This is a genomic window from Kitasatospora sp. RG8, assembly GCF_017813315.1.
GTDB lineage: Bacteria > Actinomycetota > Actinomycetes > Streptomycetales > Streptomycetaceae > Kitasatospora.
On sequence record NZ_JAGIYX010000006.1, the window covers coordinates 230,687 to 285,896 of the forward strand.

Here is a 55,210-nt window from a genome sequence, read left to right on the forward strand (position 1 = left end):
TCCAGCTCGTAGCAGACGTAGCGGAGGCAGCCGAGGCAGAGCGAGATGTTCTCCAGCCGCCAGGTGGTGCCGTGGCAGGAGCAGGTGGCCCGTTGGTGCAGCATGGCGGCCCAGCCGTGACGGCCGCCGATGGAGTCGTGCGACCGCTCCACGAAGGCGGCCGTCGCCTCGTCCGGCTCCTCGCCGCGGCGGATGGCGGCCAACTGCCAGCAGTAGAGGGCGAGGAAGGCCTTCCCGTCCACCAGGTGGGCCGGGCCGCGGTCATTCGCGTCCCAGGCCCGGACGGCCTCGGCGACCCGCTCCGGGAACGGCCTGGCGAGGTCGTGGAGGAGGGCATTGCCGTTCCTGGGGATGGGGGTGGGGTTGGACATCCGATCAGCGGTCATGGGGTCCCTTGCAGTGGTCGGCGGTCGGCGGTCGGCGGTTCACGCTAGGGCATCGCCCGGGCATGCTGTCCGCCCGGGCCTTGCCGCCGAATATGAAGACCGGTCGGTAGATCGGTCGGCTTATGTAGACCGGTCGTCATAAACGGACAGGCAGTCATATGTAGACCGGTCGGTTTTCCGGGCGGCGTGGCCCCCCGGGCCTGCCGCCCGGGGTGCCACGGCTGTTCCGGGGACTTCCGCTCAGGCCGCGGTGGCCTTCCCGGCGGCGACCAGCGCGCGGAGCGAGGTGCGCTGGGCGTAGGCCATCAGCGTGACGGTCAGGGCGGCCATCACGACCGCGAAGGCGACGTGGCCGAGGGTGGAGGTGACTCCGAAGCCGATCGCGCCCAGGGCCACGTGGCTGCCGATGCGCAGGCCGAGCAGGGCGAGGGCGATGTTGCGGGTGCTCTTGCCGCGCCACAGCAGCGCCGCGAGCTTCAGCCGCGGGCGCAGCACGGTGAGGGAGACCGCGATGTTGGTGGCGATCAGTGCGACCAGGGCGGGCCAGGCCGCGGGGAAGGCGTGCAGCAGGTCGAAGGCGCCGGCGATGCCGCCTTCGAAGCCGAAGTACCAGGTGGGGAGGCGCAGTTCCGCGACGGTGGGCACCGGCTTGGCGGCCTCGCCGGCAATGGTGGCGGTGGCAGTGGTGGTGGTGGCGGTGGCTTCGGTCTCAGTGGCCGCGCTGCTCATGGTGTCCCCCGGTTCGGTCCTCGTCCGGCCCTCGCCGGCGAGTACGACTATGCCGGTAGGCCGGTTGCCGCCGGAAGGATCCAACCTCACGTCTGCCGTATGACGACTGTCATATGACGAGGCCGCCCGTCGGATGGCCACCCCGCCGGCGTGGCCATCCGACGGCGGTGCCGCCTCGCCGGCGGTGCGGCGCCGCACCGCGGCGGCGCCGCACCGCCGCACCGCCGCACCGCCGCACCGCCGCACCGCCTCGTCGCCGCGGCCGCACCGCGGGCGTCAGGCGACCTGCCCGCCCACCCCGCTGCGGCCGGCCGGGACGCCCTCGATGGTGACGACGGTCCGGCCGCGGGCCTCCTCGCCGAGGACGGCGGCGAGGGCGTCGGTGGTGGCGGCGATCAGCCGGGCCGGCGTGAGCCTGATGGTCGGCGAACTGAGCCGTCAGGGCATCCTGGAGCGCCGCGAGGACGAGGCCGACCGGCGGCGGAGGATCGTCGCCATCGCCCCCGACCAGCAGCCCGCCATCGCCGGCTGGCTCGCCCCGGGGGCGGCGGCCTGGCGCAAGGCGCTGGCGCCGCTGACCCCGGAGCAGCGGCGGATGTTCGTGGACACGCTGCGCGCGTACGAGGTGGCGGTCACGGGGGAGTCGGGTACGGGGGAGTCGGGCGCGGGCGGGCGCTGAGGCCCGTCGCGGACGGCCGGGGGTTCAGCGTCGCGCGTGACGGATCTTCAGCCGTCCCATCCCCACGGCCCCGGAGATCCGGATCGTCGGGCCGCCGGGCCGGGAGTGCCGCCCGGTCCGGTAGCGCGGGGCCTTCCATCCGGCTTTCAGCCCCTCGATGTCGACGACCGCGTCACGCGGAACCGTGATCCTGGCGCTGCCGGTGCCGAGGTGCAGCTCGATGTCGACGACCGGATGCTCGACGACAGCCCGGGAGAGGTTCAGGCGCACCCGTCCGAACGCGGACTCGACCTTGAGGACGCGCGGCACCCGCCACGCCCCGCGTCGCCGGATCCGCCCGGCGGCGGCGATCGTCGACGTGGTGCCCGGACTCCCCTGCGGGAGCGAGGCCGGCGCCGACACGAGCCCGCCGTGCGTCGCGGCGGTGCGCAGCTGGTGGAGGCGCTCGTCCATCTCCTGGTGCGAGACGTGCCCTTCGGCGTACGCCTCCTGCGGGCGCTGTGCGGCCGTGTTCGCTGATCGGTGGCGGCGGGCCGTCCGGCGGAGGGGTCACCTTCCCCACTCCAACCCGGGATCGGCTGGGCGAGGGCGCCAAAGTCCTTGACGGGAAAGGGAATCGGAGGGGCGTCCGGCCGCTCGGCACCGTGCTGCCGCGGCATCGTGGCATCGAGGCGCGGGCGCGTGGATGCCGGCCGTCACCGCCCCGGAGGAAGGGGACCGCGTGCCGCGCCCGACCGCACCACGGGCGGTCCGTGGTCCCGGCAACGGCCTGCGGGGGCGGAAGGACCGAAAGGGCTGCCTTTCTGAGGGACCGTCGATCCGCACCCGAACGTCGCCCGCCGGCGTCCACGGTGGAACCCGCTCCACCGCCGTGCGGCCCGGGCGGAGCGGGCTGTGGAGCCTGCCAGGCGCTGTGCAACATAACGCCCCGCTCGCAGCGTCTTAGTGATGTCAGGGTTCGTCGGACCGGGAGGGCGCGACACGCGGGTGCGACACGCGAAGTCACGGATGTACGGGTGCGGAGCGGGTCTCGGCACGCGCCTGCGGGCGGGTGGCGGTCCTCCGGTACGGATTCGTTCGGTCCGTGCCGTCGGCGGCGGGGGGGCTTGGTGAATTCCGAGGACTCCGTATTTCCTCGTGCCGTTTTGGAAAGTGCACGAAGGAGCCGGAGGGAGCTCGAAGTGGGCGGCCCCAGGCCTTTGTTGCACGGCCGTGACAGATTGCGCGAGAAATCGTTCGATTCATGGGACGGCGGGGGCTTAGCATCCCGATATGACCTCGAATACCCCGCCGATATCGAATTCACCAGACGGTGAAGAAGCCCCTCCGGCCCGGAGGTCGCCGCTTCGGCTGGTCCGCCACGGCGGGACCTTCCTGCTCGTGAGCGTGCTCTCCGGTGGGCTGCTGGCGGGCTTGGCCCTGCCTGCCGTCGGCGCGCTCGGGCTGACCGCCAAGAACACGGCGGAGAGCTTCGAGGACATCCCGGACGACTTCAAGACCCCGCCGCTGACCCAGGCCACCCAGATCTTCGACGCCAAGGGCGGCCTGATCGCCAAGGTCTACGAGCGCGACCGCACCGTCCTGGCCGCCGACCAGATGTCGCCGTTCATGCGGCAGGCGCAGGTCGACATCGAGGACGCCCGCTTCTACGAGCACGGCGCCGTCGACCTCAAGGGCGTGCTCCGCGCGGTCGGCAAGAACGCGGAGAGCGGCACCGCCTCCCAGGGCGCTTCGACGCTGACCCAGCAGTACGTGAAGAACGTCAACGTGGAGAAGGCCGGCGACGACCAGGCCGCCGTTCGGGAGGCCCAGCGCAAGACCCTGGGCCGCAAGATCCAGGAGCTGAAGGTCGCGATCAAGCTGGAGGAGGACCTGACGAAGGAGCAGATCCTCACCAACTACCTGAACATCACCTTCTACGGCAACCAGGCCTACGGGGTCGAGGCCGCCTCCCAGCGGTACTTCAGCAAGAGCAACAAGGACCTCACCGTCGCCGAGGCCGCCACCCTGGCCGGCATGGTGCAGAACCCCTCGGCGTTCGACCCGGTGCGCTACCCGGAGAACACGGTCAAGCGCCGCAACGTCGTCATCGACAAGATGGTCGAGAACAAGCACCTCACCGCGGACCAGGCCAAGGAGGCCAAGGCCGCCCCGCTGGGCCTGAAGTACAAGGACCCGCAGAACGGCTGCATCACCGCCAGGGCGGGCATGGGCTTCTTCTGCGTCTACGTGCGCGAGGTGGTCAAGCAGGACCCGGTCTTCGGCAAGTCCGCCGCCGAGCGGAAGAAGTTCTGGGACCAGGGCGGCCTGAACATCTACACCACCCTCGACCCGGACAAGCAGGCCGCCGCGCAGGACGCGGTGAGCGGCAACGTGCGGGTCACCGACAGCGTCTCGGCCGCCGCCACCATGGTCGAGCCCGGCAGCGGCAAGATCCTGGCGATGGCCCAGACCCGCCCGTTCGGCCTGGTGAAGGAGAAGAACCAGACCGTCGTCAACCTCAACGTCGACGCGGCGATGGGCGGCGGCAACGGCTTCCAGCCCGGGTCCACGTTCAAGCCGGTCGTCGCGGCGGCGGCGTTGGAGGCGGGCCTGCCGCCGACCCAGGAGTACTCGTCCCCGAACAGGCTCGAGTACCCGACCATGAAGATGTGCGAGGGGACCTGGAAGAACACCGGCCGCCCCAAGACGGTGGTGCCCAACGAGTCCGCGAGCGAGAAGGGCCCCTACCAGCTGAAGCAGGCGATGGCCCTGTCGGTGAACACCTACTTCGTGCAGATGGAGGAGGAGATCGGCCTCTGCCCGGTCAAGCAGATGGCCAACAAGCTCGGCATCACCGCCAAGGCCAGCGGCAAGCCCCTGGAGGAGGTCCCCGCGATGGCCCTGGGCGTGGAGGAGGTGAGCCCGTTGACCATGGCCAACGTCTACGCGACCTTCGCCGCCGAGGGCAAGTACTGCACCCCGAAGGCCATCACCAAGATCACCACGGTGGACGGCAAGGACGTCCCCGCCCCGGCCGGGCAGTGCACGCAGGTGTTCTCCGAGGACACGGCACGGGCGCTGAACACCATCCTGAACGGCGTGACCGAGAACAACGGGACCGGCGCGGCGCTCAACCTGGAGGGCAACCGGCAGATCGCCGGCAAGACCGGCACCTCGGACCACAAGAAGGCCGCCTGGTTCAGCGGCTACACCCCGCAGCTCGCCACCTCCGTCTGGCTCGGCGGCCCCAACGGCGGCGTGGAGATGCGGAACATCACCATCAACGGGAAGTACCACACCGAGGTGTTCGGCGCCGACGGCCCCGGTCCGATCTGGCGCGACGCCATGAACCAGGCCCTGCGGGGCGCGCCCAAGCAGTCCCTGAAGATGGCCGACATCCCCGACCCGGCCCCCAAGCCCGACCCGACCCAGACCGCGACCGGCAGCCCGAACGCGCCGGCCACCACCCCGCCGGCCACCACCCAGCCCGGCCCGCAGCGCTGACACCGGCGCGGGCGGGGCGGGCGCGTCGTGGGACCGGGGGTGAGGTCCGGGCCCCCGGGTGCCGGACCCCGCCGGCTCCGGCCTCCGGACCCCGCCGGGCGCCCGCCGACGCCGGGCGCCCGCCGACGCCGGGCGCCGGCCGGCGGGGTCCGGACACGAGGGCCCGGCATCCCGGTGGGTCAGGTCAGGCGGGGTCCTGGACCGGCAGCGCCGCCACCATCGGATGGTCCTTCTCGATCAGGCCGAGCCTCGCGCTGCCGCCCGGGGAGCCGAGGTCGGTGAAAAACTCGGCGTTCGCCGTGTTGAACGCCTGCCACGGCTCTGGGGTGTCGTCCTCGAAGTAGATCGCCTCGACCGGGCAGACCGGTTCGCAGGCGCCGCAGTCGATGCACTCGTCGGGTTGGACGTAGAGCATCCGCTCCCCCTCGTAGATGCAGTCGACGGGGCACTCGTCCAGGCACGCCTTGTCCTTGACGTCCACACAGGGCAGGGCGATCACAAACGTCATCGGGCTGCCGTCCTCTCCGGGTCGGTGCTGCTTGCCGCTCTGGCGCAGCCGACCGTAGGACCTCAAGTAAACTTGAGGTCAAGAGGAGGCTGTGCATGACGACCCATCGGCCCGGCGGTTCAGGGGCGGCCCCGGACGACTGGCTGGGCATCGGCGAGGTCAGCGCGCGGACCGGGGCGGCGGTGTCCGCCCTGCGGTTCTACGAGGAGCTCGGCCTGATCTCGTCCGAACGCGACGAGCGCAACCAGCGCCGCTACCCACGGCACATGCTGCGCCGGGTCGCCCTGGTCTCGGTGGCGAAACGGATCGGCATCCCGCTGCAGGACCTCCGGGAGGCGTTCGCCGACGTGCCGCTCGACCGGCCGCCGAGCCACCACGAGTGGCAGCGCGCCTCGCGCGGCTGGAAGCGCCGTCTGGAGGAGCGCCGACAGACCATCGAACGGCTTGAGGCCGAACTCACGGGGTGCATCGGCTGCGGCTGCCTCTCGATGAAGGCCTGTGCCCTGCTGAACCCCGGCGACGAACTCGGCGAGGACGGCGTCGGACCCCGACGCCTCTGAGCGTTTCCGGAGCCGGCCCTCGCTTGAGGAGCCCGCCGGACCGGCGCGGGGAACCCGCCGGCCGGCGGGTTCCCCGCGCCGGTCCGGCGTGATCAGAAGGAGAGGGGCCGGCCGGCGGCCGGGCGCCGGAACAGGGCGCTGAGCAGGACCGGGATGCCGAAGAGCGGCGAGCCGGCCGGCTGGGGCACCATCGGGCGGATCTCGATCTCGGTGAAGTCGGAGAAGAGGTGGCGGAGTTCGTCCGGCGTGTAGGCGAGCCCGCCCTCCAGCCGGCCGTTGCGGTACAGCTCCTCGTCGGGCAGTTCGCAGCCCATCGCCCCGGCGGCGAAGGCGTTGACGACGAGGAGGCCGCCGGGTGCGAGGACGCGGTCGAGGAGCGCGAGGTAGCTGATCCGGCGGTGCGGCGGGAGGTGGTGCAGGCAGCCCGAGTCGTAGACCAGGTCGTACTGCCGGTGCGGGAGCTCGACGTCGAAGATGTTCCCGCAGTGGAACCGGACGTCCGCGCCGGCCTCCGCGGCCCGCTCCCGCGCCCAGGCGACCGCGGTCGGGGAGAGGTCGACGGCGTCCACCTCGAAGCCCAGCGAGGCGAGGTGGACGGCGTTGCGCCCGGGCCCGGACCCGAGGTCCAGCACGCGGCCGGGTGCGGCGAGCAGACCGCGGTCGAGGTAGGAGACGAGGTTCTCGTCGGGCTTGGGGACGAAGAACGGGCGGTCGGCCGTGCGGTCCGCGTAGAACGCGTCCCACCAGTCGGAGGCGCCGTCGGTCCAGCGGTCGGCCTCGGGGAGGAAGAGCCGGTCCAGCAGGCACAGGACGTCTTCGGTGGTACGGATGTCGCGATGCATTCACAGCCCCCTGTACGGGCGGACGTCGTCCCGTCCGCTGCTGTGAATTTTAGTGCCGGGGGAGGGGGAAATCCCTGGTCAGAGATGGTGCGACGGCTCCCCCAGCCGCCCGGCTGGGCCCCTTCCGCGACCCGGGCGCCCCATCCCCCGCAGGCCCCCCTGCGGGCCCGGCCGGACCGCCTCGGGAGGGCGTCACGGGGCCTTCCCGGGCGTCGGCCGCCCCTGCGCTTCCGGGGGTCCGGATAACGCTTTCGCCACGGTCGGGGGGTGCCTCCGGGATCGCCTCCGGGGTGCCTCCGTGGGTGCCGGCCGGGTGGGCCCGCGGGTGCCGAACGGGTGGACACGCGGACGGACGACCGGGCCGGGAGCCTCCGGCACGGGCCCGGGATGGTGACCTTGCCGCCTGAGCCCTGACCTGGAAGAGGCGCCCCGAGATGAGACGTACCCCCGCCCGCCGTGTGTTCGCCGCAGCGCTGCTCGTGGCGGCCGTGCTGTTCCCGACGGCGACACCCGCCACGGCCGCCCACGGCGCCGCCTCCGACCGGTACGAGCAGGACGGGTACCTGACGGACGGTCTCGGGCCCGAGCTGACCGCCCGGCTGGACAGGGCCGTCGAGGACGTCCGCCGACAGGCCGGCATCCCCGGCGTCATCGCCGGACTCTGGATGCCGGGCCAGGGGAGCTACGTCCGCGCGACCGGGGTCGCGGACACCACCACCCGCAGGCCGATGAGCACCGACCTCTTCATGCGGATCGGCAGCGAGACCAAGACCTTCACGGTCACCGCGCTGCTGGAGCTCGTCGACGAGGGCCGGATCGGGCTGGACGACCCGATCTCGGCCTACGTCGACTGCGTGCCCGACGGTGAGCGGATCACGCTGCGCCAGCTCGCCGAGATGCGCAGCGGCCTCTTCCCGTACACAGCCGACCCGGACTTCATTCGGACGCTGGAGGGCGACCCGGGCCGCACCTTCACACCAGAGGAGCTCCTCGCGTACGGCTTCAAGCACGACAACACGGCAGAGCCCGGCGAGACGTTCCAGTACTCGAACACCAACCTGATCCTGCTCGGCCTGGTGGTCGAGAAGGTCGGCGGCCACCCCCTCGCCGACTTCATCCACCAGCGGGTGCTCCGCCCCGCCCACCTGCGCAACACGCTGTTCCCGGCGGGCTCCGAGTTCCCCGAGCCGCACGCGCGCGGCTACACGAACCAGACGCCGAGCGGCGAGATCGGCGACTCCACGGACTGGAACCAGAGTTGGGCCTGGGCAGCAGGCGCGATGATCTCGGACCTGCACGACCTGCGCCGCTGGGCGGAGGTCGTCGCCACGGGAAGGCTGCTCAGCCCGCAGACGCAGGCGGAGCGGCTCAAGACCCTGCCGACCGGCTTCCCTGGAACCAGCTACGGCCTCGGCATCTTCGAGACCGGCGGCTGGATCGGGCACAACGGATCGACGCCGGGCTACGAGAGCGTGACCGTCTACCTGCCGTCGCGGAAGGCCACCCTGGTGCTCCTGATCAACACGGACGTCTCGTACCAGGGGCAGGAGCCGAGCACGCTGCTCGCGCGGGCGATCACCGAGATCGTGACCCCGGACAACGTCTACGACCGCGCGGTCCCCCCGCGGTAGGGGAGTGGGGGAGTAGGGGAGTGGAGGAGGGGCAGGCTCGGGCGCGTCCACGCCCGGGCCTGCCCCTCTGTGGCTCCGGTGGGTCAGAGCTCTCCGGCGTGGATAGCGGTGATGAAGGATCGCCAGGCGTCGGCGGTGAAGGTGAGCGCGGGCCCGTGGGGGTCCTTGCTGTCCCGGACAGGGACGGCGTTGGGAACGCCGTCGGCGACCTCGATGCAGTCGCCTTGACCGTTGCTGTAGGTGCTCTTGCGCCATTGGGCGCCTTGGAAGTCCCGCTTCATTTGGTGCACTCCTCTGCGACTTTCCTCAACCATGAGATGGACTTCTCGGGTTGGACTGATGAAGCCATGAGACGCAGGAACGCATCCTCATGGCGCGCTACCTCGGAGGGCCGCTCCGTGTAGATGCTGCTGGTCGTCGCCTCGGTATAGGCCACGCTTCCCGGGATGTCGCTGAACGACAGCACGGAGAAGGAAGCACCCATCGCAGCGTGTGCGCCAGCCGAGAATGGAAGAACCTGGATCGTGATGTTCGGCCGCTGGTCCGCCAGGTCAGCGAGGTGTTCCAACTGTTCAGCCATGGTCGGCATGTCTCCCACAGGTCGCCGTATGACGGCCTCGCCGATAATGGCCCACACTTGAGGTGGATCGTGCCGATCGAGAATCCGCTGACGATCCATCCGGAGTGCCACGCGGCGATCCACTTCATCGGCGGACTCGGTCGGATTCATCGCCCGAATGACATGCCGGGCGTACCCCTCGGTCTGGAGAAGCCCGGGAACCAGCTCACACTGATAGGTGACGATCTTCGTGGCGTCGGATTCGAAGCCCACATAGGCACGAAACCATTCGGGCAGGGCATCGCCGTAGGCGTGCCACCAACCCTGCTGTCGGCTCTGTCGGGTGAGGCTGAGGAAGTGCTTCACCTCTTCGGGTGAGCTGATGCCGTAGTGAGCGAGCAGCTTGGCCGCATCCCGTTCTTGCAGGGGGACTTGCCCGCTCTCGATCCTGCTCAGCTTCGAAGCGGACCAACCGAGCGCAGCGGCCACATCCTTGGCGTTCATCTCGCGCGAGGCGCGCAACTTGCCAAGTTCGCCGCCGAGCCTACGCCGCAGCACGGTCGGACTGCCCACTCGTCACACTCCCTGCCTGGTTGGTTCCGTGCATAGTCTGCCACCCCCTTCTGGGGCTCAACCATCCTTCATGATCAAGCAATTGCTTGATAGAAGCGGTTGCATGCAATCGCCCCGAGAGGGCACTCTACAGGGAGTAGCTCGACGGTTCGTCTGAGTGATCAAGGCGGCTGGTCGCCGGGCATCCCTTTGCCCTCTCCGGCCCGCCTCTCCCCTCCAACTCGCCATCACCTCACTGCGCCTGGAAGGTGGCTCCCCCATGTGCGAAATCGCTGACCTGACCCCCGTCCCCGCCGCCCGGACCGACTGCTGGCTGCCGCGCAGCCGGCGATCGCCCGCCGAGGCCCGCCGGCAGCTCGAACGGCTGCTCGCGCGCGTCCCCGATGGCCAACGCTTCGCCGACACCGGGCTGTTGCTGGTCTCCGAGCTCGTGACCAACGCCGTCGTGCACGGCACGCCCCTCGGTCGCAGGGTGCTCCTCGTCCTTGACCTCGATCCCTCCCGTCTCCGGATCGAGGTCCACGACGCGCGGACGGACCGCGGGCCCGTTATCCGCCCGGCAGACGCGGACGACGAGTCCGGGCGGGGGCTCATCCTCGTCAAGTCCCTGGCCGGCCGCTGGGGTTGCTGCCCGCGGGTGGGCGTCGGCAAGATCATCTGGGCCGAGATCGCCCCCGCTGCCACCCCCCTCGCGGAGCGTGTCGCATGAGGGAGGCCCGTCTCGTCACGGCCGAGATCACCGGGATCATGCCGCCGACGACCTACCCGATCCTCCCCGAGGCCCTGGACTCGCTCTGGTCCGCCCTCCGGTTCCACCCGCTCCGCAGACCGCAGTGGGCGTGGTTCGAGCGCTACCTCACCGGCCCCTGTGCCGAGCGCGTCGTCGCCGAACACCTCAACTACATCGGGCCGTTGTGCCTCCCGGTCGTCCTCCCCGGGGGTGTCCAGCACCTTCGCATCCACTGGACCGAGACGGAGGCCGGCCGGTGATCCAGCGCATCTGCCCCTGGTGGTTCCTGCACTGCTCCCGTGCCCCCGTCGCGCGCCTCCTGCGTGCCGAACGCCGGCGCCTCGACGCCGAGTTGTCCCGTGTCTTCCCGGCCGCGTCCGCCCGCATCCGGGAACGTGTCCTGGCCTCGCTCGCCTCGCAGCACCCACGCTGACGACGCTGCGCTCACCCCGGAGCAGGAAGTCGGCCCCGTCGACTTCCTGCTCCGCCACCCGCAGACCCTCCAGGGCGCCAGTGGGCACGGGTTCGCGTGATCAATGAGTTCCTTGCGCTCGGTCGTCGACCAGCCGGCCGCCGGCCTCACGACAACGGACGGGCTTCGTACGGGCTCGCCATCGATGCCTTGCCGCCTTTCTGCAGTTCCCCGGGCCGGCGCGACCCGATGGGCTCTGCCCGAGCCTCGGCAACGTTGGTCAGGACCACGCCGTGCACGGACTCGGCGAGCAACGGGGCGGTGTGGGGGTGTGGGAAACCGCCGTATCGACTTGGGTGTCAGCACGGTGGGCTGCTGCTGCGGTGGCCCGGCACGCTGGGGCAGGAAGAGCGCAGGCAGGCAACAGGAACAGGAGTGATCGGTGAAGGCACGTGCGGGGGCCGCAGCACTGTGGGTGGGGATTTGCGCGGTGGCGGTATCGGGGATCTTCCCGGCGGCTGCGGCTGCGGCTGTGGCGGAGCGGGCGCCGGCCTCGCCGCCCGCCGGCCTCAAGGCGGCCGTCGAGCAGACGGTTGCGGACGGATTCCCGGCTGCCGTGGCGTATGCCAGGAACGGAGCGCGGGAGTCACGGATGGCGGCGGGGCTCGCGGACACGGCGACCGGCGAGCGAGCCCGGCCGGACCAGCGGTTCCGGATCGCCAGCAACACCAAGTCGTTCGTGTCGACGGTGCTTCTGCAGCTGGAGGGCGAAGGGCGGCTCTCGCTCGACGACAGCGTGGAGAAGTGGCTGCCCGGAGTGGTCCGGGGCAGCGGCAACGACGGCGGGGCCATCACCGTCCGGCAACTGCTCAACCACACCTCGGGCATCTACGACCCCACCAACGAGCCGGAGTTCTTCGCCCCCTACCTGGAGCGCCACGACTGGAGCCACGTCTACACCCCTCGGGAGGTGATCGCCCGCGCCGTCCGGCACGAGCCGCTGTTCGCGCCCGGCGGCGGGTGGTCGTACTCCAACACCAACTACCTGCTCGCCGGGCTGGTGGTCGAGGCGGTCACACATCGAAGCGCGTCCTCCGAGATCCATCGGCGGATCCTCGGCCCGCTCGGTCTGGACGACACCTCCTTCCCGCTGACCGATCCGGCCGTTCACGGCCCTCATCTGCACGGGTACGACCTCAAGGGACGCGATGTGACCCGGTTCAGCCCGTCGTACGACTGGACCGCCGGCGCCATGATCTCGACCGTCGACGACCTGGCCCGTTTCCACCGGGCCCTGTTCACTGGCAAGCTGCTGCGCCCCGCCCAGCAGCGCGAACTCCTGACCACGGTGGAGTTCCCCGACGAGCCGGCGTACGGACTCGGCGTGCAGCGCGAGGAGGTGACATGCGGCTCGGGGGCGGACGCCAGGCCGGTCGGTGTCTGGTCGACCGACGGCGCCGGGCCCGGCTACACCAGCATGTCCCTCACAACCGCCGACGGTGAGCGCCAACTGGTCTTCGCCGTCAACGTCTACGACCTCGGTGCAGAGCTGAGGAAGGAGAGGCCCGTCCCGTCTCGCAGTGAGGGGCTGTTGAAGGCGCAGGCGGCAGCCCTGTGCGACTGAGGCACTGTCACGGCCATTGTGATCACGAAGGGCACCGGCCGCCCCGCCGGCCGGTGCCTCGAACGACCCGTTCGCCGGTGACTCCTAGTCCCGCTTGAAGAGCAGCCCCAGCACCGAGCGGGCCAACTCCTCCACGTCGCCGTTCTCGCTCTCCGGCAGGGCGCCGCTCAGCCAGAGGCCGGCGAAGCCGTGGGCCAGCGACCACGCCGCGATCGTCGTCGCCCGGTCCGGCTGCTCGCCAGGCGCCAACTTCCTTGCACTCGCGGCCAGTACCGCGCCCGCGCGCTCCCGGGCCGTCGCCATGCCGGGGTCGTCGGCCCGGTACAGCTCCGGCCGGAACATCACCTCGAAGTACGGCCGGTGGTCGACGGCGAAGCGCACGTACGCGACGCCCGCGCCGTACGGATCGGCGGCCGCGCGCTCCAGGCTGTCGGCGAACAGCTCGAAGCCCTCGGCGGCGACCGCCGTCAGTACCCCCGTCTTGTCCCCGAAGTGGTGTGCGGGCGCCGCGTGCGACACCCCCGCGCGCCGGGCCAGCTCGCGCAGGCTCCATCCGGACGGGCCGGACTCGGTGATCGCGGCCAGGGCCGCGTCCAGTACCGCGCGGCGCAGGTTGCCGTGGTGATAGCTCGGTTGGTCACTCTGTCCCACCGCTGCTCTCCAGTCGTTCGAGGTGTCGCTCCAGTGTATCTAGGCATTGACAAGATTGCCCGCCTGCCCCAATCTTTCCAGTGACAAGATTCCAGGATCGGAGGACGGGATGATCCCGCTCATTGCCCTCGTCGGCGGCTTCGCCGTTCTGCGCCTGCTCGGCCTGCTGGCCCTCGACGGCCTCGACGCCTGGCAGCCCGCCCTGCGCGGCGGCCTCGCGCTGATGTTCGTCACCACCGGCGTTCCGCACTTCGTCGCGTCCTGGCGGCGCGACTTCGTCGCGATGATCCCGCCGGCGCTGCCCTGGCCCGACCTGCTGGTCACCCTGACCGGTGTCCTGGAGCTGGCCGGCGCCGTCGGCCTGGTCGTCCCCGCGCTCGCGCCGCTCGCCGCCGGCGGCCTGGCGCTGCTGATGCTCGCGATGTTCCCGGCCAACGTGTACGCGGCCCGCGGCGGACTCACCCTCGCCGGAAAGCCGGTGACCCCGCTGCCCGCCCGCAGCGCCCTTCAGGTGGTCTTCGTCGCGGCCGCCGTCGCCGCGGCGCTCTGAAATGCGCGCGCGGAGTGGGAAGTCGGCCCGTCCGACTTCCCACTCCGCGCGCGTTGCGGCTCCGGTCCTCCTACAGGAGCGCCAGCAGCTGCTTCGTGTGGCCGGGAAGCTCCACGTCGGCCAGGCCGGTGATGAGGTCGCGCAGGGGCATGGGCTGGTCGACCAGGAGCGCGCCGTTGGACAGGAGCAGGGTGGGCACCCGGGTGTCGAGCTCGGCCTCGCTCAGCATGGGCCCGCCGAGTGCGCAGAGGGCCTGTCCCTGGAGGCGGACGCGGTCGCGCAGCCCCGTGTTGTCGCCCGCGAGCGCGATGACCCGGTCGATGGTCCAGGTGTCGAGCGCCGCGCGGTTGTCGTACGTGGCGATGGCCCCCGAGGCGACGGAGGAGACGGCGCTGATGGTGGCCGCGCTGATGAGGGAGACGTGCGCCAGGATCTGGTCGGCGTTCCACTCGCCGGCGGGCGGGGTGGGGCCCGGTCCGTCGGAGTCGGCCACCGTGGCGGCGGCGTCCAGGAGGGTGCGGTAGGCGTCTCGGAGTGGGGTGGTGTCCAGCATGTTCTCTTCCTTCTGCGGTCGTGCGCGGAGTGAACTGCGGAGTGAACTGCGGGGCGATGACGGGAGGGGTGGTGACGACCGCCGCCCCGGGCGTCAGGCGTGCGTGCCGGACATCTCCCAGGGTGCCTGCGGGAGGACGTCGCCGGTCTCCAGCAGCGACTTGAGGTTGGCCAGCACGGCCGGCCATCCGCGCGAAATGCCGTTGAGCATCTCCACGTTGGGGAGGTTCTCGTGGGTCACGGTGAGGCGGACGATGTCCTCGTGCGGTTCGACGAGGAAGGTGACGACCGACGGCTCCCTCGGTGCTTCGGCGTCCGGGGAGTCCTCGAACGTGATGCTCAGCAGCGTCGGGGGCTCGGCCCTGAGGACCTTGCCGACGACGTCGACGCGGCCTGATCCGTCGACGCGCCGGTGCTCCCAGGCCGAGCCCGGCTGCCAGTCCGACACGTTGGCGTGGGCCCAGTAGCGCGCGGTGAGGTCCGCGTCCGTCAGGGCCTGCCACACCTGCTCCGCGTTCGCGCGGATGTAGGTGACGTAGACGTAAGTCGGCACCGATGTGGGTGCGTTGGCCATGGCGTACTCCTCGGCGAGATTCCTGATGGCACTGAGCGCTTGCAGACGGGGCCTGTCGAACTTCGAGATCCAGCGCTCCTCGATCTCGTGGATCGGCGCCGGGTTGAGGTAGTGGAGTCGTTCCCGTCCCCGCCGTACGACGGTCACGAGGTTGGCCTGCGCCAGGACGTCGAGATGCTGTGTCGCGGACTGGCGGGCCATGGCCAGGTGTTCGCACAGCTCGCCCAGGGTCTGACCGTTGTGCTCGCGCAGGCGGTCGAGCAGGAGCCGCCGGGTGGGGTCGGCCAGTGCTTTGAACGCGGCGTCCGTCGCTGTCGCTTCGTGGCTCACGTCCGGCATTATGCAGGCAATCGCCTGCATAATGTCAACGACTCTCCGGTCACTGCCGGGAGCACCTGCCCCTGACCAGGGCTTCGCCGTCTTCCTCTGGAGTTCCTCCCTCCCTGCGCGCGCCAGTGGCCCTCGGCCCGGCGGCGCGCGCAGACCCTGCCCGCGGGCCCGGGCGAGGAGCAACCGGGACGGCGCCTTCGGGTCGCTGACGTTCTGACCCCGTTCAGCCCCCGAGCGCCGAGGGGGCCGAAGAATCCGAGGAATCCGAGGAATCCGGCGGGCGAGTACCGGCGGTGGGCGGGGCGTCCGCCCTCGACGCGGTCGCGAACGCCCCGCCCACCATCAGCACGAGGAAGAGGGCGAGCGCCACGGCCCAGGCCGCCGGCAGCGCGGCGATCATCGGGAGCCAGAGCACCACGCCCAGGACCGACAGCACCGTGGCACTCCAGGCGGCGGCGCTGCCGCTCAGGCCGTTCCGCAGCCGGAGGAAGGCGGCCAGCCAGAGCGTGGCCAGGGTGGCCGCGCCGAGGGCGAGGACGCCGGCGAGCAGCCTTGCGAGGTCGAAGCCGATGAGGTCGTCGCTGTCGCGGCCGGCCGCCTCGGCCTCGCTGGGCCCGTAGGTCAGGGCGAAGACGACCCAGCAGACGGCGGCCGCCGTCCAGCAGGCCGCGAGTGCGATCGCCGAGGGCTTGGCCGTGGGGTGGTGCCCGGGGCGGGCGGCGTCGGTCGTGGTCATGATGATCATGCTAGGGAACGCCCGGGATTCCCGCCCGGGGTGCGCCAACGGCCTGCTTCCGGAGGCCTGTTCTCCGCGGCCGGCGCCGGCCGTCGCATCGGGGAGCGCGGCCGTGAACGGTGGGCCGTCCGCGGGAGCTCGGTCGTGCTCGCCGCCGGCGTCGTCCCGGGAGGTTCGGCGGAACGGGACGCTGCGGCGGCGGCCGGGCCGTTGTGGGCCGTCCAGCGGCCGATCGCCGGTATGGCGGCCGGCGCCGGTTCGACAGTGCCGCACGGGCGTTGGCGCCGGATGAACGGCCGGCGCAGCAGCCGGTGCAACAGCCGGTTCAGCGGTCCGGCCGCCGCCAGGAGCGCGGCGCCGGTGGTCCGGAGCGGGCCGATGCCGCCGCCTTTCACGGCGATGCGGAGGATCCCGGCGCCGAGGACCGGCTCGTGCCGCTTCCGGACGGCCGTCATCGAACGGCGCCTCCAGGCGCGGTTGATCCGCACCCGACGTCAGCGGATCACTGGCACCTGCCCGTTCCGGTCCCGCCCGATCCGGATCCAGGTCCCGGCCCCGCTCCGCCGGTGGCTACAGTGGCCGGATGAGCGATGACCGGGTGATCCTCCGTCCGATATCCGAAGCCGATCTCCCGCTCCTGGAGCGGCTGTTGAGCGACCCCGAGGCGGTCGGCGCGCTCCAGTGGTACGGCTGGTCCGACCCCGGCCGGCTGCGGCGGAAGTGGGCGGAGGACGGACTGCTGGGGGCGGACCGGTCGCAGCTCGCGGTGGTGTCCGGCGGTGAGTTCTGCGGCTTCGTGGCCTGGCGGCGGGCGGCGGTGGTGCCGGCCGCGCCGTACTGGAACGTCGGCATCCAGCTGATCCCGCAGGCCCGCGGCCGCGGCATCGGCACGCAGGCCCAACGCCTGCTGGTGGACTACCTGTTCGCGCACTCGCCGGTGGTCCGTCTGGAGGCCGACACCGAGACCGTCAACCTCGCCGAGCAGCGCGCCCTGGAGAAGTGCGGCTTCACCCGCGAGGGCGTGCAGCGCAGCCTGGTCTTCCGCGACGGCGCGTGGCGCGACATCGTCCGTTACAGCCTGCTGCGCGGGGACGCCCGCCCCTGAGCACCGGCCCTGAACGCCGGCCCCTGAGCACCGGCCCTGAACGCCGGCCCCTGAGTGCCGCCCCTGAGCGCCGTCCTGAGTGCCGACGCCTCCGCGCCCGCCCCTCAGCGGCCGGCGGGGCCGTCCCCGGCGGGGGCGGGTTCGGCGGGGACGGGCTCGGGGCCGGTGTCGGGGTCGCGGGTGAGCAGGTACCGGGCGCCGGGGCCGGCGTCGGCGGCGCGGTCGCCGGCGTTGTAGAGGCCGCAGCGGGTGAGGGAGAGGCAGCCGCAGCCGATGCAGCCGCCCAGCTTGGACTTCAGACGTTCGAGTTCGGCGATCTGCTCGTCGATGCGGCTCTGCCAGGACGCCGCGACGCCGTCCCACTCGGTGCCGCTGGGGGCGGGGCGCTCGGGGAGGCGGTCGAGGGCGACCCGGGCCTCGTCCAGGGAGAGGCCGACCCGCTGGGCGGCCCGCACGAAGGCGACCCGGCGCAGGGTCCCGCGGGCGTAGCGGCGCTGGCCGCCGGCGGTGCGGGTGGCGTGGATCAGGCCGAGCTTCTCGTAGTAGCGCAGGGCCGAGGTGGCGAGGCCGCTGCGGCCGGCGAGCTGGCCGATGGTGAGCAGGTCGTGCCGGCTCGGTCCGACGGAGGTCTCGGGTGCGGTCATGGGGACCACCCTAGCGGCTTGACTTCAAGTCGACTTCAAGTTGCAGCATCGTGGGCATGACGACGAACACCCGTACCGAAGTCACCTTCGAAGACCTCCCGGGCCTGATGAGCCGGATGACCGGCGACGAGAAGCACGGCCCCGCGGCCACCTCCACGCTGGACGCCCTCTGGGTGCTCTACGACCGGGTCCTGCGGGTCACCCCGGCCACCGCCGAGGCCCAGGACCGCGACCGCTTCCTGCTCTCCAAGGGTCACGGCCCGATGGCCTACTACGCGGTGCTCGCGGCCAAGGGCTTCCTCGACCCGGCGCTGCTCCCGAGCTTCGGCGCGTACGACTCGCCGCTCGGCCACCACCCGGACCGCACGCTGGTGCCGGGCGTGGAGATCGGTTCCGGCTCGCTGGGGCACGGGCTGCCGCTGGCGGTCGGCACCGCGCTCGGGCTGCGCGCCCAGGGGCTCACCGACTCGGAGGTCTGGGTACTGGTCGGGGACGCCGAGTTCGACGAGGGCTCCAACCACGAGGCGGTCGCCTTCGCCGGCGCGACCGGACTGGACCGGCTGCACGTCGTCGTCATCGACAACTCCTCCGCCACGCACGGCTGGCAGGGCGGCATCGCGGCGCGCTTCACCGCCGAGGGCTGGTCGGCCGAGACGGTGGACGGGCGCGACCACGAGGCGCTGTACGCGGCGTTCACCGCCGAACACCCGGGCCGCCCGCGCGCGGTGATCGCCCGCGTCGAGCCCAAGGAGTACTGACACGCCGGGCCCGGGCGCCCCTGGCGCGTCGGGCGGGAACACCCGACCGGCCGCCCCCAAGACCTCCTGACACCCTCCGAAGGCAAGGAAAACAGACCGATGGACACCATGCGCGAGCGCTTCCTCGACGTGACCACCCGCCTGCTCGACGACGACCCGCGGCTGGCCGTCGTGCTGGCCGACATCAGCGCGTCCGCCTTCGCCCCCGCCGCCGAGCGTCACCCCGACCGGGTGGTCAACGTCGGGATCCGCGAGCAGCTGCTGATCGGCGCCGCCGGCGGCCTGGCGCTCACCGGGATGCGGCCGATCGCCCACACCTTCGCCAGCTTCCTGGTCGAACGCCCCTTTGAGCAGGTCAAGTTGGACCTCGGCCACCAGGGCGTCGGCGCCGTCCTGGTGAGCGCCGGGGGCTCGTACGACTGGCCGGCCGGGGGCCGCACCCACATGTCGCCGGGTGACGTCGCGCTGCTGGACACGCTGCCCGGCTGGACGGTCCACGTGCCCGGCCACCCGGACGAGGCCGAGCAGCTGCTGCGCCACGCCGTGGCCGACGGCGACCGCAACGTGTACGTGCGGCTCTCCCTGCACCGGAACGCCGCCGCGGTGCCGGTCGAGGCCGGGCGGTTCACCACCGTGCGCACGGGCACCAAGGGCGTGGTGCTGGCGGTCGGCCCGATGTTGGACGCCGTTCTGGCGGCGACCGAGAACCTGGACGTCACCGTGGTGTACGCGGCCACCGTGCGGCCGTTCGACGCGGCCGGGCTGCGTGCGGCCGTCGGCGGGCGGGCGGACGTGGTGCTGGTCGAGCCGTACCTGGCCGGGACCTCCGCCAACGAGGCGCACGCCGCACTGAACGACCGGCCGCACCGGGTGCTCGGCCTCGGCGTGCCGCGCGAGGAGCACCGGCACTACGGCTCGATCCCCGAGCACCTGGCCGCCTACGGCCTCGACGCGGCCTCGCTGCGGGAGCGGATCGCCACGTTCCTCTGGTGAGTGAGCCGGTGGCCCAGCGCCCGCGCCCGCCCGCCTCGCACCCCCCGCGCCCGTCTCGCCCCCCGCGCCCGCCTCGCGCCCCGCGCGCCCGACTGTCCGCCCGCCCGCCCGGCCGCTCAGGTCAGCACGACCGCCACCGACTCCGCGCCCAGCCGCACGCCCGCACCGTCGATCGCGGCCTCCCCGAAGGCCGCCACCACCTCCCGCCCCGCCGCCCCCAACGGCAGCACGGCGGAGGAGCCGGACAGGTTGACCGCCACCCGGTACGGCCCCCGGTGCACCACCAGCCACCGCGCCGCCTCGTCGAACCCCACCCGAACGGCCGAGAGGTCCGGGTCGGCCAGCTCCGGCCGGTCGCGCCGCAGCCGGATCAACGTCCGGTGCCAGGAGAGCAGTTCGGAATGCGGGGCGCGCCTCGGCTCCGTCCAGTCGAGGACGGAGCGCAGGACGGTGGCCGGCTCCTGAGGGTCCGGCACCGCCTCCGCCTGCCAGCCGTGCTCGGCGAACTCCCGCCGCCGGCCCTGCCGGACGGCCTCGGCGAGGTCCGGGTCGGTGTGGTCGGTGAAGTACTGCCAGGGGGTGCTCGCCCCCCACTCCTCGCCCATGAACAGCATCGGGGTGAACGGGGAGGTGAGCACCAGTGCTGCCCCGCAGGCGAGTTGGCCAGGGGTGAGGCTGGTGGACAGCCGGTCGCCGAGTGCCCGGTTGCCGACCTGGTCGTGGGTCTGGAGGTAGCCGAGCAGCCGGTGGCCGTGGGCGGCCGGGAACGGGCGGCCGTGGCTGCGGCCCCGGAACGAGGACCAGCCGCCGTCGTGGAAGAAGCCGCGGGTGAGCGTGCGGGCGACCGCCGCCAGCGGGGCGGCCGCGAAGTCGCCGTAGTAGCCCTGGGATTCGCCGGTGAGCGCGGTGTGCAACGCGTGGTGGAAGTCGTCGCTCCACTGGGCGGTGAGGCCCTGGCCGCCGGCCTCGCGCGGGGCGGTGGTGCGCGGCGAGTTGAGGTCGGACTCGGCGACCAGGAACAGCGGCCGGTTGGTGGCGATCGCCAACTTCTCGACCTCGGTGGCGAGTTCCTCCAGGAAGTGGACGGCGCGGTCGTCGGCGAGGGCGTGCACCGCGTCCAGTCGCAGTCCGTCGATCCGGTAGTCGCGCAGCCAGGCCAGTGCGCTGCCGGTCAGGTAGGCGCGCACCTCGTCCGAGCCCGGCGCGTCCAGGTTGACCGCCGAGCCCCACGGGGTGTGGTGCCGGTCGGTGAAGTACGGGCCGTACGCGGGAAGGTAGTTGCCGGAGGGGCCGAGGTGGTTGTGCACCACGTCGAGGACGACGCCGAGGCCCGTGCGGTGCGCGGCGTCGACGAAGCGCTTGAGCCCCTCCGGCCCGCCGTACGGCTCGTGGACGGCCCAGAGCGAGACGCCGTCGTAGCCCCAGCCGTGCCGGCCGGGGAACGGGCAGACCGGCAGCAGTTCGACGAAGTCCACGCCCAGTGCCGCCAGGTGCTCCAGGTGCCGGGCGGCCGCGTCGAAGGTGCCGGCGGCGGTGAAGGTGCCGACGTGCAGCTCGTACAGGACGGCGCCGGGCAGCGGACGGCCGCGCCAGCCGGTCTGCGACCAGCGGAACGCGGCGTGGTCGACGGGCCGGCTGGGCCCGTCCGGGCCGTGCGGCTGCCAGGGCGAGCGCGGGTCGGGCAGCGGCGGGCCGCCGTCCAGCCGGAACGCGTAGTCCCCGGCGGGCGCCTCGCCGCGCCACCACCCGGCCCGTGCGCCGTCCCGGGCCAGCGGGTGGCGGGCGCCGCCGACCTCCACCTCGACCTGCCCGGCCGCGGCCGGCGCCCACACCTCGTACGTCCGCAGCTCCGGCAGAGTCACGCGTCGCCCCTTCCGGTCTCGCCGGTGTTCCCGGCCCGGTCGGCCCGGTGGGCCTGAACGGTTCGAACGGCCTGCCCGGTCCCCCTGGTCTCCCTGGCCCCCTTGGTCTCCCTGGTCCCCCTGGTCAGCAGGGCCACCGGGGAGGCGGCCAGCAGCTCGGTCACCGGCACTGGCCCGGCCGCGAAGCGGCGGCCGGTCAGCTCGTCCGTCCACCCGCCGCCGGCCGGCAGCTCCAGCACGGTGTCGCGCCAGCCGCCGGCCCGCTCCAGGCCGTACGGCAGCCGGGTCACCGCCGTGACCGTGTCGTCCCCGCGGGCGAAGGCGAGCAGGTGGTCCGACGAGGGGCCGACGGCGGCCAGCGGCCGGTAGGCGCCCGGCGGGCGGGCCCGGCGCAGGTGCAGGGCGGTCGCGGTGAGGTGCAGCTTCTCCCGGGCCAGGTCCCCCGGGCGGGGCGTCGCCGAGTCGGTGAGGCGCACGGCGAGCGCGCCGAGGTCCACCACCCCGCGGTTGTCCGGGTCGACCAGGGTGTACAGCGGTTCCTCGCTGCCCTGGTAGAGGTCGGGCACCCCCGGCACGGTGAGGTGGAGCAGGGCCGCGGCGAGGGTGTTGGACCGGGCGTACGGCGCGAGCATCCGCACGTACCCCTCGATCCGGGGGAACAGCCCCGGGTTGCCGTACACCGCGCGGGCGCGGTCCGCGAGGGCCTGCTCGTAGCCGGCGTCCGGGGACGTCCACGAGGTGCGCAGCTTGGCCTCGCGGGCGGCCTTGAGCAGCGCGGTGACCAGCCGCTCCGGGGTGATCGGCCAGGCCGCGACCAGGGTCTGCCAGAGCAGCCAGTCGCCGTCCCGGTCGCCGCCCGGGCCGGCCGCGGTGGACCAGGCGGCGGCCTCGGCGGCCCATGCGTCCGGCTGTTCGGCGAGGACGGCGAGGCGGGCGCGGGCGTCGGCGCTGCGCTTGGTGTCGTGGGTGGAGAGCACCGTCATGGTGGCCGGCCAGTGCCGTTCGACGTAGTGGCACCAGGCGTGGAAGTCCTCCGGGTGCAGGCCGGGCCTGGCCGGCTCGCCGCCGACCTCGTTGAGGCTCAGCAGCGCGTTCCAGCGGTAGAAGGCGGTGTCCTCGACGCCCTTGGCCGCGACGGCGGCGGCGGTCTGGGCGAAGCGCACGCAGAACTCGTCCTTCTCGGGGCCGGTGCCGAGCCCCCCGAGGGCCAGCTCCGCGACCAGCCGGTCGGACGGGTCCGCCGAGCCGTCGAGCGCGGCCGCCAGCTGCTCCGCCGAGACCGCGGGCGCCGGCTCGCCGGGCCGGGCGTAGGGCCGGTACGCGGGGAAGCCGGTGAGCACCCGTTGCAGGGCGTCGCGCAGCTGCCAGGGCGCGTGGTCCGCGTGCGCGGGCTCGGCGGCGCCGATCCGGACGGCAAGCCGGACCAGCCGCTCGACCTCGGCGGCCAGCTCGCCCCGCGGCCCGGTCATGTCCGCCCGCCCGCGCCGGGCGGCCGCGACGGCCGGGTGCGGGTCGGCGCACGGCTCGGAGGTGAGCGCGGCCCCGCTGACGTGGTGCTCGTAGCGCCCGGCCAGCCGGCAGGCGCCCGCGTGGTCGGTGAGCACGCCGTCGATGCGGCGCAGCGCGTCGTACCCGGTGGTGCCCGCGCACGGCCAGTCGGCGGGCAGGCGCTCGTCGCCGGTGAGGATCTTCTCCACCACCGTGTACGCGCCGCCGGTGGCCTCGGCGAGCCGCCGCAGGTAGCCGCGGGGGTCGGCGAGGCCGTCGGGGTGGTCGATCCGGAACCCGTCCAGGACGCCGTCCCGGTGCAGCCGCAGCAGGACGCCGTGGGTGGCCTCGAACACCTCGGGGATCTCGACCCGGACGGCGATCAGCTCGTTGACGGTGAAGAACCGCCGGTAGTTCAGCTCGGTGCGGGCCAGCCGCCACCAGGCGAGCCGGTACCACTGGCGGGCGAGCAGCTCGGAGAGGGGCAGGCCCGCGGTGCCGGGCCGCAGGGGGAGGACGTGGTCGTGGTAGCGGAGCACGTCCCCGTCCACGGCCAGCTCGCCGAGCACCGCGCCGAGCCGGTCGCCGAGCAGCGGCAGCAGCACCCGCCCGCGGTCCGGGGCGTCCGCGGGCCCCGGCTGGGCGGCCCAGTCGATGTCGAACCAGCGCGCGTACGGCGAGTCGGGCCCGTCCCGCAGCACGTGCCAGAGCGGCTGGTTGAGCTGCTCGGGGACGGGGACGGCCATGTGGTTGGGCACCACGTCGGCGATCAGCCGCAGGCCGTGCCGGTGGGCCTCGGCGGCCAGCGCCCGCAGTGCGGGCTCACCGCCGAGCTGCTCGCCGATCCGGCCGTGGTCGACGGTGTCGTACCCGTGGGTGGAGCCCGGCGAGGCCTCCAGCAGCGGGGAGAGGTGCAGGTGCGAGACGCCGAGGGCGGCGAGGTAGGGCACGGCGGCGGTGGCGTCGCGGAGGGTGAAGCCGGGCTGGAGCTGGAGCCGGTAGCTGGCCGACGGCGGTGCGGGCGGCGTCGGTGCGGGCGGCGTCGGCGGTACCGGCGGTGTCGGCGGGGGAGCGGCGGCCGGCGTCGGCGGGGGAGTAGCGGCCGGGCGGGGCTGCGCGGGCTCGGCGGCGGAGGTCATGAGTCCATGAGTACCCGCGCGAGCCCGCCGCCAAGACCCGGTGCTGATCCGAACAGGTGACCTGCACCCTCCTCCGCGTGCCCCGCCCCGCCCCCTACGCCGGCCGCTGGAGCACCATCAGCGAGCGGTCGGTGAGCCAGAGGGCGTCGCCGGCCTTGACCCGGGACCCGGTGCCGGGGGCGGGCAGCCGGGGCTGCACGGTGTCGACCACGATCTGCCACTCCTGCCCGTGGCCGGCCGGGACGGTGAACTCCAGCGGCTCGAAGTGGGCGTTGAACATCAGCAGGAACGAGTCGTCGACGATCCGCCCGCCGCGCCGGTCCGGCTCCGAGATGGCGTACCCGTTGAGGAAGACGGTGAGCGACTTGGCGTAGCTGGCGCCCCAGTTGCGCTTGGTCATCTCCTCCCCGCTGGGGGTGAACCAGGCGATGTCGGTGAGGTCCTCGTAGCCGCCGCCGGCCGGGCGGCCGGGGCCGGGACGGCTGGAGACCGGGCGGCCGTGGAAGAAGCGGCGGCGCCGGAAGACCGGGTGGTCGCGGCGGAGCCAGATCATGCCCTGGGTGAACTCCAGCAGCCGGGCCTCGGGCCCGTCCTCCTCGGGCCAGTGCACCCAGGTCAGTTCGTTGTCCTGGCAGTACGCGTTGTTGTTGCCGTGCTGGGTGCGGCCGAGCTCGTCGCCGTGCGAGAGCATCGGCACGCCCTGGGAGAGCATCAGGGTGGCGATCAGGTTCCGCTGCTGGCGGGCGCGCAGCTCCTCGACGGCGGGGTCGGTGCAGGGGCCCTCGGTGCCGCAGTTCCAGGAGCGGTTGAACGATTCGCCGTCCCGGTTGTCCTCGCCGTTGGCCTCGTTGTGCTTCTCGTTGTACGAGACCAGGTCGCGCAGCGTGAAGCCGTCGTGGCAGGTGACGAAGTTGATCGAGGCGATGGGCCGGCGGCCGTCGTCCTGGTAGAGGTCGGAGGAGCCGGTGAGCCGGGAGCCGAACTCGGCGAGGGTGGCGTTCTCGCCCCGCCACAGGTCGCGCACGGTGTCCCGGTACATGCCGTTCCACTCCGTCCACAGCGGCGGGAAGTTGCCGACCTGGTAGCCGCCCTCGCCGAGGTCCCAGGGTTCGGCGATCAGCTTGGCCTGGGAGACGACCGGGTCCTGCTGGACCAGGTCGAAGAAGGAGGAGAGCCGGTCGACCTCGTGGAACTGCCGGGCCAGGGTGGCGGCGAGGTCGAAGCGGAAGCCGTCCACGTGCATCTCGGTGACCCAGTAGCGCAGCGAGTCCATGATGAGCTGGAGGACGTGCGGGCTGCGCATCAGCAGGCTGTTGCCGGTGCCGGTGGTGTCCTCGTAGAAGCGCTGGTCCTGGGCGAGCCGGTAGTAGGAGACGTTGTCCAGGCCGCGCAGCGAGAGGGTGGGGCCGAGGTGGTTGCCCTCGGCGGTGTGGTTGTAGACGACGTCCAGGATGACCTCGATGCCGGCCGCGTGCAGCGCCTTGACCATCGACTTGAACTCCTGGACCTGCTGGCCCCGGTCCCCGGTGGAGGAGTAGGAGGAGTGCGGGGCGAAGAAGCCGATGGTGTTGTAGCCCCAGTAGTTGGCCAGGCCGAGGTCGCGCAGCCGGTGGTCGCGGACGAACTGGTGCACCGGCATCAGCTCGATCGCGGTGACGCCCAGCTTGGCCAGGTGCTCGATCACCGCGGGGTGGGCGAGGCCCGCGTAGGTGCCGCGGATCTCCTCGGGGATGCCGGGGTGGAGTCTGGTGAGGCCCTTCACGTGGGCCTCGTAGACGACGGTGCGGTGGTAGTCGGTGCGCGGCGGCCGGTCGGTGCCCCAGTCGAAGTACGGGTTGATCACGACCGAGTGCATGGTGTGCGGGGCGGAGTCCAGGTCGTTGCGGCGCTCGGGGGCGCCGAAGTGGTAGCCGTAGACCGACTCGTCCCAGTCGATGTTCCCGCTCATCGCCTTGGCGTACGGGTCCAGGAGCAGCTTGGCGCTGTTGTGCCGCTGGCCGAGGCCCGGGTTGTACGGGCCGTGGACGCGGAACCCGTACCGTTGGCCGGGCTGGATGCCGGGCAGGTAGGCGTGCCGGACGAAGGCGTCCGTCTCGCGCAGTTCGACGGCCGTCTCCGAGCCGTCCTCGTCGAGCAGGCAGAGCTCGATCCGGTCGGCGCCCTCCGAGAACACCGCGAAGTTGGTGCCGGCCCCGTCGTAGGTGGCACCGAGGGGGTAAGGCTTCCCTGGCCAGACCTGCATGAGTCCTCAACTTCCTTGCGCTGAAGCGAAACTGACAGGTAGTCCGACAATCAGCCCGGACTCCGACGCTGTTTCCCGGCGGGGCGGCCGGGCATGTGCGGCGGTCGCGCACCGTGACGTACGGCACAGTCCGCATACTCCCCGACGCTTTCCCCGACAGCGGGGCCATTCGGCGCGTGTTCGCCCGAACGGGTGTCCGGCGGCTCTGCGGCCGCCCCCCGGAGCCTTCGCGGAGCCTTTCCGGAGCCCTCCCGGCCGCGGCCCGGCGGGCGTGCGGCGGGCCTCTCCACCCGGCGCGCGCGCCGGCGTGAACACCAGCGCGCACGCCGCCCGGCGCGCGGACGCCCGGGGCGGCTGGGGCTGATGGTGCGGCCGGGGCGCCGGGCCCGCCGTCGGCCAACCGGCTGCGGGCCGCTCACGCCGGGCAGTACCCTTGATCGTCCGGCCGCCCGCACGCTGGTGGCGATCCATCAGGGGAACGGCGGACGGAAGACCCGCGGAACCGCAGGCGAACGGACCCGCAGACGAAGCAGACGTAGCAGTTCCATCAGGAACCAGGTGAGGTGGCGCATGGTGTTCCCCGCCGGCGGCCGTGGCGGTGGGCCCGGCGGCCCCGACCGGGGCGGCGCCCGCAGCGAGGCCCCGACCGTCGTCATGCGCCCCACCCTGACCGGCCGGGCCCTGGTGCCCGCCCAGAGCGGCCCCGTCGAGATACCCGCCCTCGCCTGGTCCGGCGCCGAGTGGGAGGACGCCTACCAGCGGGTCCGGCTGGCCGGTCGGGCGTACGTCTGGCTCAACCTGGTCGAACAGCGGCTGCGCTCCCTCGTCGACGAGGTGCTCTACCCCATCTACGCCCCCGCCCACGGCGAGGACTGGGTGACCGCCGCGGCCGGCCCGGCCGGCGAGGAGTGGGCCCACCGGGCCGGCGCCGTCCGCGAGGTCAGCCGGCGCAAGGGCTACCTGCTCGACCCCGCCGACGACGACCCGCTGGTCTTCCTCACCCTGCCCCAGCTGCGCGAACTGATGGTCCAGCACTGGCCCTGCTTCGAGCCGTACCTCGCCGACCGCCGGGACATCGAGCTCGCCCTGGACGAGCTGGAGGTCGCGCGGCACGTCGTCTCCCGCAACCGCGTCCTCACCGAGACCGTCCTCGCCCAGACCGAACGCGCCTCCGCCCGCCTGCTCGCCCTGCTGGACGGCGGCTCCGGCGGCGTACCCGCCGACGTGGTCGAGTCCCTCGTGGCCGGCCGGTACGCGGACGTGGTCGCGGTGCACGCCGACCGGGTCCGGCTCCAGCGCGACCTCCCCGTCGAGGACCTGCTCGACGGCGCCCGCAGGCTCGACGCGCTCGGCATCGGCCTCGGCATGCTCTGCCAGAACTACACCGGCAAGCGCCTCGTCCGGCTCGCCACCGACGGCTGCCGGGTCCGGCTGCTCTTCCTCAACCCCGCCAGCAGCGCCGTCCGCCGCCGCGAGCGCGAACTCGGCCTCGGGCGCGGCGAGCTGGCCCGCTCGATCGAGATGAACATCATGCACGTGCGCCGCGTCCGGGCCCGGCTGCGCGACCAGGGCGGCTTCGAGATCCGGGTCTTCGACGAGACCCCGCGCTTCACCGCCTACCTGGTCGAGGGCCCGCGCCCGGCCGGCCAGACCGGCGGCCCCCGTCGGCAGACCCGCGACCTCGGCGTCGTCCAGCCCTACCTGCGCCGGGCCCGCGGCATGGAGTCGCCCGCCCTGGTGCTGCGCGGCGGCGCCGGCCAGCAGCCGGGCGGTACCGACGCCGGGCTGCTGGAGGTCTACCGCGAGGAGTTCGAAGGGATCTGGGGGGACTCCCGGCCGGTCTCCTGAGACGCGTTGGCGGTCCAGCCGGGCGGATGGTCGGACCGCCCGGGTGAACAGCACCCCCGCCCGGCTCTACGAACGGCACGGGTTCGTGGCGGAGTCGGAGGACTCGGTCGACGTGTTCCTGCTCCGCCCCGCCGCGGGGTGACAAGGGTGACCGGGGGGTGACAGGGGAGGCCGGGGCGCAGGCCCGGCCCTGGCGGGCGCAGTTCCGGGCGGGTGCGGAGACCGGCACCGGGGCAGGCGTGGGCAGGCGTGGGCACCGGGCCTAGGCCGGTCGGATGGCAACCGGCGGGTATTCGGCCGATGGGGGGTCGGCCGGGGGCGCTCGGGCGGGCGCGGGGTGCGAGGGGCTTGCTAGCGTCGATTTCATGATCAGCAGGCAGGCGGATGATCCCGCCGGAGCGCCTGCCGTCCCTCCCCGCTGCCGAGAGGCCTCCCCCGGCACGCCCGCGCCCGCCCCGACCCGGAAGGCCGACCGATGACCAGCCCGGACCACCCCGGCGCCTCGCGCCGCAGCTTCGTGCGCACCGCCCTCGGCGCCGGCACCGCCGGGGCGCTCGCCCTCGGCACCGCCGGTCCCACCGCCGCTCCCGCCGCCGCGAGCCCCGCCGCGACACCCCCCGCCGCCGGGATCCCGTTCCACGGCGCCCACCAGGCCGGCATCACCAACCCGCCGCCCGGCTACGGCAGCTTCGTCGCCCTCGACCTCCAGGCCCCCGACCGCACGGCACTGGAGACCCTGCTGCGCACCCTCACCGACCGGATCCGCTTCCTCACCGCCGGCGGTACCCCGCCCGACCTCGGCCCCGCCGCCGCACCTGCCGACAGCGGCACCCTCGGCCCCGGTGCCCTGCCCGCCGACGACCTCACCGTCACCGTCGCGGTCGGCGCCTCGCTCTTCGACGCCCGCTACGGCCTCGCCGCCGCCCGGCCCAGGCACCTCGTCCCGATGCGCGACTTCCCGGGCGACGGCCTGCGCCCCGCCGAGTGCCACGGCGACCTCCTGCTCCAGATCTGCGCCGAGAGCCGCGACACCGTCCAGCACACCCTGCGCGACCTGTTGCGCTCCGCCAAGGGCGCGCTCCGCCCCCGCTGGCAGCTGGACGGCTTCCAGAACCGCGCCCGCCCCACCGGCGCCCCCCGCAACCTGCTCGGTTTCAAGGACGGCATCGCCAACCCCGACACCGCGTCCGCCCGGCAGATGGACGAGCTGGTGTGGGTCGGCGTGAACAGCGGCGAGCCGGGCTGGGCGGCCGGCGGCAGCTACCAGGTGGTGCGGGCGATCCGCACCCTGGTCGCGCCCTGGGACGAGGTGGCCCTGAAGGACCAGGAACGGATCATCGGCCGCCGCAAGGCCGACGGCGCCCCGCTCGGCCGCGGCAAGGAGAACGACGCCCCCGTCTACGGAAACGACCCCGAGGGCGCCGTCATCGCCCTCGACGCCCACATCCGCCTCGCCAACCCGCGCACCGAGGCCACCCGCGACAGCCGCATCCTGCGCCGCGGCTTCAACTACGACCGGGGGCTCGACGAGCACGGCGAACCCGAGCTCGGCCTGGCCTTCTGCTGCTACCAGCAGGACGTGGCCCGGCAGTTCGAGGCCGTCCAGACCCGGCTCTCCGGCGAGCCGCTGGCCCGCTTCCTGCGGCCCACCGGCGGCGGGTACTTCTACGTCCTGCCCGGGGTCCTGGACGAGACCGACTGGCTCGGCCGGAGCCTGCTCGCCGGGGTCTGAGCAGGCCCGGGCGCCCGGGCGCGCCCGCCCCAGCGACCGCGTTGTCGGTGGGGCGGGCGATGATAGGGGCTGTTTTCGACCAGCAGGACGGAAGGACACACCCCTATGAGCTGGTGGCAGCAGCCACTGGTCGGCTTCGACCTGGAGACCACGGGCACCGACCCGGCCGTGGACCGCATCGTCACGGCCGCCCTCGTGGACACCGTCGGAGCCCGCCGGCTGAGCGCCACCGGCTGGCTGCTCGACCCGGGCGTCCCGATCCCCGCCGAGGCCACGGCGATCCACGGCATAGGCGACGACGTCGCCCGCGGCAAGGGCCGCCCGGCCAAGGAGGCGGTGGACGAGATAGCCGCCGCCCTCTGCGAGCGGCTCGCCGCCGGGAGCCCCGTCGTCGCCTTCAACGCCCCCTTCGACCTCTCCCTGCTCGACGCCGAACTGCACCGGCACGGCCTGGCCCCGCTCGCCGAGCGGCTCGGCGGGCCGGTCGCCCCGGTGCTCGACGCCCTGGTCATCGACCGGGCCGTCGACAAGTACCGCAAGGGCTCGCGCACCCTCCAGCGGGTCTGCGAGGTCTACGGCGTCGAGCTGACCGACGCCCACGAGGCCGGCAGCGACGCCCTCGCCGCCGTCCGCGTCGCCGTCGCCCTCGCCGAGCGCTACCCCGCCGAGGTCGGCGCCGTCCCGCTCGCCGACCTGCACGCCCGCCAGATCGGCTGGTACCGCGACTGGGCCGAGGGCCTCCAGGCCTGGCTCCGCCGTGGCAAGGACCCGCAGGCGGTCATCGACCCGCGCTGGCCGCTGCGCTAGCCGGCCCGGGGCGGGCGCGCCGGCCGGTGTTCCCGGCAGCCGGCCCGTTCAGCAGAGCACGTAGATGCAGTAGTGCTCGCTGCTTTCGACGAAGCAGTAGGTCGCGCCGCTCTCGGTGATCTCGATGTCGTTGCAGCCGGCATCGGCGCGGAGCAGCGATTCCTTGCCTCCGTGGCACGGGCCGCCCTTGTCGGCGGACCGGGCCGCGCCCGGCCGGCGGCGCACGATGAAGGGCGGCGGGCCCTCGGCGTCGGCGGGACCGCCGGCGCGGGCGGCGTCGGCCGCTCTGACCTTGCGGAAGGACTCGACGACCACGGACGCGTCCGCCGCCACCGCGAAGTCGTACAGTTCGTCACCGGCGGTGGTGCGTCGGCCGGTCGCGGTACGGTCACGGACGGCGGCCTCCTCCAGCCAGACGATCGGGTGGTCGTCACAGGGGCACGGGTCCGTCACGCAGACACACGTCTGGATCGGCATGCCACCGGCCTCGCGGAGCGGGTGGTCGTCGGGGACGTCGAGCGGCACGCCGGTGAGGGTCGTGGTCGCCGCCCGGGTGAACGCCTTCGATCTGGCGCTTTCGTAACTGGCCATTGTCACTCCCGGCCCGAATTCGGCGTGGACGGACCACTCCGAGACTTGTCGGCACTTGTCGGTTCGTTGACGAATCACAGGGGGAATACCTGGGGACCGACCCGATCGGATCGCAATTTCACGGTAGCGCCGGGCCGCACGGTCCGCCTCCCCGTACCGCGCGGCCCGGCCGCCTCCGGCCCTGCCGCACCGGCGGCCGCCAGACCCGACCGGGGCGCCCGCCCGGCTGCCCGCGCGGGGGCTGCCCCGGGGCCCGCCGGTCGCGCCGGTCGCCGCCGGGTGGCCGGGCTTGCACCTCACGCGACGTCAGGTCGCACCATGGGGGCATGGGCATCGACCGCACATGGAAGGTCGGGGCGCTCGCCGAGGCGAGCGGACTGACCGTACGCACCTTGCACCACTGGGACCAGATCGGGCTGCTCGGCCCGTCCCGGCGGACCGCCGCCGGGCACCGTGAGTACACCGAGCCGGATGTCGTCCGCCTCTACCAGATCCTCGCGCTGCGGCGCCTCGGGCTGGGGCTGGAGACCATCGCCACCTGCCTGGACGTCGGGGTCGACCCCGTCCGGCTGGTGGGCGAGCACCTGGCCGGAGTCGAGGCGGCGATCGTCTCGCTGGAGGCCCTGCGGAGCAGGCTCGCCCACGTCCACGACGAGCTGGCCGCCGAACGGGCCCCGGAGACGGCCACGTTGATCGGCCTGCTCCAGGCGATGGGCGGGGCCGGCCCGGAGGGCGGGCAGGCGCTGCGGCGTCACCTCGACGAGGACCAGCTGCGGGCTCTGCAGGACCGGGCAGCCGCGCTCGGCCCGGCCGTCCACTACCTGGTGGAGGTCGAGTGGCCGGAGCTCTACCGCAGGGCCGAGGCGCTGCGCGTGGCCGGCGTGGAGCCGACGGCGCCGGAGGTGCGGAGGCTGGCGGCGCGGATGGACGAGCTGGGCCGGCTGTTCAACGGCGGCGACTCCGGCCTCTCGGGGGCGGTGCGGACCGCCTGGCACCAGGAGCCGGCCGCGATGTCCGGCGACCCGACGGCCCCGGCCGACGCCTGGCACGACCTGACCGCCTACCTCGACCGCGCCCGCGCGTGACCGCCCGTCCCCATCAACCGAGTCCCGACCGACCGAATCCCGATCAACCGAGTCCCGAGGAGTCCCTGTGAACCGCCGTCTGCGCATCGGCATCGCCTTGCTCGCCGTCCTGCCCGCCCTGCTCCCGGCCCTGCTCCTCGGCCAGGTCGCGCCGTGGTCCGTCCTCCTGGCCGTCCTGCCGGCGTTCGGCGTGCAGGCGTTCCTCACCTTCCGCCGGCTCGGCCGGCTCCGGAGGGCCTGAGCCGACGGCCGCCGCAGGCCCGGCGTCGGCGGCCCCGGAGGCGAGGACGGCGGGGAGCCGGACGGGAGCGGGGCGAGGGCGGGGGAGAACGGCATCCGGGCGCGCCCGACGACGCCGCGCGGATGTCAGGGCCGGCCCCGGCGGTCGACTCCGTTCGGCCGCACGGGATGTGGCGGACGAACCGGTCAGCCGGCCGGGAAGTCGAAGTGGTAGCCCTGGGCCACCAGCCAGGGCAGCAGTTGCTTCAGCGCGGCGACGGTCTGGCTGCGGTCCCCGCCGCCGTCGTGCATCAGGACGACACCGCCGGGCCGGAGTTGGCCCTGCACGGTGGAGACGATCGACGCGACGCCGGGGCGGGCCCAGTCCCGCGGGTCGACCGACCAGCCGAGCGGGCGCAGGCCGAGGTCGGCGGCGATCCGCTGGTTGTCGGCGGTGAACCCGCCGCCGGGGGCGCGGAACCAGGAGACCCTGGTGCCCGGGCCGCCGGCCTGGACGATCATGTCCTTGGCCCTGGAGATCTCGGACACGGCCCGGTCGTGCGGGAGCGCGGCGAACGGCTGGGGGTGGTCGACGCTGTGGTCGCAGAGCCGGTGTCCGGCCGCGACGATCCGCCGGACCATCGCCGGGTTGGCGGCGGCCTGCTGGCCGACCTGGCAGAACGTCGCCTTGACGCCGTACTGGGCGAGCAGGTCGAGGATCTGGCCGGTGGCGGGCCCGGGACCGTCGTCGAAGGTGAGCGCGACCGTGCGGCCGCCGGAGGCGGTGGAGCGGACCACCGAGGTGGACACCCCGTCCGAGGACGGCGGTGGCGGCGGGACCGGGGTGGTCGTGGGCGGGCGGGTGGCCGGCGGGGTGCCCGGCCGGGTGTCCGGGGTGTGCGACGGCGGTTGGGTCGGAGCGTGCGTCGGCGGCCTGGAGGTGCTCGGCGGCGGGGGGTTGGGCGTGGTCGGCTTCGGGGTGCCGGGCCTCGGCGTGGCGGGCGCGGCCGGCGTCGAGGCGGACGGCCCGGACGAGGAGGGGGTGCCGGCGGAGGAGGCCGCAGCAGTGGGCGGAGCCGACGGCGCCGGGGTGCCCGGCCCGGACGCGGTGATGCCGGGCTGCGGCTGGAGCGCGCCGTTGGCGGTGCCGCAGGCGGCCAGGCCCAGGGCGGCGGCCACCGCGACGCAGCCCGCGAGCAGGGGTCGGCGGCGGCGCCGGGCGGGCGGCGAGAGGCGCTGCGGGGTTGCGTGCTCGGGCATGGCTGCGGCTCCTCGGGTGCGGAGGTGATCGCGATCCCTGGGTCGGACTGCCGTCGGGCCGGGTGCCGGCCGACTTCAGGCTGACTGTCGGATGGGACGCCGATCGGACCACGTCCGGTTGCGCCGCACAAGCACGCCCCGTGAGCGCACCCCGAGCGCGCCGACGAGAACCCGGCCGGGCGTCAGAACGGGTACCAGCGCACGTCCGTCGCCCCCGCGCGCAGCGACTCCACCCGCCGGCGGAACTCGGCCAGCGCGGCCGGGTTGCCCGGCGCCTGCTGCGCCACCCAGGAGGCGCTGGCCGTCTCCCGCGCACCGCGCAGCACCGCGAAGCCGGACCACTCCCGCACGTCCCAGCCGTACGCGCCGGTGAACGCCCCGTACTCCTGCGCCGGTACGCCGTACCGGTCGTGGCTGAGCGCCAGCACCACGAGGTCGTGCTCGCGCAGGTCGTGCGAGACGTTCTCCAGGTCGAGCAGGACCGGCCCGTCCGGGCCGACGTGCACGTTGCGCGGCAGGGCGTCGCCGTGGATCACCCCGGCCGGCAGGTGCGGGGCGAGGTCGGGCAGGGCGGCGGCGAAGGCGTCCCGGCGGTGGCGCAGGAAGGCGACGTCGGCCGGGTCGACGTGTCCCTCGGCGGAGGCGAGCCAGCGTTCCACCGGGGCGAGCAGGTCACGCCGGTCGAGCGGGAAGGGCGGCAGCGGCAGCCGGTGCAGGGCGCGCAGCAGCGGCGCGAGGTCGGCGGGCCGGGCGGGCCGGACGGCGGGCGCGAGGCGGTGCCAGAAGGTGACGGGGTGTCCGTGGGGGAGCTGCGGCCCGTCCGGCGCGCCGTCGTAGGGCCGGACCACCGGGACGCCCCGGCCGGCCAGCCAGTGGGCGACGGCGAGTTCGTGCCGGGCCCGCCCGAACAGCTCGGGGCCGCGCCCGACCTTGGCGACCACGGCCGGGTCGCCGAGGTCGAAGACGGCGTTCTCGCCCAGGGCGAGCAGCCGTGCGTCGCCGGGGCCGGGCAGGCCGGCGGACTCGCAGGCGTGGGCGAGCAGCAGGCGGGCGCGGCCCTCGTCGAAGGGGAGCATGGGGGAGTCCGTTCGGTGGTGGCGGCCGGGGGACGGTGATCATTCTGGCAAACGAGGGCCGGGCCCCGCGTGATGCGGGGCCCGGCCGGATGCGTCGGGGGTGCCTGCCGGAGGATCAGACCCCGACCCTGCGGTGCCGGGCGCCGTCGGCGGCGGGTGCCGGGGCGGCCGGTACCGGGGCGGTCACCGCGCCGTGGGCGCCGACCGGCGGGAAGCTCTCGCCGTGCGAGAGGTCGGGCAGCCAGCGCAGCCAGGACGGCAGGTACCAGTTGCGCTCGCCGAGCAGGGTCATCACCGCGGGCAGCAGCACCGCGCGGATGACCGTCGCGTCGATCAGCACGGCGACCGCCAGGCCGACGCCCATCTGCTTCATCGCCTGCATGGAGAGGGTGCCGAAGACCGCGAACACCGCCACCATGATCACCGCGGCGCTGGTGACGACCCCCGCCGTGGAGCGGATGCCGTGCGCGATGGCGGCCCGGGTCGGCAGGCCCCGGTCGCGGCCCTCCTTGATCCGGGAGACCACGAAGACGTGGTAGTCCATCGAGAGGCCGAAGAGGATCACGAAGAGGAACAGCGGCACCCAGGACTCGACCGCGCCGACTCCGGCGGTGCCCAGCAGCGAGGCCCCCACCCCGTGCTGGAAGACCAGCGTCAGCACCCCGTACGCCGCTCCGACCGAGAGCAGGTTGAGCACCACGGCGGTGGCGGCGACGGCCAGCGAGCGGAACGAGGTGAGCATCAGCAGGAAGGCGAAGGCCACCACGAAGCCGAAGACCAGCGGCATCGAGCCGGTCATCTTGTCGTTGAAGTCGTACGAGCCGGCGGTGCGCCCGGTGACCGGGGCCTCGGTGCCGGCCACCTTCAGCACGGTGGCGGGGACGATCTCGGTGCGCAGGGTCTTCAGGGCGGCGTTGCTGGTGGCGTCGTTGCCGCTGCCGTTGAGCGGGATGTCGACGGTGGCGATGTTCTTGTCGGGGTGGACGGTGACGTCCACCGGGCCGTGCATCCTCCCGCTGGCCAGGGCCCTGGCCTTGAGGTCGGCGATGGCGGCGGTCATCGCCGGGGAGTCGATGTCGGCGGCCTTGATCACCACGCTGGCCGGGGCCGGGCTACCGGGGAAGGCGGCTTCGATCTTCTGCGAGGCGGCGACCAGCTCGTTGCCCGCGGGCAGCTGCTGCTGGAAGGTGAGGTTGGCGGTGTGCATGGTGACCAGCGGCGCGGCCAGGCCGACCAGCAGCGCGCCGGCCAGCACGGTGGCGGCGAGCGGGCGGCGCAGCACCGGGGTGAGGATCGCGTTCCAGACCCGGCCGCCGGTGGCGGCGGCGTCGGGGCGGCGCAGCTCGGCGAGGAAGGGGACGCGGCCCTTCTCGACCTTGTCGCCGAGCATCGACAGCAGCGCGGGCAGCACGGTGAGGGAGCCGAGCACGGCGGTGACCACGACCACGATGGTGGCGTAGGACATCGCCTGGAACTCGGCTATGCCGGTGAGGAACATGCCGGCCATGGCGACGACCACGGTGACGCCGGAGACCAGGACGGCCCGGCCGCTGGTGGCGGCGGCGATCTTCAGCGCGGTCTCCGGGTCGCGCCCGGCGGCCCGCTCCTCGCGCTCGCGGCGCAGGTAGAAGAGGCAGTAGTCGACGCCGACGGCGAGGCCGACCAGGAGCATCACCGAGCTGGCGTTGTTGCTGGTGTGCAGGAACCCGCTGCTCAGCGCGACCAGTCCGCCCGCGGCGACGAAGGCGGTGATGGCGAGGACCACCGGCAGGACGGCGGCGACCAGTGCGCCGAAGGCGACCAGCAGGATGCCGAGGGCGAGCGGCACGGCGGTCCACTCGGCGCGGGCGAAGTCGTTCGAGAACTGCTCGTCGATCCACTTGCCGGAGCTGGCGTCGCCGAGCTCGACGACGGTCAGGTCGGGGTGCTGCTTCTGGACGGCGGCGACCGCGTCCATGATCGCGGGGACGTTCTTGACGGCGTCCTCGTGCTCCCCCTTGACGGTGAGCTGGACGAGCGCCGAGTGGCCGTCCGCCGAGACCGCCTTGGTGTCGTAGGGGGAGCGGACGTCGGCGGCCTTGCCGGTGGCGTTGACGCCGGTGACCACCTGCTCGACGGCGGCCCGGAAGGCCGGCGCGTCGGCGGCCAGGGTGGTGCTCTGGACCAGGACGGTCTCGCTCGCGGGGGACTTCAGCCCGGCGTCGTCGAGGATCCTGGCGGCCCGGGAGACCTGGCCGGGCATCGCCTCGGACTCCTTGACCTCGGTGCTGCCGTGCACGCCGCCGAGGTAGGCGGCGAGGACGACGAAGAGGAGCCAGCCGAAGACGGCCGTTCTTCTGTGCCGGGCGCTCCAGGCGCCCATGGCGGCAGCCGTGCCGAGCTTGGTCTTCACGGGAATCCCCCTGGGAGAGCGGCGGTGGCGCCGCGGGTGAGGCGTGGTTGCCGGCCGGGCGGTGGCGGCCGGGCGCCGGCGGTGGTCCGGCGTCGCAACCGACAGTAGAAAAAGGGTGGTTGACGGGGTATCCGGCTGGCGGGGGAGTATTCCCTGGGGTTCGCCTCGGGGGAGGGGTGGGGTTATCCCTACCTCAGAACCCTGACTTCTCCTCCCTGGGGTCGGGTGCGAACTCCACCCTGAGGGGGAGCGGTCTCCACCCGGAGCACGAGGTCAAGTGGCTGTCCGGGGGGTGAAGATGGTGCGGGGCGCCGATGGGCGTTCCCCGAGGGGGTCGGCTTCACGGGGGCTGCTTGCCGGGCGGCAAGCAAGTACTCGTAGGATGATGTCCTCAGATCACTTACCTGCCGACCGGCTAGGGGCGGGCCTCGTCGCCATGCCCAGCCGGTCCTCCGTCGCCCGACGTCCCGTCCCCCGAGGGCCGGCGGTGAACCATGCCCAGGAGGCATCGAGCATGTTCCACCGACTAGGACAATTTGTCGTCCGCCGCGCCTGGTGGGTGATCGCGGCATGGATTGTCGCGATGATCGCGATCGTGGCCGGCGCGCCGAAGATCACCGCGCAGACCGACGAGGCGTCCTTCCTCCCCAAGCACTACGAGTCCATCCAGGCCTCGGCGCTCCAGGAGAAGGCGTTCCCGGCCAGCTTCACGCCCTCCGCACTGGCGCTCTTCGAGCGCAACGACGGCGGCGCGATGAACGACGCCGACAAGGCCGCCATGGCCAAGATCGTCCAGGGTCTGACCGACAAGAAGATCAAGAACGTCGAGACGATCATCCCGGTCGGCGAGCAGACGACGTCCAAGGACGGCAAGTTCGCGCTCGCGCCGATCGCCATCGACAAGAAGACCCAGCAGTCCGAGGAGTTCGGCGAGACCGCCAAGCACCTCCGCGACGAGGGCAAGTCGCTCACCTCGGGGACGGACCTGAAGTTCCAGCTCGGTGGCTCCGCCGCCCAGGCCCTGGACCAGAAGGAGTCCTCCGGCTCGGCGGACGCGCTCATCGCGATGTCCACGGTCGTCCTGGTCGCGCTCATCGTCGGGATCATCTTCCGCAGCGTCCTCGCCGGGATCCTGCCGATCCTGATCTCGCTGGTCGTCGCCATGCCGACCGCCAACGGCGTGATCGCGTACGCCACCAAGGCGTTCAAGCTGGAGACCACCCCGGTGCTCTCCGCGATCCTGATCGTCGTCGTGCTCGGCGTCGGCACCGACTACTTCCTCTTCCTGGCCTTCCGCTACCGCGAGCGGCTGCGGGCCGGTGACGACCGCAAGGAGGCCGTGGCCAACGCCGTCGGCCGGGTCGGCGAGGCGATCGCCTCGGCCGCCGGAGCGGTCACCGTCGCCTTCGCGGTGCTGATCCTCTCCAGCCTCGGCATGTTCAAGGCGCTCGGCCCGGCCCTGGCCATCGCCGTCGTCGTCACCGCGTTCGCCGCGCTCACCCTGGCCCCGGCCGTGCTCACGGTCATCCCGGCCCGCGGCGTCTTCTGGCCCGGCAAGAAGTGGATGAACGAGCCGGGCAACGCGCGCTTCACCGCGCTCGGCCGCATGGTGCAGAAGCGCCCGGGCATCGTCGCCCTGGCCTCCGGCGGCGTGCTGGTGGCGCTGTCGGCCGGCGCCCTGGGCTACAACGGCACCTTCGACCTCGCGGGCAGCTCCATGCCCAAGGACAAGGAGTCGATGGTCGTCCAGGACAAGCTGATGAACGGCTTCTCGGCCGGCGCCGCCGACCCGAGCCACGTCTACCTGACCAGCACCGTCGGGGTGAAGCTCGACCCGGCCAAGTTCGAGGCCTACGCGGCCAAGCTCAGCGGGGTGTCCGGCGTGGCACCGGTGGCGCCGAAGCCCCAGCTCAGCGAGGACGGCAAGACCGCCGACTTCACCGTGCTGCTCAACAACAAGCCGGACAGCAACGAGGCGATCGACACCCTCACCGACCTGCGCGACGTGGCCCACGGCCAGGCGCCGGCCGGCACGGAGGCGAAGGTCGGCGGCCTGACCGCCGTCTACAAGGACATCAACCTCGCGATGGCCCACGACTACAAGCTGGTCTTCCCGATCGCGGGTCTGCTGATCCTGCTGATCCTGGGCCTCCAGCTGCGCAGCGTGGTCGCCCCCTGGTACCTGATGGCCTCGGTCGGCCTCGGCTTCACCGCCACCCTCGGCGCCTCGACGCTGCTCTTCCAGGACATCAAGGGCGAGCACGGCATGATGTTCATGCTGCCGATCCTCATCTACCTCTTCGTGGTGGCGATCGGGACGGACTACAACATCCTGATCATCGCCCGCCTGCGGGAGGAGGCCCGCGAGGGCCGCAACCCGCGCGAGGCGGCCCGTGAGGCGCTGCGCCACGGCGGCCCGACCGTCGCGGCGGCCGGGTTCATCCTGGCGGCGTCGTTCGCGACCTTCATGCTCGCGGGCAACGTCTTCATGCTGGAGTTCGGCTTCGCGATGGCCTTCGGCATCATCCTGGCGGCCTTCGTGATGGCGCTCTTCTTCACCCCGGCGCTCACCGCGCTGATCGGCCGTACCGCCTGGTGGCCCGGCCACGGCGCCGACGACCGGCACGCCGGCCCCGCGCCGGTGACCGGTTCGCACGGCGTGCCGGAGCCGGCCGGACGGCACTGACCTTCCCCGGTGCACGACAGGCAGGCGGCGTCCGCTTCGGCGGGCGCCGCCTGCCCGTTTCCGGGCACCGGCAAACGTGACGTGCCGGGCAGAAACTCCCCGGTCAATCACGGTGGCAGCGTGCTACAGTCGAGGCAGTTGCAGTTTTGGTTCCCATGAACGTTTGTGTGCGCCTGCTGGTTCAACCCAACAGGCGCATTTGTTTTGTCCGGTGTTTCAGTCTCCGGATGGGGATCGCGGCTACTTGGGGTCCACGAGGTGTGGGCCCTGATGCCCCAGTTTTATGAGGAGACGGTTATGGCTACCGGCACCGTGAAGTGGTTCAACAGCGAAAAGGGCTTCGGCTTCATCGAGCAGGACGGTGGCGGCGCTGACGTGTTCGCCCACTACTCGAACATCAACGCCCAGGGCTTCCGTGAGCTCGTCGAGGGCCAGAAGGTCGAGTTCGACGTCACCCAGGGCCAGAAGGGCCCGCAGGCCGAGAACATCCGCGTCATCTGAGTCCAGCTTCCGAGCTGACTCGCGATCTCGCGAAGCGAGGGCCCGTACCGCACGGTGCGGGCCCTCGCGCATGCCGCCGAACGGCCGGGGCGGCGAACTCCAACCCGACGGCCGACCAGCCCCGACGGGGCTGTGCTTCCCATCGGACGGAGACTCCGTGACCACCCCTGCCCGCACGCCCCGCGACGGCGACCGCACCCGCAAGCCCCGCAGCCGCAACGGCGGCGCCCCCCGCGCCACCGGTGGCGCCCGCGGTGACGCCCCCCGCGGCCAGCGCCGCAACGCCCCCCGTTCCGCGGCCCAGGCGCCCGCCGACTTCACCGTCGTCGAGGGCACCCCGGCCCGCCCGCCGGCGGCGAGCTTCGCCGAGCTGGAACTGCCCAAGGGCATCCTGAACGCGCTCACCCGCGAGGGCGTCACCGAGCCGTTCCCGATCCAGGCCGCCACCCTGCCGGACTCCATCGCCGGCCGCGACGTGCTCGGCCGCGGCCGCACCGGCTCCGGCAAGACGCTCGCCTTCGGCCTCTCGCTGCTCGCCCGCACGGCCGGCAAGCGCGCCGACGCCCGGCACCCGCTGGCGCTGATCCTGACGCCCACCCGCGAACTGGCCCAGCAGGTCACCGAGGCGCTCACGCCGTACGCGACCGCCGTCAACCTGCGGATCGCCACCGTCGTCGGCGGCATGTCCATCACCCGCCAGGCCAACGCGGTGCGCCGCGGCGCCGAGGTGCTGGTCGCCACCCCGGGCCGGCTGGACGACCTGATCAACCGCGGCGACGTGGTGCTCTCCGACGTGGCCATCACCGTCCTCGACGAGGCCGACCAGATGGCCGACATGGGCTTCCTGCCCCAGGTCACCAAGCTGCTGGAGCAGGTCGCCGAGGGCGGGCAGCGGATGCTGTTCTCCGCCACCCTCGACCGCAACGTCGACCGCCTGGTCAAGCGCTTCCTGAGCGACCCGGTGACCCACTCGGTCGACCCGTCGGCCGGCGCGGTCACCACCATGGACCACCACGTGCTCCAGCTGGAGGCGGCCGACAAGGCTTCCGCCACCGCCCACATCGCCTCCCGCGAGGGCCGGCTGATCATGTTCGTGCACACCAAGCACGGCGCCGACCGCCTCGCCAAGCAGCTGCTGGCCAACGGCGTCAAGGCGGCCGCGCTGCACGGCGGCAAGTCCCAGCCGCAGCGCAACCGGGTGCTCGACCAGTTCCGCGACGGCCACGTGACGGCGCTGATCGCCACCAACGTCGCCGCCCGCGGCATCCACATCGACGGACTCGACCTGGTCGTCAACGTCGACCCGCCGATCGACCACAAGGACTACCTGCACCGCGGCGGCCGCACCGCCCGTGCCGGCGAGTCCGGCACCGTCGTCACCCTGGTCCTGCCCGACCAGCGGCGCGAGGTCAGCCGGCTGATGACCGTGGCCGGCATCCGCCCGACCACCACCAAGATCCGCCCGGGCGACGCCGAGCTGACCCGGATCACCGGCGCCCGCACCCCCAGCGGCGTGCCCGTCACCGTGGCCGTCCCGGCCCCGGCCGCCGCCCCCGCCGCCGAGGGCAAGCCGGCCGGCAGCGGCGCCCCCCGCCGCCGCCCCGGCAAGCGCTCCGGACTGCCCACCGACGTCGACATGAACGGCAACCCGCGCCGTCCCCGCCCCAAGCAGCGCCTCGGCGCCGGCGGCGGCCAGGGCGGCGGCGAGGGCGGCGGGCGCCGCCAGGCGGCCGGCTTCATCGGCCGCTCCTCGGGGCGCGCCAAGCCCGGCTCCGGCTCCAAGTCCGGCTCCAACTACGGCACCGGCCGCCAGCGCCGCAAGGCCGACTGAGCCCCTCCGGTCCCTCCCACGGCCCGGTTCCCCCTTTCACGGGGGAGCCGGGCCGTGTGCATTCCGGCCGGATCGGCGGGCCCGCGCGGCCTGCCCGGGCCGTTCCCGGGCCTTTCCGTACACCTTCCGTTCGTGGGCGCACCAGTGGCGTGATCTTTACCTGCCCTGTTGACCATGGACACGCGGTGCCTGAAGATTTCACACGGCCTGCACAACTGACCCACTGTCATCACAATTTCTTCGCAAGCAGGCCGGCCGGCTCACCGTCTCCGGAAGGACCTTCGCGATGCGTCGCACCGCCGCCCTGTTCGCCAGTGCCCTGCTCGCGGGAGCAGTCGCGCTCACCGCGCCGGTTGCCAACGCCGCCGAGAGCGCGCCGTCCGCGCCGGCCGCCGGCGCCCGGTCCGCGCAGGCCGCCGGTCCGGCCGACAGGTGCACGGTCGTCCCCAACGGCACGTCCTACACCGGCACCTGTTCGGGCATCGACCCGATGCAGACCTGGAGGCTCGCGGGTGTCTGCGTGCACTACGACATGAACAACCCCGGGGTCCCGATCACCACACCGGCGTGGAGCGCCGGCTGGGTCGCCGGCAACACCTCCACCACCGCGGGGTGCTCCGCCACGGAGTTCTCGTGGGGGATGGACATCGTGTTCGGCCCCGCGCCGGCGGGCGGGCCGACCGGTCAGATCACCGGCTTCGTGAACAAGTGCCTGGACGTGCGCGGTGGTGTCAGCAACAACGGGACCCCCGTGCAGATGTGGGACTGCCTCGGCAACGTCAACCAGTCGTGGCGGATCGCCTCCGACGGGACCATCCGCGCCGTCGGCCTGTGCCTGGACCCCGACAGCGGGCGGACCGGCAACGGCACGCCGGTGCACATGTGGGAGTGCAACGGCGCGATCAGCCAGAAGTGGCAGGTCCGGGCCGACGGCGCGATCGTCAACGTGAAGTCCGGCCGCGCTCTGGACGTGCGGGGCTGGGGCAGCGCCAACGGCGCGATCGCGCAGATCTGGGACTTCAACAACACGGCCAACCAGCTCTGGCACGCGCCCGCGTGACGCGCGTGGCAGCCCCTTGGCCGAATCACCCTCAACCCTGAATCACCCTCAACGCTAAGGATCTCTTCGATGCGTCGTACCGCCGCCCTGTTCGCCACCGCCCTGCTCGCGGCAGCCGCCGCGCTCACGGCGCCGGCCGCCGAGGCCGCAGAGCCCGCGCTGACCGCCGGCGCAAAGTCGGCCCAGTCCGCGCAGACCGCCGTGGGCGACAAGTGTTACGTGAGCACCACTCCCCAGGGTTTCTACGCCGGCACCTGTTCGGGCATCGACCCGATGCAGACCTGGCACGTCGTGATCACCTGTTGGGTCTACAACCCGGGCAGCTCGACCCCGATCATCTGGCCGGGCACCACCAGCGGGTGGGTCACCGGCAACACCACCACCTCCGCCAGCTGCGGCTTGGACCGCGTGAATTCGGTGGAAATCCAGATGGGCCCCACGCCGGCGGGCGGGCCGACCGGCCAGATCACCGGCTTCGTGAACAAGTGCCTGGACGTGCGCATGGGTACCAGCGTCAACGGCACGCCCGTGCAGATGTGGGACTGCCTCGGCAACGTCAACCAGTCGTGGCGGATCGCCTCCGACGGGACCATCCGCGCCGTCGGCCTGTGCCTGGACCCCGACAGCGGGCGGACCGGCAACGGCACGCCGGTGCACATGTGGGAGTGCAACGGCGCGATCAGCCAGAAGTGGCAGGTCCGGGCCGACGGCGCGATCATCAACGTGAAGTCCGGCCGCGCCCTGGACGTGCGGGGCTGGGACACCGCCAACGGCGCGCTCGCGCAGATCTGGGACTTCAACAACACGGCCAACCAGCTCTGGCACGCGCCCGCGTAATGGCGTGACAGCACGGCCGAGCCCGGTCTCCCCTCGCCGTGGGGAGACCGGGCCGCGTGGTTCGGGCCCGGAACGGCTCGCCGGTGCAGGGCTACCCGAGCGCGCCGCGGGCCAGGACGGCCAGGCCCGCCGCGATGCGCTCGGGGCCGAGGCCGGCGTCGCGCTGGTGGCGGAAGAGCTCGGGGGCGAGCGGGGCGAGCAGCTGGTCGGCGACGGTGTCCGGGTCCGGGAGGCCGGCCCGGCGGGCCAGGTGGGCGACGTGCAGCCGCCAGAAGGCGTAGGCGCCGGTCCGGTAGCGCGCCGCTCCGGTCTCCGCGCCGAGCACCAGGTGGACGTGGGTCTCCAGCAGCTCCACCATCGCCGCGTAGAAGGCGGCCAGCCGCTCGGCCGGGGCGGGCTCCGGCCCGTCGGCCCCGCCCGGGCCGAGCGGCGGGGCGCCGCGCAGCAGCCGCTCCTGGAGGGCCCGCTCGTGCTCGTCGAGCAGGGCGCGGGCGATGGACGCGCGGTCCGGGTAGCGGCGGTAGAGCGTGCCGCGGCCGATGCCGGCGGCCCTGGCGATGTCGTCCATGGTCACGCCGGCGGGGTCGCCCCCGGCGAAGAGCCGCTCGGCGGCGGCCAGGATCTTGGCGCGGTTGCGGGCGGCGTCGGCCCGTTCGCGCGGCGGGCGGCCGTCGGCCAGCGGGAGTTCGGTCACGGGCCCCACGATAGGAGGCAAGTGGACACAGCGTCCACTTGCCTCCTATCGTTCTGGGCGAGGACAAGCGGACAGTATGTCCACTTGTTGCTCCGGCCTTGCCACGCCCAACTCCACCGGGGGGTTCACCGTGTCCACACTCCTGCACCTGAACAGCAGCGCCCGCACCGACTCCTTCTCCCGCCGCCTCGGCGCCGCCTTCACCACCGCCTGGCGCGACGCCGGCGGGGGCGAGGTCGTCCACCGCGACCTCGCCGCCCAACCGGTGCCGCCGATCGGCGAGGGCTGGACCCGGATCTGCGACACCCTGCTGAGCGAGGGCATCACCGACATTGCCCGGTACGGCGAGGCCGTCCGCACCGATCAGGAGCGGGAGGCCTGGGCCCTCGTCCGGCCACTGCTCGACGAACTGGTCGCGGCGGACGTCGTGCTGATCGGCGCACCGATGTACAACTTCGGCATCCCCGCGGCCCTCAAGGCCTGGATCGACCAGGTCACCTTCCCGAAGATGGTCCTCGCGCCCCGGAAGTTCGTGGTCGTCGCCGGCCGCGGCGGCGCGTACGGCCCCGGCACCCCGCGCGAGCCCTTCGACCACCACGGCCGCTACCTGCTCGACTTCTTCCGCGGCCACTACGCGGTGGAGGACGGCGAGGTCGTCGCCGCCGAACTGGTCAACTCGCTGGTCGACCCGGGGCTGGCCGACCGCCGCGCGCAACACCTGGACTCCGCGGCCGGCGCGCTGCACCGGGCCGGGGAGCTCGGCGCGAAACTGGCGGGCCACCGCATCCCCCGGGAGGGCTGAGACCGTGCCGTGGATCTGGCTGCTGCTGGCGGGCGTCGTCGAGGTCGCCTGGGCGCAGTCCATCAAGCCGACCGAGGGGTTCACCCGGCTCCCGCAGACCGCGCTCTGCCTCGTCCTCATGCTCGGCGCCGTCTACCTGCTCGGCCGCGCCCTCCAGGACCTCCCGACCGGTACCGGCTACGCCGTCTTCACCGGCATCGGCACCATCGGCACCGTCCTGACCGGCCTCGTCCTGCGCCACGAGACGCCGTCCCCGGTCGCCCTGGCCGGCCTCGTCCTCATCACCGCCGGGCTGGTCACCGTCCACCTCGGCACGACCGCCCACTGATGCGGACGGCGTTCACCGGGGGCCCGGCGGCACCGGGCCCCCAGCTCCGGCACCGCTTCCGCGTGGGGGAGTTCCTGCGGAGGGGGGCCGAGGGGCGCCCCCGAGGCCCCCGGGCCCCGCCCCGCTCACGCCGTTGCGGCGGCCGGAGCGAGGTCGCGCAGGCGCTCACCCGTCTCCGCGTCCCGTGGCGACAGCACCACCAACTGCAGGCCGCCCTCGGCCCGGAGCACCAACTGATCGATCCTCAGGAGGCCCAGCTCCTCGTGCAGCACGTCCTTCTCCACCCCGGCCCGCTCCTGCACCTGGTGCTCGTCCAGCCAGCGGTCCGCCTCCGGCGACTCCGCCCGCAGCCGCCTGATCAGCCGGGCCAGCCGCCGCGCCTGCGGGGCGCCGTCACCGCCCCGCTCGGCGTACGCGGAGCGCAACTGCGCCAGGATCCGGCGCGCGTGCCGCTCCCAGTCCACCGTCCGGGCCCGGTTGACGGGATCGGCGAACACCACCCAGGCCAGGTTGCACTCGTCCGGTTCCAGCCGGGAGATCCTGAACAACGCCTCCGCGCCCGGATTCCACGCCCGGACGTCCCAGTCCGCGTCCATCACGAAGGCCGGCGCCGGCCACTGCGCGTGCATCAGCCGCAGCAGCGCCGCCGGGACCTCCTCCGGCACCTCGATGCCGGCCTCCCGCGGGTGGCTCCCGGCCAGTCGGAACAGGTACGCCGTCTCCGCCCGGTCCAGCCGCAGCGTCCGCGCCAGGCTGGCCAGCACCTCCGGAGAGGGGTTGATCTGCCGTCCCTGCTCCAGCCACGTGTACCAGGTCACCCCGACCCCGGCGAGCAGTGCCAGCTCCTCCCGCCGCAGCCCCGGAGTGCGCCGCCGCACCCCCGGTGCCATGCCGACCTCCTCCGGCGTCAGCCGGGCCCGCCGGCTGCGCAGGAAGCTCGACAGCGCCTTGCGGCGGACCTCCGCGTCGCTCATCTCCCCCGCACTCCCCTGGTAGTCGTACTACCAGTATCCCCACGCACTGCTGCGTGCCGGGACGCCCCGCGAAGCTTGATCCGTCAGCGGATCACGCAAACCTCACAGGGGGAATCCCGATGCACCGTCAGCTCCGCCGCACCCTGGTCGCCGCCGCGGCGGCCACCGTCCTGCTCGGCACCGCGGGTGCGCTGCCCGCCGCCGCCGCGCCCGCGCACCGGGCCCCGGCGGTGATCCAGGGGCACGCCCCGAAGTTCGTCCCCGAGGGGGCGACCTGGGACCCGGCGCGCCGCCGCTTCCTGCTCGGCTCGATGGGCCACGGCACCGTCACCGCCGTCACCACCGACGGGTCGGTCCGCACCCTGGTCGACGACCCGGACGTGCTGGTGCAGATCGCCGGTCTTCACGTGGACGCCGCCCGCGGCCGCGTCCTGGCCGTCAACATGGACAACGGCGTCGGCGACCGCAGCACCCCCGCGACGGTCGGCCGGATCGGCGGGCTCGGCGCCTACGACCTGGAGACCGGGCGGCGGATCTTCTACACCGACCTCGCCGCCGTGGCCGGGGATGGCGGCCCGCACGTCGCCAACGACGTGGCCTTCGGCCCCGACGGCACCGCGTACGTCACCGACTCCTTCGCCCCGGTCGTCTACCGGGTGGGGGTGGACGGCAGGGCGTCCGTCCTCGTCCGCGACGACCGGCTGGCCCCGCGGCCCGGCGGCTACGGCCTCAACGGCATCGTCTACCGGGACGGCCGGCTCGTCATCGGCAAGTGGGACGACGGCACGCTCTGGCAGATCCCCGTCCACAACCCGGCCGGGCTGCGGCGGATCGAGGTCCGCGGCGACGCGGGCGCACTGCTGCACCTGGACGGCCTGACGAGCCGTCCGGACGGCGGGATCGCCGGCGTCACCAACAACCTCCTGGGGGCCGGCCGGGACGCCGAGGTCGAGCTGCGCTCCGACGACCACTGGCGCACCGCCCGGCTGGCCGCCGTCCGCCCCTGGGCCGATCTCGTCCCCACCGCGGTGACCCCCGGCCCCGCCGGCGCCACCTACGTGCTCTCCGCCCGCCTGGACCTCGCCCTGGCCGGCAAGCCCGCCGACGCGTTCACCCTGCGCCGGATCTGACCGGAGCGCGGCGCCCGGCCGGGGGCCACTCCCCGGCCGGGCCGCGCCGGCCTCCCGGACCAGACCCGAGCGGGCCCGCCGCGCTCCGGCCTCAGGCGGTGAGGGCGGGGGCCGCCGCCGCCACTGCCCGGGCCCGGTCGTAGCGGGCGAGGAGGAGGCGGGCGAGTTCGGGGGCCGCGCCGAGGACGTCGGCGAGGAGGGCGGCGGAGCCGGCGGCGGCCTCGGCGATCCGGTCGGGGAGGCGGCCCGGGGCGAGCAGGTAGGGGGAGACGGCCACCTCGGCGGCGCCGGCGCGGCGCAGCGCGGCGACGGCGTCGGGGACACGGGGGCCGGCGGCGGAGGCGTAGGCGACCTCGACGGCGGCCCAGCCGCGGGTGCGGCGCCACTCGGCGGCGACCGCGCGGGTGGCGGCGTCGGCGGCCGGGTCGGAGGAGCCGGCGGCGGCCAGGACGACGCCGGTGCGGGCGCGGACCGCGGGGGAGGCGAGGTCGAGCCCGGCCTCGGCGAGGCGGCGGTCCAGGGCGTCGAGCAGCAGGGGGGAGGGCCCGAGCACGTCCGCGACCGGCAGGCCCGCGCCGGCGGCGCGCAGCGCGGCGGGGATGTCGTGCTTGGCGTGGAAGGCCCGGTTGAGCAGCAGCGGCACGGCCACGGCGTCCGCGCCGGCCCCGGCGAGCCGGGAGACCACCTGCGGGATCCGCGGCGCGCAGTGGTCGAGGTAGGCGGTGGCGACCTCCAGCCCCGGGCGCAGCGCCCGGACCCCGGCGACCAGCGCGGCCACCGTCGCGGCGTGCCGCGGGTCGCGGCTGCCGTGGGCGATCAGCAGCAGGGCGGGGCCGCCCGCCGCCACCGCGGTGGCGGGGGCGGCGGACAGCCGGCCTTCGTACACGGGAGGCGCCTTACTTGACGGCGGCCAGCAGGCCGCGGTTGCGCAGGACCCGGCGCTCGACCGGGGTGAACACCAGCAGTTCGATGGCGATGCCGACGAACAGGATGAGGATGATGCCGAGCAGCACGCCCGCCATGTCGGAGAACTCGCGCTGGTTCTCCAGGTACCGGCCGAGGCCGAGGCCCAGGTCGGGGGAGGAAGCGACGAGCTCGGCGGCCATCAGCGAGCGCCAGGAGAACGCCCAGCCCTGCTTGAGGCCGGCCAGGTAGCCGGGCAGTGCGGCCGGCAGCAGGATGTGCCGCGCGCCCGCGAGGCCGGTGGCGCCGATGGTGCGCCCGGCCCGCAGGAACAGCGGCGGGACCTGGTCGATGCCGGCCACCAGGCCGTTGGCGATGGACGGGACGGCGCCGAGCAGGATGACCGCGTACATCATCGAGTCGTTGATGCCGAGCCAGATGACGGCGGCCGGCACCCAGGCGACCGAGGGCAGCGACTGGAGGCCGGAGAGGACGGGGCCGAGCGCGGCCCGCACCGGCCTGACCCGGGCGACCAGCAGGCCGATCGGGGTGCCGATGACGAGGGCTATCAGGAAGCCGGAGAGGCCACGCCAGACGCTGGTCCAGATGATCGAGAACAGCGTGCCGGCGGTCCAGAGGTCCCCGAGGGCGCCCCAGACGTCGGCCGGGCTGGGCAGCTTGTAGGCGGTGGTCACGTGCAGGCTGTACGCGCCCTGCCAGAGGGCGAGCACCAGGACCACGCCGAGCAGCGGCGGCAGCGCCTTCTGCCGGAACACCTCGCCGAACGAGGTGCGCTGCGCGGAGACGGCGTCGAGGGCGTCCAGGCCGGCGCCGACGTCGGCGGTGTCCGTTCCGGGCGTGGCGGCCTTGTCCAGGACGGGGGTGGTGTCAGTGCTGGCCATGGCGGCGGATCTCCCCACGAAGTTCTTCGGTGATCTCGATGGACAGGTCGGCGACGCCGGAGGACTCGATCCGGCGCGGCTGCGGCAGGTCGATCCGCCACTCGCGCGCCACGCGGCCGGGGCGGGAGGAGAGCAGCACCACGCGCTGGGCGAGCCGGACGGCCTCCCGCACGTTGTGGGTGACGAACAGGACGGACAGCTTGCGCTCGGCCCAGATCCGGGTGATCTCGTCGTGCAGGACGTCCCGGGTGATGGCGTCGAGCGCGGCGAACGGCTCGTCCATGAGCAGTACCGAGCCGCCCTGGGCGAGTGCGCGGGCCATTGCGACGCGCTGGCGCATGCCGCCGGAGAGCTCGTGCACGCGCTTGCCGTACGAGCCCTGGAGGCGGACCAGTTCGAGCAGCCGTTCGGCCTCGCCCCTGCGCTCGGGGCGGGGGACGCCGGCGAGCTTGAGGGCGAGCTCGATGTTCTTGCCGGCGGTGAGCCAGGGGAACAGCGCGTGCTCCTGGAACATCAGCGCCGGGCGACCCCCGGTCACCTCGATCGTGCCGCGGGTGGGCTTGTCGAGGTCGGCGACCAGGTTGAGCAGGGTGGACTTGCCGCAGCCCGAGGCACCGAGCAGCGTGACGAACTCGCCGGGGGCGACATCGAGGGTGATGTCGTCCAGGACGTGGGTCTGCGCGCCGGGACGGCCGAAGGACTTGTGCACGTGCGAGATCCGGACGGCGGGCGCGCCGTCGCGGGTGCCGACGCCGGCGGCGTCGTCCGAGGTGGTCAGTGCCGGGGACATCCGGGCACCTCCTGCGTGAGTGGTCATGGGCCCCTCCCGTCCGTTGGCGGGCCGGGAGGGAAGGGTGGCGAAGCGGGAGCCGGGGTCCGGCCCCGCCCGTCCCTGTGCCTGGGGGCATCGATCGGGCATCGACCGGGAGGGCGGGGGTCCGGACCGCGGAGCTTGGGGGCGCGGGCCGAGCGGTACTGCCGGGTGCTACTTGGTCCCGAGGCCGGCGTCCGCCACCGGGCTCTGGCCCTTGGCCGCGAGCACCTTGTTCAGCAGCGTCAGGTCGTAGATGCCGTTCAGGCTCGGCTTCTTGAGCAGGCCCGCGGTGACGGCGTGGTCGGCCTCGGCCTGCAGGGTGGAGGCCAGCGGGTCGTCCAGGAAGTCGATGTCCTGCCAGGCCGGGTCGAGGACGGCCGGCTCCAGCGCGTTGCCGGCCTCCTTCTTGATGGCCTCGTTGGCGTCGGCCTTGGCCTTGTCCGGGTTGGCCTTGATGAAGGCGTTGGTGTTCACCGAGCCGCGCAGCACGGCCTCCACCACGTCCGGGTGCTCCGCGAGGAACTTCTGCGAGACGATGATGTTGGTGATCACGAACTTCTTGTCCGGCCAGACGTCCTTCTCGTTGAGCAGGACCTTCGCGCCGAGGGTGACCAGCTTGGACGCGGTCGGCTCGGGCACCCAGGCGCCGTCGATCGAGCCCTGCTTGTAGGCGTCCGGGGTGACCTTGTTGTCCGAGCGGATCACGCTGACGTCACCGGCACCGGACTGCGCGTCGACCTTGTAGCCCTTGCCGGCCAGGTAGTTGAGGAGCGCCACGTCCTGGGTGTTGCCCAGCTGCGGGGTGGCGATCTTCTTGCCCTTGAGGTCGTCCAGGGAGCTGATCTTGTCCGGGTTGACGACCAGCTTGACGCCGCCGGAGGCCGAACCGCTGATGATCTTCAGCGACTTGCCCTCGGACTTGGTGAAGCCGTTGATCGCGGGGGAGGGGCCGATCCACCCGATGTCGATCGAGCCGGCGTTCAGCGCCTCGATCTCGGCCGGGCCCGCGTTGAAGACCTGGGTCTTGACCTGGGTGGCGCCCAGCTCCTTCTGGAACAGGCCCTCCTGGAGACCGACCAGCGGGGTGCCGTGGGTCAGGTTGGCGAAGTAGCCGATCTTGACAGTGTCGGCGGAGAGCTTCGCGCCGGAGCCGGCGGCCGTGTCGCCGGCCGACGCCGCGCTGCTGGTCTTCTTGTCCTCGCTCTTCGAGCCGTAGCCGCAGGCGGAGAGCAGCGCCACGGCCGTGAGGCCGGCCACGACGGCCGCGGCGGAGCGTCTGATCCGGCCGGCGTCGGGGCGGGGCGCGGTATGGGGAAGTGCCTGGTTCGGTGCCATGGGCGGAGTCCTGTTCACGGACGGACCGTCAGGAGGCGGTCTCGGGACGGAAGTCGGTCAAGGTTGTGCTTGCGGCATCGGGGGATGCCGGGCAAGCCGGGACGGCGCTGCTGTGCCAGCTGTGGGGTGGGACAGCGGCCGGCCCGGTGACAGGGCGTTCTCAGCCCTGTCGGCCCACACATCGGGTCAGGCCGCCCTGGCCGCTGCCGAGGACGCCGCTGCCGATGCGGCCGCCTTCCTTGTCCATGCCCGAGAACGCCTCGCTGGGCATCAGACCCAGTCCTCCTCAAGGGGTTCGGTGGTGCCGGTGGATACGGTCTCGAAGGCCTCGCCCGCCATGCCGGCGGTGAGGGTGGTGCCGTCGGCCGGGTCGATCAGCAGGAACGAACCGGTCAGACGGTTGTCGGAGTAGCCGTCGAGCGCCAGCGGCTCGGCGGTGCGCAGCACCACGTGGCCGATGTCGTTGACGTCCAGCCCGTCGGGGGCGGCGCGCTGCTCCAGCGTGTCGATGTCGATCCGGTAGGAGATCTCCTTGACCAGCGCGCGTACGGTGCGGGTGGTGTGCTTGAGCAGCACCTTGGCGCCGACGCGCAGCGGCCGCTCGCTGAGGTGGCTGACGGTGGCCTCGATGTCCTTGGTGGGGACGGGGGCCGGTCCGGCCGCGATGAGGTCGCCCCGGGAGACGTCGATGTCGTCGGCGAGGCGCACGGTGACCGACTGGGGGGCCCAGGCGATGTCGGTGGGCCGGCCGAGCGCGTCGATGCCGGCGACGGTGGTGGTGTGGCCGGAGGGCAGCACCGTCACCGGGTCGCCGACCCGCAGCACGCCGGAGGCCAACTGCCCGGCGTAGCCGCGGTAGTCGGGGTGCTCGTCGGTCTGCGGGCGGATCACGTACTGGACGGGGAAGCGGGCCGGCTCGACGCTCGGGTCGCTGCCGACCGGCACCGTCTCCAGGTGCTCCAGCAGGGTGGGGCCGCCGTACCAGTCCATGTGGGCGGACGGCTCGACCACGTTGTCGCCGGCGAGCGCGGAGATCGGGACGGCCACCACGTCCTTGACGCCGAGCGAGGCGGCGTAGGCGGTGAACTCGGCGGCGATGGCGGCGAAGACGGGCTCCGCGTACTCGACGAGGTCCATCTTGTTGACGGCCAGCACCACGTGCGGCACGCGCAGCAGCGCGGCGACGGCGGCGTGCCGGCGGGTCTGCTCGACCACGCCGTTGCGGGCGTCGACCAGGACGACGGCCAGCTCGGCGGTGGAGGCGCCGGTCACCATGTTCCGGGTGTACTGCACGTGCCCGGGGGTGTCGGCGAGGATGAACCTCCGCCGCGGGGTGGCGAAGTAGCGGTAGGCGACGTCGATGGTGATGCCCTGCTCGCGCTCGGCGCGCAGGCCGTCGGTGAGCAGCGCGAGGTCGGGCGCCTCCTGGCCGCGGCTCAGGGAGGCGCGCTCGACGGCCTCCAGCTGGTCGGCCAGCACCGACTTGGAGTCGTGCAGCAGACGGCCGACCAGGGTGGACTTGCCGTCGTCGACGGACCCGGCGGTGGCGAAGCGCAGCAGGGAGGTGGCGCTGGTCTCGGTGGTGGTGCTCATTTAGAAGTATCCCTCGCGCTTGCGGTCTTCCATCGCGGCCTCGGAGAGCTTGTCGTCGGCGCGGGTGGCGCCGCGCTCGGTGAGGCGGCTGGCGGCGATCTCGGCGATGACGGCCTGGATGTCGGTGGCGTCGGAGTCGACGGCACCGGTGCAGGACATGTCGCCCACCGTGCGGTAGCGGATCAGGCGCCGCTGGAGGGGCTCGTTCTCCTTGGGGCCGCCCCACTCGCCGGCGGTCAGCCACATGCCGCCCCGGGAGAAGACGTCGCGCTCGTGCGCGTAGTAGATCTCCGGGAGTTCGATGCCCTCGCGCTCGATGTACTGCCAGACGTCCAGCTCGGTCCAGTTGGAGAGCGGGAAGACCCGGACGTGCTCGCCGACGGCGTGCCGGCCGTTGTACAGCGACCAGAGCTCGGGGCGCTGGCGGCGCGGGTCCCAGGCGCCGAACTCGTCGCGCAGGGAGAAGACGCGCTCCTTGGCGCGGGCCTTCTCCTCGTCGCGGCGGCCGCCGCCGAAGACGGCGTCGAACTTGTTGCCCTCGATGGCGTCCAGCAGCGGGACGGTCTGGAGCGGGTTGCGGGTGCCGTCGGGGCGCTCGCGCAGCCGGCCGTCGTCGATGAAGTCCTGGACGTGGGCGACGTGCAGGCGCAGGTTGTGCCTGGCCGCCACCCGGTCGCGGTACTCGATGACCTCGGGGAAGTTGTGGCCGGTGTCCACGTGCAGCAGCGAGAAGGGGATGGCGGCCGGCCAGAAGGCCTTGAGCGCCAGGTGCAGCATGACGATGGAGTCCTTGCCGCCCGAGAAGAGGATCACCGGGCGCTCGAACTCCCCCGCGACCTCGCGGAAGATGTGCACCGACTCGGCCTCCAGCGCGTCCAGGTGGGACAGCGCGAAGGGGGTGTCGTCGGTGTCGACCAGGCTGTCGGTCGCGGTGGTCATGCGAGACCCCTCTCGGTCAGGAAGGCGTGCAGCTCGGCGGCGCTCTCGGCCACCTCGCGGCCCTGGGTCTGCAGTCGCAGCTCGGGGTCCGCGGGGGCCTCGTACGGGTCGTCGACGCCGGTCAGGCCGGAGAGCTCACCGGCCGCCTGCTTCGCGTACAGCCCCTTGACGTCGCGCTCGGCGCACAGCTCGACCGGGGTGGCGACGTGGATCTCCAGGAAGTCGGTGCCGTGGGCGGCGTGCCGCTCGCGGACCGCCGCGCGGGAGTCGGCGTAGGGGGCGATCACGGGGGCGAGCACCTTCACGCCGTTGGCGGCGAGCTTCTCGGCGACGAAGCCGATTCGGGTGACGTTGGTGTGCCGGTCCTCGCGGGTGAAGCCGAGGCCCTTGGAGAGGAACTCGCGGATCTCGTCGCCGTCCAGGACCTCGACCTTGTGGCCCTCGGCGCGCAGCCGTCCGGCCAGGGCGAAGGCGAGTGTGGTCTTGCCGGCGCTCGGCAGCCCGGTCAGCCACACGGTGGCGCCGCGC

At 73.2% G+C, this 55,210-nt stretch carries 53 protein-coding genes (2 of these 53 cut by a window edge); 24 read left to right on the forward strand and 29 right to left on the reverse strand.

Going from position 1 to position 55,210, the window contains the following annotated elements:
- From J5Y04_RS12510 to J5Y04_RS12530, 4 genes are all read right to left on the reverse strand, one after another.
- Nucleotides 1-386, reverse strand: partial view of a hypothetical protein gene (locus J5Y04_RS12510; RefSeq protein WP_209412035.1) — the 5' portion only. The gene continues 37 nt to the left of window position 1, outside the view; 386 of the gene's 423 nt are visible here — the first part of the coding sequence; its start codon is at nt 384-386; its stop codon lies beyond the left edge, outside the window.
- Nucleotides 387-626: 240 nt separating this feature from the next.
- The gene (locus tag J5Y04_RS12515; protein ID WP_209412036.1) at nt 627-1,115 is read right to left on the reverse strand and encodes a hypothetical protein; all 489 of its coding nucleotides are present in this window, start codon (nt 1,113-1,115) and stop codon (nt 627-629) included.
- A 276-nt stretch (nt 1,116-1,391) separates the two neighbouring features.
- On the reverse strand, nt 1,392-1,535 hold the full coding sequence (locus J5Y04_RS12520; protein ID WP_209412119.1) for a tautomerase family protein: 144 nt from the start codon (nt 1,533-1,535) through the stop codon (nt 1,392-1,394).
- Nucleotides 1,536-1,818: 283 nt separating this feature from the next.
- On the reverse strand, nt 1,819-2,247 hold the full coding sequence (locus tag J5Y04_RS12530; protein ID WP_245204686.1) for a hypothetical protein: 429 nt from the start codon (nt 2,245-2,247) through the stop codon (nt 1,819-1,821).
- Nucleotides 2,248-3,174: 927 nt separating this feature from the next.
- Here J5Y04_RS12530 and J5Y04_RS12535 point away from each other — a divergent pair.
- Nucleotides 3,175-5,280, forward strand: coding sequence for a transglycosylase domain-containing protein (locus tag J5Y04_RS12535; RefSeq protein ID WP_307853077.1), 2,106 nt, complete (start codon nt 3,175-3,177; stop codon nt 5,278-5,280).
- 184 nt (nt 5,281-5,464) lie between these two features.
- Here the strand turns inward: J5Y04_RS12535 and fdxA are convergent, their stop codons facing one another.
- Nucleotides 5,465-5,788: a ferredoxin gene (gene fdxA, locus J5Y04_RS12540; protein ID WP_209412038.1), complete on the reverse strand. Its 324-nt coding sequence runs from the start codon at nt 5,786-5,788 to the stop codon at nt 5,465-5,467.
- A 95-nt stretch (nt 5,789-5,883) separates the two neighbouring features.
- Between fdxA and soxR (J5Y04_RS12545) the strand changes: the two genes are divergently transcribed.
- Nucleotides 5,884-6,348 (forward strand): redox-sensitive transcriptional activator SoxR, encoded by a 465-nt coding sequence (soxR, locus tag J5Y04_RS12545; RefSeq protein WP_209412039.1) that lies wholly within the window; start codon nt 5,884-5,886, stop codon nt 6,346-6,348.
- Nucleotides 6,349-6,440: 92 nt separating this feature from the next.
- On the opposite strand, the gene J5Y04_RS12550 is transcribed toward soxR (J5Y04_RS12545), so the two are convergent.
- A complete protein-coding gene (locus tag J5Y04_RS12550) occupies nt 6,441-7,190 on the reverse strand; it encodes a bifunctional 2-polyprenyl-6-hydroxyphenol methylase/3-demethylubiquinol 3-O-methyltransferase UbiG (protein ID WP_209412040.1) in 750 nt (249 codons plus the stop codon).
- A 434-nt stretch (nt 7,191-7,624) separates the two neighbouring features.
- On the opposite strand from J5Y04_RS12550, the gene J5Y04_RS12555 reads away from it, so the two are divergent.
- Complete coding sequence (locus tag J5Y04_RS12555; protein ID WP_209412041.1) at nt 7,625-8,821, forward strand: serine hydrolase; 1,197 nt, start codon at nt 7,625-7,627, stop codon at nt 8,819-8,821.
- A gap of 83 nt (nt 8,822-8,904) precedes the next feature.
- Here J5Y04_RS12555 and J5Y04_RS12560 read toward each other — a convergent pair whose 3' ends face one another.
- A complete protein-coding gene (locus J5Y04_RS12560; protein ID WP_209412042.1) occupies nt 8,905-9,102 on the reverse strand; it encodes a DUF397 domain-containing protein in 198 nt (65 codons plus the stop codon).
- Nucleotides 9,099-9,953, reverse strand: coding sequence for a helix-turn-helix transcriptional regulator (locus J5Y04_RS12565; protein ID WP_209412043.1), 855 nt, complete (start codon nt 9,951-9,953; stop codon nt 9,099-9,101). Before J5Y04_RS12565 ends, J5Y04_RS12560 begins: the two co-directional genes overlap by 4 nt.
- 259 nt (nt 9,954-10,212) lie before the next feature.
- Between J5Y04_RS12565 and J5Y04_RS12570 the strand changes: the two genes are divergently transcribed.
- The 4 genes from J5Y04_RS12570 to J5Y04_RS12585 all read left to right on the forward strand — a co-directional run bounded on the left by J5Y04_RS12570 (nt 10,213) and on the right by J5Y04_RS12585 (nt 12,719).
- Complete coding sequence (locus tag J5Y04_RS12570; protein ID WP_209412044.1) at nt 10,213-10,662, forward strand: ATP-binding protein; 450 nt, start codon at nt 10,213-10,215, stop codon at nt 10,660-10,662.
- Nucleotides 10,659-10,943: a hypothetical protein gene (locus tag J5Y04_RS12575; protein ID WP_209412045.1), complete on the forward strand. Its 285-nt coding sequence runs from the start codon at nt 10,659-10,661 to the stop codon at nt 10,941-10,943. Before J5Y04_RS12570 ends, J5Y04_RS12575 begins: the two co-directional genes overlap by 4 nt.
- Nucleotides 10,940-11,116 (forward strand): hypothetical protein, encoded by a 177-nt coding sequence (locus tag J5Y04_RS12580; protein ID WP_209412046.1) that lies wholly within the window; start codon nt 10,940-10,942, stop codon nt 11,114-11,116. The genes J5Y04_RS12575 and J5Y04_RS12580 overlap by 4 nt, the downstream gene beginning before the upstream one ends.
- A gap of 511 nt (nt 11,117-11,627) precedes the next feature.
- Complete coding sequence (locus J5Y04_RS12585) at nt 11,628-12,719, forward strand: serine hydrolase domain-containing protein (protein WP_307853087.1); 1,092 nt, start codon at nt 11,628-11,630, stop codon at nt 12,717-12,719.
- Nucleotides 12,720-12,803: 84 nt separating this feature from the next.
- On the opposite strand, the gene J5Y04_RS12590 is transcribed toward J5Y04_RS12585, so the two are convergent.
- On the reverse strand, nt 12,804-13,370 hold the full coding sequence (locus J5Y04_RS12590) for a TetR/AcrR family transcriptional regulator (RefSeq protein ID WP_209412047.1): 567 nt from the start codon (nt 13,368-13,370) through the stop codon (nt 12,804-12,806).
- A gap of 109 nt (nt 13,371-13,479) precedes the next feature.
- Between J5Y04_RS12590 and J5Y04_RS12595 the strand changes: the two genes are divergently transcribed.
- Nucleotides 13,480-13,920 carry a DoxX family protein gene (locus J5Y04_RS12595; RefSeq protein WP_209412048.1) on the forward strand — a complete coding sequence of 147 codons (441 nt, stop codon included), beginning with the start codon at nt 13,480-13,482 and terminating at the stop codon, nt 13,918-13,920.
- Nucleotides 13,921-13,990: 70 nt separating this feature from the next.
- On the opposite strand, the gene J5Y04_RS12600 is transcribed toward J5Y04_RS12595, so the two are convergent.
- From J5Y04_RS12600 to J5Y04_RS12610, 3 genes are all read right to left on the reverse strand, one after another.
- The gene (locus tag J5Y04_RS12600; RefSeq protein ID WP_209412049.1) at nt 13,991-14,473 is read right to left on the reverse strand and encodes a hypothetical protein; all 483 of its coding nucleotides are present in this window, start codon (nt 14,471-14,473) and stop codon (nt 13,991-13,993) included.
- 93 nt (nt 14,474-14,566) lie between these two features.
- The gene (locus J5Y04_RS12605; protein ID WP_307853078.1) at nt 14,567-15,376 is read right to left on the reverse strand and encodes a metalloregulator ArsR/SmtB family transcription factor; all 810 of its coding nucleotides are present in this window, start codon (nt 15,374-15,376) and stop codon (nt 14,567-14,569) included.
- 223 nt (nt 15,377-15,599) lie between these two features.
- A complete protein-coding gene (locus tag J5Y04_RS12610; protein WP_209412051.1) occupies nt 15,600-16,112 on the reverse strand; it encodes a hypothetical protein in 513 nt (170 codons plus the stop codon).
- A gap of 583 nt (nt 16,113-16,695) precedes the next feature.
- Here J5Y04_RS12610 and J5Y04_RS12615 point away from each other — a divergent pair.
- On the forward strand, nt 16,696-17,217 hold the full coding sequence (locus J5Y04_RS12615; protein ID WP_209412052.1) for a GNAT family N-acetyltransferase: 522 nt from the start codon (nt 16,696-16,698) through the stop codon (nt 17,215-17,217).
- Between the two features lie 104 nt (nt 17,218-17,321).
- On the opposite strand, the gene soxR (J5Y04_RS12620) is transcribed toward J5Y04_RS12615, so the two are convergent.
- Complete coding sequence (soxR, locus tag J5Y04_RS12620) at nt 17,322-17,861, reverse strand: redox-sensitive transcriptional activator SoxR (RefSeq protein WP_209412053.1); 540 nt, start codon at nt 17,859-17,861, stop codon at nt 17,322-17,324.
- Nucleotides 17,862-17,917: 56 nt separating this feature from the next.
- Here soxR (J5Y04_RS12620) and J5Y04_RS12625 point away from each other — a divergent pair, with 56 nt between their 5' ends.
- Together J5Y04_RS12625 and J5Y04_RS12630 are read left to right on the forward strand one after the other, a co-directional pair.
- Nucleotides 17,918-18,619 (forward strand): thiamine pyrophosphate-dependent enzyme, encoded by a 702-nt coding sequence (locus tag J5Y04_RS12625; protein WP_209412054.1) that lies wholly within the window; start codon nt 17,918-17,920, stop codon nt 18,617-18,619.
- A gap of 99 nt (nt 18,620-18,718) precedes the next feature.
- Nucleotides 18,719-19,612, forward strand: coding sequence for a transketolase family protein (locus J5Y04_RS12630; RefSeq protein WP_209412055.1), 894 nt, complete (start codon nt 18,719-18,721; stop codon nt 19,610-19,612).
- 116 nt (nt 19,613-19,728) lie between these two features.
- Here the strand turns inward: J5Y04_RS12630 and treZ are convergent, their stop codons facing one another.
- The 3 genes from treZ to glgX form a co-directional block, all read right to left on the reverse strand.
- Nucleotides 19,729-21,474 carry a malto-oligosyltrehalose trehalohydrolase gene (treZ, locus tag J5Y04_RS12635; RefSeq protein WP_307853079.1) on the reverse strand — a complete coding sequence of 582 codons (1,746 nt, stop codon included), beginning with the start codon at nt 21,472-21,474 and terminating at the stop codon, nt 19,729-19,731.
- Entirely contained in the window at nt 21,471-24,101 is a 2,631-nt protein-coding gene (gene treY / locus J5Y04_RS12640) for a malto-oligosyltrehalose synthase (RefSeq protein WP_209412056.1), read from the reverse strand. Before treY ends, treZ begins: the two co-directional genes overlap by 4 nt.
- Before the next feature lie 94 nt (nt 24,102-24,195).
- Nucleotides 24,196-26,343, reverse strand: a complete 2,148-nt coding sequence (glgX, locus tag J5Y04_RS12645; RefSeq protein ID WP_209412057.1) for a glycogen debranching protein GlgX — start codon at nt 26,341-26,343, stop codon at nt 24,196-24,198.
- A 570-nt stretch (nt 26,344-26,913) separates the two neighbouring features.
- On the opposite strand from glgX, the gene J5Y04_RS12650 reads away from it, so the two are divergent.
- The 3 genes from J5Y04_RS12650 (at nt 26,914) to J5Y04_RS12660 (ending at nt 30,730) form a co-directional block, all read left to right on the forward strand.
- Nucleotides 26,914-28,191 carry an SAV2148 family HEPN domain-containing protein gene (locus J5Y04_RS12650; RefSeq protein WP_374106004.1) on the forward strand — a complete coding sequence of 426 codons (1,278 nt, stop codon included), beginning with the start codon at nt 26,914-26,916 and terminating at the stop codon, nt 28,189-28,191.
- Between the two features lie 475 nt (nt 28,192-28,666).
- Complete coding sequence (gene efeB / locus J5Y04_RS12655; protein WP_209412058.1) at nt 28,667-29,923, forward strand: iron uptake transporter deferrochelatase/peroxidase subunit; 1,257 nt, start codon at nt 28,667-28,669, stop codon at nt 29,921-29,923.
- A gap of 105 nt (nt 29,924-30,028) precedes the next feature.
- Nucleotides 30,029-30,730: an exonuclease domain-containing protein gene (locus J5Y04_RS12660; protein ID WP_209412059.1), complete on the forward strand. Its 702-nt coding sequence runs from the start codon at nt 30,029-30,031 to the stop codon at nt 30,728-30,730.
- 48 nt (nt 30,731-30,778) lie between these two features.
- On the opposite strand, the gene J5Y04_RS12665 is transcribed toward J5Y04_RS12660, so the two are convergent.
- A complete protein-coding gene (locus tag J5Y04_RS12665; protein WP_209412060.1) occupies nt 30,779-31,321 on the reverse strand; it encodes a hypothetical protein in 543 nt (180 codons plus the stop codon).
- A gap of 326 nt (nt 31,322-31,647) precedes the next feature.
- On the opposite strand from J5Y04_RS12665, the gene J5Y04_RS12670 reads away from it, so the two are divergent.
- Entirely contained in the window at nt 31,648-32,406 is a 759-nt protein-coding gene (locus J5Y04_RS12670; protein WP_209412061.1) for a MerR family transcriptional regulator, read from the forward strand.
- 67 nt (nt 32,407-32,473) lie between these two features.
- Nucleotides 32,474-32,647, forward strand: coding sequence for a hypothetical protein (locus J5Y04_RS12675; protein ID WP_209412062.1), 174 nt, complete (start codon nt 32,474-32,476; stop codon nt 32,645-32,647).
- Nucleotides 32,648-32,832: 185 nt separating this feature from the next.
- Here J5Y04_RS12675 and J5Y04_RS41580 read toward each other — a convergent pair whose 3' ends face one another.
- From J5Y04_RS41580 to J5Y04_RS12690, 3 genes are all read right to left on the reverse strand, one after another.
- Nucleotides 32,833-33,885: a polysaccharide deacetylase family protein gene (locus tag J5Y04_RS41580; protein ID WP_245204687.1), complete on the reverse strand. Its 1,053-nt coding sequence runs from the start codon at nt 33,883-33,885 to the stop codon at nt 32,833-32,835.
- A 182-nt stretch (nt 33,886-34,067) separates the two neighbouring features.
- Nucleotides 34,068-34,961 (reverse strand): phosphotransferase enzyme family protein, encoded by an 894-nt coding sequence (locus tag J5Y04_RS12685; protein ID WP_209412063.1) that lies wholly within the window; start codon nt 34,959-34,961, stop codon nt 34,068-34,070.
- Between the two features lie 115 nt (nt 34,962-35,076).
- Nucleotides 35,077-37,323 carry an MMPL family transporter gene (locus tag J5Y04_RS12690; protein WP_209412124.1) on the reverse strand — a complete coding sequence of 749 codons (2,247 nt, stop codon included), beginning with the start codon at nt 37,321-37,323 and terminating at the stop codon, nt 35,077-35,079.
- 613 nt (nt 37,324-37,936) lie between these two features.
- On the opposite strand from J5Y04_RS12690, the gene J5Y04_RS12695 reads away from it, so the two are divergent.
- The 5 genes from J5Y04_RS12695 to J5Y04_RS12715 all read left to right on the forward strand — a co-directional run bounded on the left by J5Y04_RS12695 (nt 37,937) and on the right by J5Y04_RS12715 (nt 44,268).
- The gene (locus J5Y04_RS12695; RefSeq protein ID WP_374106005.1) at nt 37,937-40,039 is read left to right on the forward strand and encodes an MMPL family transporter; all 2,103 of its coding nucleotides are present in this window, start codon (nt 37,937-37,939) and stop codon (nt 40,037-40,039) included.
- A gap of 297 nt (nt 40,040-40,336) precedes the next feature.
- Complete coding sequence (locus J5Y04_RS12700) at nt 40,337-40,540, forward strand: cold-shock protein (protein ID WP_148645627.1); 204 nt, start codon at nt 40,337-40,339, stop codon at nt 40,538-40,540.
- A gap of 157 nt (nt 40,541-40,697) precedes the next feature.
- Nucleotides 40,698-42,371, forward strand: a complete 1,674-nt coding sequence (locus J5Y04_RS12705; RefSeq protein WP_209412064.1) for a DEAD/DEAH box helicase — start codon at nt 40,698-40,700, stop codon at nt 42,369-42,371.
- Between the two features lie 286 nt (nt 42,372-42,657).
- Complete coding sequence (locus J5Y04_RS12710; RefSeq protein WP_209412065.1) at nt 42,658-43,431, forward strand: RICIN domain-containing protein; 774 nt, start codon at nt 42,658-42,660, stop codon at nt 43,429-43,431.
- Nucleotides 43,432-43,500: 69 nt separating this feature from the next.
- A complete protein-coding gene (locus J5Y04_RS12715; protein WP_209412066.1) occupies nt 43,501-44,268 on the forward strand; it encodes an RICIN domain-containing protein in 768 nt (255 codons plus the stop codon).
- 91 nt (nt 44,269-44,359) lie between these two features.
- Here the strand turns inward: J5Y04_RS12715 and J5Y04_RS12720 are convergent, their stop codons facing one another.
- On the reverse strand, nt 44,360-44,962 hold the full coding sequence (locus tag J5Y04_RS12720; RefSeq protein ID WP_307853080.1) for a helix-turn-helix domain-containing protein: 603 nt from the start codon (nt 44,960-44,962) through the stop codon (nt 44,360-44,362).
- A gap of 130 nt (nt 44,963-45,092) precedes the next feature.
- Between J5Y04_RS12720 and J5Y04_RS12725 the strand changes: the two genes are divergently transcribed.
- Nucleotides 45,093-45,764 (forward strand): NAD(P)H-dependent oxidoreductase, encoded by a 672-nt coding sequence (locus J5Y04_RS12725; protein WP_307853081.1) that lies wholly within the window; start codon nt 45,093-45,095, stop codon nt 45,762-45,764.
- A gap of 4 nt (nt 45,765-45,768) precedes the next feature.
- Nucleotides 45,769-46,092 (forward strand): multidrug efflux SMR transporter, encoded by a 324-nt coding sequence (locus tag J5Y04_RS12730; RefSeq protein ID WP_209412069.1) that lies wholly within the window; start codon nt 45,769-45,771, stop codon nt 46,090-46,092.
- 125 nt (nt 46,093-46,217) lie between these two features.
- Here the strand turns inward: J5Y04_RS12730 and J5Y04_RS12735 are convergent, their stop codons facing one another.
- Complete coding sequence (locus J5Y04_RS12735; protein WP_209412070.1) at nt 46,218-47,066, reverse strand: helix-turn-helix transcriptional regulator; 849 nt, start codon at nt 47,064-47,066, stop codon at nt 46,218-46,220.
- 119 nt (nt 47,067-47,185) lie between these two features.
- Between J5Y04_RS12735 and J5Y04_RS12740 the strand changes: the two genes are divergently transcribed.
- Entirely contained in the window at nt 47,186-48,196 is a 1,011-nt protein-coding gene (locus tag J5Y04_RS12740; RefSeq protein WP_209412071.1) for a gluconolaconase, read from the forward strand.
- Between the two features lie 91 nt (nt 48,197-48,287).
- Here the strand turns inward: J5Y04_RS12740 and J5Y04_RS12745 are convergent, their stop codons facing one another.
- The 7 genes from J5Y04_RS12745 to cysC form a co-directional block, all read right to left on the reverse strand.
- A complete protein-coding gene (locus J5Y04_RS12745; RefSeq protein WP_307853082.1) occupies nt 48,288-49,082 on the reverse strand; it encodes a CbiX/SirB N-terminal domain-containing protein in 795 nt (264 codons plus the stop codon).
- Between the two features lie 10 nt (nt 49,083-49,092).
- Nucleotides 49,093-50,001, reverse strand: coding sequence for an ABC transporter permease (locus J5Y04_RS12750; protein WP_148645635.1), 909 nt, complete (start codon nt 49,999-50,001; stop codon nt 49,093-49,095).
- Nucleotides 49,988-50,791, reverse strand: coding sequence for an ABC transporter ATP-binding protein (locus J5Y04_RS12755; protein ID WP_209412127.1), 804 nt, complete (start codon nt 50,789-50,791; stop codon nt 49,988-49,990). Before J5Y04_RS12755 ends, J5Y04_RS12750 begins: the two co-directional genes overlap by 14 nt.
- A 195-nt stretch (nt 50,792-50,986) precedes the next feature.
- Complete coding sequence (locus tag J5Y04_RS12760) at nt 50,987-52,150, reverse strand: aliphatic sulfonate ABC transporter substrate-binding protein (RefSeq protein ID WP_209412072.1); 1,164 nt, start codon at nt 52,148-52,150, stop codon at nt 50,987-50,989.
- 270 nt (nt 52,151-52,420) lie between these two features.
- Nucleotides 52,421-53,743 carry a sulfate adenylyltransferase subunit 1 gene (locus tag J5Y04_RS12770; protein WP_209412073.1) on the reverse strand — a complete coding sequence of 441 codons (1,323 nt, stop codon included), beginning with the start codon at nt 53,741-53,743 and terminating at the stop codon, nt 52,421-52,423.
- On the reverse strand, nt 53,744-54,682 hold the full coding sequence (gene cysD / locus J5Y04_RS12775; protein WP_209412074.1) for a sulfate adenylyltransferase subunit CysD: 939 nt from the start codon (nt 54,680-54,682) through the stop codon (nt 53,744-53,746).
- Nucleotides 54,679-55,210 carry the 3' portion of an adenylyl-sulfate kinase gene (gene cysC / locus J5Y04_RS12780; protein ID WP_277347278.1) on the reverse strand. It continues 65 nt past the right edge of the window, so only the last 532 of its 597 coding nucleotides appear in the window; the start codon falls outside the window, past its right edge; its stop codon occupies nt 54,679-54,681. Before cysC ends, cysD begins: the two co-directional genes overlap by 4 nt.

Excerpts from the sequence above, each read along its gene's own strand:
- J5Y04_RS12515 (WP_209412036.1), bottom strand. The coding sequence starts at position 1,115 with ATGAGCAGCGCGGCCACTGAGACCGAAGCCACCGCCACCACCACCACT.
- J5Y04_RS12530 (WP_245204686.1), bottom strand. The coding sequence starts at position 2,247 with ATGGACGAGCGCCTCCACCAGCTGCGCACCGCCGCGACGCACGGCGGG.
- fdxA (WP_209412038.1), bottom strand. The coding sequence starts at position 5,788 with ATGACGTTTGTGATCGCCCTGCCCTGTGTGGACGTCAAGGACAAGGCG.
- soxR (WP_209412039.1), top strand. The coding sequence starts at position 5,884 with ATGACGACCCATCGGCCCGGCGGTTCAGGGGCGGCCCCGGACGACTGG.
- J5Y04_RS12550 (WP_209412040.1), bottom strand. The coding sequence starts at position 7,190 with ATGCATCGCGACATCCGTACCACCGAAGACGTCCTGTGCCTGCTGGAC.
- J5Y04_RS12555 (WP_209412041.1), top strand. The coding sequence starts at position 7,625 with ATGAGACGTACCCCCGCCCGCCGTGTGTTCGCCGCAGCGCTGCTCGTG.
- J5Y04_RS12560 (WP_209412042.1), bottom strand. The coding sequence starts at position 9,102 with ATGAAGCGGGACTTCCAAGGCGCCCAATGGCGCAAGAGCACCTACAGC.
- J5Y04_RS12570 (WP_209412044.1), top strand. The coding sequence starts at position 10,213 with ATGTGCGAAATCGCTGACCTGACCCCCGTCCCCGCCGCCCGGACCGAC.
- J5Y04_RS12575 (WP_209412045.1), top strand. The coding sequence starts at position 10,659 with ATGAGGGAGGCCCGTCTCGTCACGGCCGAGATCACCGGGATCATGCCG.
- J5Y04_RS12595 (WP_209412048.1), top strand. The coding sequence starts at position 13,480 with ATGATCCCGCTCATTGCCCTCGTCGGCGGCTTCGCCGTTCTGCGCCTG.
- J5Y04_RS12600 (WP_209412049.1), bottom strand. The coding sequence starts at position 14,473 with ATGCTGGACACCACCCCACTCCGAGACGCCTACCGCACCCTCCTGGAC.
- J5Y04_RS12610 (WP_209412051.1), bottom strand. The coding sequence starts at position 16,112 with ATGACCACGACCGACGCCGCCCGCCCCGGGCACCACCCCACGGCCAAG.
- J5Y04_RS12615 (WP_209412052.1), top strand. The coding sequence starts at position 16,696 with ATGAGCGATGACCGGGTGATCCTCCGTCCGATATCCGAAGCCGATCTC.
- soxR (WP_209412053.1), bottom strand. The coding sequence starts at position 17,861 with ATGACCGCACCCGAGACCTCCGTCGGACCGAGCCGGCACGACCTGCTC.
- J5Y04_RS12625 (WP_209412054.1), top strand. The coding sequence starts at position 17,918 with ATGACGACGAACACCCGTACCGAAGTCACCTTCGAAGACCTCCCGGGC.
- J5Y04_RS12630 (WP_209412055.1), top strand. The coding sequence starts at position 18,719 with ATGGACACCATGCGCGAGCGCTTCCTCGACGTGACCACCCGCCTGCTC.
- treY (WP_209412056.1), bottom strand. The coding sequence starts at position 24,101 with ATGACCTCCGCCGCCGAGCCCGCGCAGCCCCGCCCGGCCGCTACTCCC.
- glgX (WP_209412057.1), bottom strand. The coding sequence starts at position 26,343 with ATGCAGGTCTGGCCAGGGAAGCCTTACCCCCTCGGTGCCACCTACGAC.
- J5Y04_RS12650 (WP_374106004.1), top strand. The coding sequence starts at position 26,914 with ATGGTGTTCCCCGCCGGCGGCCGTGGCGGTGGGCCCGGCGGCCCCGAC.
- efeB (WP_209412058.1), top strand. The coding sequence starts at position 28,667 with ATGACCAGCCCGGACCACCCCGGCGCCTCGCGCCGCAGCTTCGTGCGC.
- J5Y04_RS12660 (WP_209412059.1), top strand. The coding sequence starts at position 30,029 with ATGAGCTGGTGGCAGCAGCCACTGGTCGGCTTCGACCTGGAGACCACG.
- J5Y04_RS12665 (WP_209412060.1), bottom strand. The coding sequence starts at position 31,321 with ATGGCCAGTTACGAAAGCGCCAGATCGAAGGCGTTCACCCGGGCGGCG.
- J5Y04_RS12670 (WP_209412061.1), top strand. The coding sequence starts at position 31,648 with ATGGGCATCGACCGCACATGGAAGGTCGGGGCGCTCGCCGAGGCGAGC.
- J5Y04_RS41580 (WP_245204687.1), bottom strand. The coding sequence starts at position 33,885 with ATGCCCGAGCACGCAACCCCGCAGCGCCTCTCGCCGCCCGCCCGGCGC.
- J5Y04_RS12685 (WP_209412063.1), bottom strand. The coding sequence starts at position 34,961 with ATGCTCCCCTTCGACGAGGGCCGCGCCCGCCTGCTGCTCGCCCACGCC.
- J5Y04_RS12690 (WP_209412124.1), bottom strand. The coding sequence starts at position 37,323 with ATGGGCGCCTGGAGCGCCCGGCACAGAAGAACGGCCGTCTTCGGCTGG.
- J5Y04_RS12695 (WP_374106005.1), top strand. The coding sequence starts at position 37,937 with ATGATCGCGATCGTGGCCGGCGCGCCGAAGATCACCGCGCAGACCGAC.
- J5Y04_RS12700 (WP_148645627.1), top strand. The coding sequence starts at position 40,337 with ATGGCTACCGGCACCGTGAAGTGGTTCAACAGCGAAAAGGGCTTCGGC.
- J5Y04_RS12710 (WP_209412065.1), top strand. The coding sequence starts at position 42,658 with ATGCGTCGCACCGCCGCCCTGTTCGCCAGTGCCCTGCTCGCGGGAGCA.
- J5Y04_RS12715 (WP_209412066.1), top strand. The coding sequence starts at position 43,501 with ATGCGTCGTACCGCCGCCCTGTTCGCCACCGCCCTGCTCGCGGCAGCC.
- J5Y04_RS12735 (WP_209412070.1), bottom strand. The coding sequence starts at position 47,066 with ATGAGCGACGCGGAGGTCCGCCGCAAGGCGCTGTCGAGCTTCCTGCGC.
- J5Y04_RS12740 (WP_209412071.1), top strand. The coding sequence starts at position 47,186 with ATGCACCGTCAGCTCCGCCGCACCCTGGTCGCCGCCGCGGCGGCCACC.
- J5Y04_RS12750 (WP_148645635.1), bottom strand. The coding sequence starts at position 50,001 with ATGGCCAGCACTGACACCACCCCCGTCCTGGACAAGGCCGCCACGCCC.
- J5Y04_RS12755 (WP_209412127.1), bottom strand. The coding sequence starts at position 50,791 with ATGTCCCCGGCACTGACCACCTCGGACGACGCCGCCGGCGTCGGCACC.
- J5Y04_RS12760 (WP_209412072.1), bottom strand. The coding sequence starts at position 52,150 with ATGGCACCGAACCAGGCACTTCCCCATACCGCGCCCCGCCCCGACGCC.
- J5Y04_RS12770 (WP_209412073.1), bottom strand. The coding sequence starts at position 53,743 with ATGAGCACCACCACCGAGACCAGCGCCACCTCCCTGCTGCGCTTCGCC.
- cysD (WP_209412074.1), bottom strand. The coding sequence starts at position 54,682 with ATGACCACCGCGACCGACAGCCTGGTCGACACCGACGACACCCCCTTC.